General features: G+C 60.1%; 56 protein-coding genes and 1 pseudogene (2 of these 57 running past the window's edge). 19 read left to right on the forward strand and 38 right to left on the reverse strand.

Features of this window, described 5'->3' with window-relative positions; genetic code table 11:
- Both KGB29_RS18060 and KGB29_RS18065 read left to right on the forward strand, forming a co-directional pair.
- Positions 1–395, forward strand: the 3' portion of a protein-coding gene (locus KGB29_RS18060) for a CTP synthase (RefSeq protein WP_150812102.1). Its footprint begins 313 nt before the window's first position; only the last 395 of its 708 coding nucleotides appear in the window; the start codon falls outside the window, past its left edge; the stop codon is at positions 393–395.
- Positions 392–715: an antibiotic biosynthesis monooxygenase family protein gene (locus KGB29_RS18065; protein ID WP_150812101.1), complete on the forward strand. Its 324-nt coding sequence runs from the start codon at positions 392–394 to the stop codon at positions 713–715. The genes KGB29_RS18060 and KGB29_RS18065 overlap by 4 nt, the downstream gene beginning before the upstream one ends.
- A gap of 145 nt (positions 716–860) precedes the next feature.
- Here KGB29_RS18065 and KGB29_RS18070 read toward each other — a convergent pair whose 3' ends face one another.
- Entirely contained in the window at positions 861–1,187 is a 327-nt protein-coding gene (locus tag KGB29_RS18070; RefSeq protein ID WP_102670370.1) for a DUF2025 family protein, read from the reverse strand.
- A 211-nt stretch (positions 1,188–1,398) separates the two neighbouring features.
- Between KGB29_RS18070 and KGB29_RS18075 the strand changes: the two genes are divergently transcribed.
- A complete protein-coding gene (locus KGB29_RS18075; protein WP_150815347.1) occupies positions 1,399–2,523 on the forward strand; it encodes a glycerophosphodiester phosphodiesterase in 1,125 nt (374 codons plus the stop codon).
- Positions 2,524–2,776: 253 nt separating this feature from the next.
- Positions 2,777–3,082: a PepSY domain-containing protein gene (locus tag KGB29_RS18080; protein WP_150815348.1), complete on the forward strand. Its 306-nt coding sequence runs from the start codon at positions 2,777–2,779 to the stop codon at positions 3,080–3,082.
- Positions 3,083–3,142: 60 nt separating this feature from the next.
- On the opposite strand, the gene KGB29_RS18085 is transcribed toward KGB29_RS18080, so the two are convergent.
- On the reverse strand, positions 3,143–4,768 hold the full coding sequence (locus KGB29_RS18085; protein WP_150815349.1) for a methyl-accepting chemotaxis protein: 1,626 nt from the start codon (positions 4,766–4,768) through the stop codon (positions 3,143–3,145).
- A 271-nt stretch (positions 4,769–5,039) separates the two neighbouring features.
- Here KGB29_RS18085 and KGB29_RS18090 point away from each other — a divergent pair, with 271 nt between their 5' ends.
- Positions 5,040–6,062 carry a transporter gene (locus tag KGB29_RS18090; protein ID WP_150815350.1) on the forward strand — a complete coding sequence of 341 codons (1,023 nt, stop codon included), beginning with the start codon at positions 5,040–5,042 and terminating at the stop codon, positions 6,060–6,062.
- A gap of 189 nt (positions 6,063–6,251) precedes the next feature.
- Here KGB29_RS18090 and KGB29_RS18095 read toward each other — a convergent pair whose 3' ends face one another.
- Positions 6,252–6,686, reverse strand: coding sequence for a multidrug/biocide efflux PACE transporter (locus KGB29_RS18095; RefSeq protein ID WP_150815387.1), 435 nt, complete (start codon positions 6,684–6,686; stop codon positions 6,252–6,254).
- Positions 6,687–6,776: 90 nt separating this feature from the next.
- Between KGB29_RS18095 and KGB29_RS18100 the strand changes: the two genes are divergently transcribed.
- Complete coding sequence (locus KGB29_RS18100) at positions 6,777–7,631, forward strand: LysR family transcriptional regulator (RefSeq protein WP_150815386.1); 855 nt, start codon at positions 6,777–6,779, stop codon at positions 7,629–7,631.
- 119 nt (positions 7,632–7,750) lie between these two features.
- On the opposite strand, the gene KGB29_RS18105 is transcribed toward KGB29_RS18100, so the two are convergent.
- The 3 genes from KGB29_RS18105 to KGB29_RS18115 form a co-directional block, all read right to left on the reverse strand.
- Positions 7,751–8,986 (reverse strand): RNA polymerase sigma factor, encoded by a 1,236-nt coding sequence (locus KGB29_RS18105; RefSeq protein ID WP_150813261.1) that lies wholly within the window; start codon positions 8,984–8,986, stop codon positions 7,751–7,753.
- A gap of 1 nt (position 8,987) precedes the next feature.
- Positions 8,988–9,332, reverse strand: a complete 345-nt coding sequence (locus KGB29_RS18110) for a YciI family protein (protein ID WP_057713581.1) — start codon at positions 9,330–9,332, stop codon at positions 8,988–8,990.
- A 66-nt stretch (positions 9,333–9,398) separates the two neighbouring features.
- Entirely contained in the window at positions 9,399–9,824 is a 426-nt protein-coding gene (locus tag KGB29_RS18115) for a YybH family protein (protein ID WP_057713580.1), read from the reverse strand.
- A 141-nt stretch (positions 9,825–9,965) separates the two neighbouring features.
- Here KGB29_RS18115 and KGB29_RS18120 point away from each other — a divergent pair, with 141 nt between their 5' ends.
- Positions 9,966–10,451, forward strand: a complete 486-nt coding sequence (locus tag KGB29_RS18120) for a GNAT family N-acetyltransferase (RefSeq protein ID WP_223616467.1) — start codon at positions 9,966–9,968, stop codon at positions 10,449–10,451.
- A 152-nt stretch (positions 10,452–10,603) separates the two neighbouring features.
- Here KGB29_RS18120 and KGB29_RS18125 read toward each other — a convergent pair whose 3' ends face one another.
- The 3 genes from KGB29_RS18125 to KGB29_RS18135 form a co-directional block, all read right to left on the reverse strand.
- The gene (locus KGB29_RS18125; RefSeq protein WP_150813263.1) at positions 10,604–11,092 is read right to left on the reverse strand and encodes a GNAT family N-acetyltransferase; all 489 of its coding nucleotides are present in this window, start codon (positions 11,090–11,092) and stop codon (positions 10,604–10,606) included.
- A 97-nt stretch (positions 11,093–11,189) separates the two neighbouring features.
- A complete protein-coding gene (locus KGB29_RS18130) occupies positions 11,190–11,675 on the reverse strand; it encodes a GyrI-like domain-containing protein (RefSeq protein ID WP_150813264.1) in 486 nt (161 codons plus the stop codon).
- 66 nt (positions 11,676–11,741) lie between these two features.
- Entirely contained in the window at positions 11,742–12,404 is a 663-nt protein-coding gene (locus tag KGB29_RS18135) for a LysE family translocator (RefSeq protein WP_057713576.1), read from the reverse strand.
- A gap of 139 nt (positions 12,405–12,543) precedes the next feature.
- Here KGB29_RS18135 and alaC point away from each other — a divergent pair, with 139 nt between their 5' ends.
- The gene (gene alaC / locus KGB29_RS18140; RefSeq protein ID WP_057713575.1) at positions 12,544–13,761 is read left to right on the forward strand and encodes an alanine transaminase; all 1,218 of its coding nucleotides are present in this window, start codon (positions 12,544–12,546) and stop codon (positions 13,759–13,761) included.
- Between the two features lie 180 nt (positions 13,762–13,941).
- Here the strand turns inward: alaC and KGB29_RS18145 are convergent, their stop codons facing one another.
- Entirely contained in the window at positions 13,942–15,294 is a 1,353-nt protein-coding gene (locus KGB29_RS18145; protein WP_015096544.1) for a GntP family permease, read from the reverse strand.
- An 84-nt stretch (positions 15,295–15,378) separates the two neighbouring features.
- The gene (locus KGB29_RS18150) at positions 15,379–15,912 is read right to left on the reverse strand and encodes a gluconokinase (protein WP_150813265.1); all 534 of its coding nucleotides are present in this window, start codon (positions 15,910–15,912) and stop codon (positions 15,379–15,381) included.
- A gap of 215 nt (positions 15,913–16,127) precedes the next feature.
- Between KGB29_RS18150 and KGB29_RS18155 the strand changes: the two genes are divergently transcribed.
- Positions 16,128–17,159, forward strand: coding sequence for a LacI family DNA-binding transcriptional regulator (locus KGB29_RS18155; protein ID WP_057713572.1), 1,032 nt, complete (start codon positions 16,128–16,130; stop codon positions 17,157–17,159).
- A 189-nt stretch (positions 17,160–17,348) separates the two neighbouring features.
- Here KGB29_RS18155 and KGB29_RS18160 read toward each other — a convergent pair whose 3' ends face one another.
- Entirely contained in the window at positions 17,349–17,597 is a 249-nt protein-coding gene (locus KGB29_RS18160; protein ID WP_090457380.1) for a DUF6124 family protein, read from the reverse strand.
- Positions 17,598–18,037: 440 nt separating this feature from the next.
- Here KGB29_RS18160 and KGB29_RS18165 point away from each other — a divergent pair, with 440 nt between their 5' ends.
- Complete coding sequence (locus tag KGB29_RS18165) at positions 18,038–18,676, forward strand: glutathione S-transferase family protein (protein ID WP_150813266.1); 639 nt, start codon at positions 18,038–18,040, stop codon at positions 18,674–18,676.
- Between the two features lie 468 nt (positions 18,677–19,144).
- On the opposite strand, the gene KGB29_RS28925 is transcribed toward KGB29_RS18165, so the two are convergent.
- The 6 genes and pseudogenes from KGB29_RS28925 to KGB29_RS18190 all read right to left on the reverse strand — a co-directional run bounded on the left by KGB29_RS28925 (position 19,145) and on the right by KGB29_RS18190 (position 24,665).
- Positions 19,145–19,684 (reverse strand): methyl-accepting chemotaxis protein, encoded by a 540-nt coding sequence (locus tag KGB29_RS28925; RefSeq protein WP_227698141.1) that lies wholly within the window; start codon positions 19,682–19,684, stop codon positions 19,145–19,147.
- Positions 19,685–19,690: 6 nt separating this feature from the next.
- A pseudogene (locus KGB29_RS28930) lies at positions 19,691–20,464 on the reverse strand (PAS domain-containing protein); the annotation flags it as partial.
- A 629-nt stretch (positions 20,465–21,093) separates the two neighbouring features.
- Positions 21,094–22,107, reverse strand: a complete 1,014-nt coding sequence (locus tag KGB29_RS18175; RefSeq protein ID WP_057399024.1) for an ABC transporter substrate-binding protein — start codon at positions 22,105–22,107, stop codon at positions 21,094–21,096.
- Entirely contained in the window at positions 22,104–22,652 is a 549-nt protein-coding gene (locus KGB29_RS18180) for a sigma-70 family RNA polymerase sigma factor (protein ID WP_150813268.1), read from the reverse strand. The genes KGB29_RS18175 and KGB29_RS18180 overlap by 4 nt, the downstream gene beginning before the upstream one ends.
- Positions 22,653–22,791: 139 nt before the next feature.
- Complete coding sequence (locus KGB29_RS18185) at positions 22,792–23,583, reverse strand: phosphate/phosphite/phosphonate ABC transporter substrate-binding protein (protein WP_150813269.1); 792 nt, start codon at positions 23,581–23,583, stop codon at positions 22,792–22,794.
- Positions 23,584–23,723: 140 nt separating this feature from the next.
- On the reverse strand, positions 23,724–24,665 hold the full coding sequence (locus tag KGB29_RS18190; RefSeq protein ID WP_150813270.1) for a fatty acid desaturase: 942 nt from the start codon (positions 24,663–24,665) through the stop codon (positions 23,724–23,726).
- A 328-nt stretch (positions 24,666–24,993) separates the two neighbouring features.
- On the opposite strand from KGB29_RS18190, the gene KGB29_RS18195 reads away from it, so the two are divergent.
- Positions 24,994–25,413: a GNAT family N-acetyltransferase gene (locus tag KGB29_RS18195; protein WP_150813271.1), complete on the forward strand. Its 420-nt coding sequence runs from the start codon at positions 24,994–24,996 to the stop codon at positions 25,411–25,413.
- 123 nt (positions 25,414–25,536) lie between these two features.
- On the opposite strand, the gene def is transcribed toward KGB29_RS18195, so the two are convergent.
- Together def and KGB29_RS18205 are read right to left on the reverse strand one after the other, a co-directional pair.
- On the reverse strand, positions 25,537–26,076 hold the full coding sequence (gene def, locus KGB29_RS18200; RefSeq protein ID WP_150813272.1) for a peptide deformylase: 540 nt from the start codon (positions 26,074–26,076) through the stop codon (positions 25,537–25,539).
- A gap of 2 nt (positions 26,077–26,078) precedes the next feature.
- Entirely contained in the window at positions 26,079–27,038 is a 960-nt protein-coding gene (locus KGB29_RS18205; RefSeq protein WP_057713563.1) for a YihY/virulence factor BrkB family protein, read from the reverse strand.
- A 354-nt stretch (positions 27,039–27,392) separates the two neighbouring features.
- Here KGB29_RS18205 and KGB29_RS18210 point away from each other — a divergent pair, with 354 nt between their 5' ends.
- Positions 27,393–27,770, forward strand: a complete 378-nt coding sequence (locus KGB29_RS18210) for a hypothetical protein (protein WP_057713562.1) — start codon at positions 27,393–27,395, stop codon at positions 27,768–27,770.
- A 226-nt stretch (positions 27,771–27,996) separates the two neighbouring features.
- On the opposite strand, the gene fadD1 is transcribed toward KGB29_RS18210, so the two are convergent.
- Both fadD1 and fadD2 read right to left on the reverse strand, forming a co-directional pair.
- Positions 27,997–29,697 (reverse strand): long-chain-fatty-acid--CoA ligase FadD1, encoded by a 1,701-nt coding sequence (gene fadD1, locus KGB29_RS18215; RefSeq protein ID WP_150813273.1) that lies wholly within the window; start codon positions 29,695–29,697, stop codon positions 27,997–27,999.
- A 380-nt stretch (positions 29,698–30,077) separates the two neighbouring features.
- Complete coding sequence (fadD2, locus tag KGB29_RS18220) at positions 30,078–31,766, reverse strand: long-chain-fatty-acid--CoA ligase FadD2 (protein WP_150813274.1); 1,689 nt, start codon at positions 31,764–31,766, stop codon at positions 30,078–30,080.
- Positions 31,767–32,012: 246 nt separating this feature from the next.
- Between fadD2 and KGB29_RS18225 the strand changes: the two genes are divergently transcribed.
- Both KGB29_RS18225 and KGB29_RS18230 read left to right on the forward strand, forming a co-directional pair.
- Positions 32,013–32,957: an alpha/beta hydrolase gene (locus tag KGB29_RS18225; protein ID WP_218543259.1), complete on the forward strand. Its 945-nt coding sequence runs from the start codon at positions 32,013–32,015 to the stop codon at positions 32,955–32,957.
- Between the two features lie 44 nt (positions 32,958–33,001).
- Positions 33,002–33,472 carry a MaoC family dehydratase gene (locus tag KGB29_RS18230; RefSeq protein WP_007995982.1) on the forward strand — a complete coding sequence of 157 codons (471 nt, stop codon included), beginning with the start codon at positions 33,002–33,004 and terminating at the stop codon, positions 33,470–33,472.
- A 123-nt stretch (positions 33,473–33,595) separates the two neighbouring features.
- On the opposite strand, the gene KGB29_RS18235 is transcribed toward KGB29_RS18230, so the two are convergent.
- Positions 33,596–34,063 (reverse strand): ferritin-like domain-containing protein, encoded by a 468-nt coding sequence (locus tag KGB29_RS18235; protein WP_150813276.1) that lies wholly within the window; start codon positions 34,061–34,063, stop codon positions 33,596–33,598.
- A gap of 203 nt (positions 34,064–34,266) precedes the next feature.
- Here KGB29_RS18235 and KGB29_RS18240 point away from each other — a divergent pair, with 203 nt between their 5' ends.
- Positions 34,267–34,503: a DUF3820 family protein gene (locus KGB29_RS18240; protein ID WP_003227425.1), complete on the forward strand. Its 237-nt coding sequence runs from the start codon at positions 34,267–34,269 to the stop codon at positions 34,501–34,503.
- A gap of 19 nt (positions 34,504–34,522) precedes the next feature.
- Positions 34,523–35,704 carry an aminotransferase class V-fold PLP-dependent enzyme gene (locus KGB29_RS18245; protein ID WP_150813277.1) on the forward strand — a complete coding sequence of 394 codons (1,182 nt, stop codon included), beginning with the start codon at positions 34,523–34,525 and terminating at the stop codon, positions 35,702–35,704.
- 2 nt (positions 35,705–35,706) lie between these two features.
- On the opposite strand, the gene KGB29_RS18250 is transcribed toward KGB29_RS18245, so the two are convergent.
- From KGB29_RS18250 to zwf, 4 genes are all read right to left on the reverse strand, one after another.
- A complete protein-coding gene (locus tag KGB29_RS18250) occupies positions 35,707–36,432 on the reverse strand; it encodes an intradiol ring-cleavage dioxygenase (protein ID WP_057713556.1) in 726 nt (241 codons plus the stop codon).
- A 280-nt stretch (positions 36,433–36,712) separates the two neighbouring features.
- Positions 36,713–37,378: a bifunctional 4-hydroxy-2-oxoglutarate aldolase/2-dehydro-3-deoxy-phosphogluconate aldolase gene (locus KGB29_RS18255; protein WP_008050561.1), complete on the reverse strand. Its 666-nt coding sequence runs from the start codon at positions 37,376–37,378 to the stop codon at positions 36,713–36,715.
- Positions 37,379–37,395: 17 nt separating this feature from the next.
- Entirely contained in the window at positions 37,396–38,109 is a 714-nt protein-coding gene (pgl, locus tag KGB29_RS18260) for a 6-phosphogluconolactonase (protein WP_102670323.1), read from the reverse strand.
- Positions 38,096–39,565, reverse strand: a complete 1,470-nt coding sequence (zwf, locus tag KGB29_RS18265; RefSeq protein ID WP_057713554.1) for a glucose-6-phosphate dehydrogenase — start codon at positions 39,563–39,565, stop codon at positions 38,096–38,098. Before zwf ends, pgl begins: the two co-directional genes overlap by 14 nt.
- A gap of 226 nt (positions 39,566–39,791) precedes the next feature.
- Between zwf and KGB29_RS18270 the strand changes: the two genes are divergently transcribed.
- Positions 39,792–40,652, forward strand: a complete 861-nt coding sequence (locus KGB29_RS18270; RefSeq protein ID WP_170948639.1) for a MurR/RpiR family transcriptional regulator — start codon at positions 39,792–39,794, stop codon at positions 40,650–40,652.
- A 141-nt stretch (positions 40,653–40,793) separates the two neighbouring features.
- On the opposite strand, the gene KGB29_RS18275 is transcribed toward KGB29_RS18270, so the two are convergent.
- The 11 genes from KGB29_RS18275 to edd all read right to left on the reverse strand — a co-directional run bounded on the left by KGB29_RS18275 (position 40,794) and on the right by edd (position 54,549).
- On the reverse strand, positions 40,794–41,648 hold the full coding sequence (locus tag KGB29_RS18275; RefSeq protein WP_150813278.1) for a D-hexose-6-phosphate mutarotase: 855 nt from the start codon (positions 41,646–41,648) through the stop codon (positions 40,794–40,796).
- A gap of 237 nt (positions 41,649–41,885) precedes the next feature.
- Positions 41,886–43,232 carry a carbohydrate porin gene (locus KGB29_RS18280; RefSeq protein ID WP_150813279.1) on the reverse strand — a complete coding sequence of 449 codons (1,347 nt, stop codon included), beginning with the start codon at positions 43,230–43,232 and terminating at the stop codon, positions 41,886–41,888.
- Positions 43,233–43,427: 195 nt separating this feature from the next.
- The gene (locus KGB29_RS18285) at positions 43,428–44,588 is read right to left on the reverse strand and encodes an ABC transporter ATP-binding protein (protein ID WP_150813280.1); all 1,161 of its coding nucleotides are present in this window, start codon (positions 44,586–44,588) and stop codon (positions 43,428–43,430) included.
- A 3-nt stretch (positions 44,589–44,591) separates the two neighbouring features.
- Entirely contained in the window at positions 44,592–45,437 is an 846-nt protein-coding gene (locus tag KGB29_RS18290; RefSeq protein ID WP_007974434.1) for a carbohydrate ABC transporter permease, read from the reverse strand.
- Positions 45,430–46,338, reverse strand: a complete 909-nt coding sequence (locus tag KGB29_RS18295; RefSeq protein WP_008032969.1) for a carbohydrate ABC transporter permease — start codon at positions 46,336–46,338, stop codon at positions 45,430–45,432. The genes KGB29_RS18290 and KGB29_RS18295 overlap by 8 nt, the downstream gene beginning before the upstream one ends.
- Before the next feature lie 157 nt (positions 46,339–46,495).
- Positions 46,496–47,794 carry an ABC transporter substrate-binding protein gene (locus tag KGB29_RS18300; protein ID WP_150813281.1) on the reverse strand — a complete coding sequence of 433 codons (1,299 nt, stop codon included), beginning with the start codon at positions 47,792–47,794 and terminating at the stop codon, positions 46,496–46,498.
- Between the two features lie 117 nt (positions 47,795–47,911).
- Positions 47,912–49,171 (reverse strand): AGE family epimerase/isomerase, encoded by a 1,260-nt coding sequence (locus KGB29_RS18305; protein WP_150813282.1) that lies wholly within the window; start codon positions 49,169–49,171, stop codon positions 47,912–47,914.
- Between the two features lie 227 nt (positions 49,172–49,398).
- On the reverse strand, positions 49,399–50,826 hold the full coding sequence (locus KGB29_RS18310) for an ATP-binding protein (RefSeq protein ID WP_218543368.1): 1,428 nt from the start codon (positions 50,824–50,826) through the stop codon (positions 49,399–49,401).
- Between the two features lie 31 nt (positions 50,827–50,857).
- Positions 50,858–51,589, reverse strand: coding sequence for a response regulator (locus KGB29_RS18315; RefSeq protein WP_008050538.1), 732 nt, complete (start codon positions 51,587–51,589; stop codon positions 50,858–50,860).
- Between the two features lie 177 nt (positions 51,590–51,766).
- The gene (locus KGB29_RS18320) at positions 51,767–52,726 is read right to left on the reverse strand and encodes a glucokinase (RefSeq protein WP_150813284.1); all 960 of its coding nucleotides are present in this window, start codon (positions 52,724–52,726) and stop codon (positions 51,767–51,769) included.
- Positions 52,723–54,549 (reverse strand): phosphogluconate dehydratase, encoded by a 1,827-nt coding sequence (gene edd, locus KGB29_RS18325; RefSeq protein WP_057713545.1) that lies wholly within the window; start codon positions 54,547–54,549, stop codon positions 52,723–52,725. The genes KGB29_RS18320 and edd overlap by 4 nt, the downstream gene beginning before the upstream one ends.
- A 220-nt stretch (positions 54,550–54,769) precedes the next feature.
- Here edd and gap point away from each other — a divergent pair, with 220 nt between their 5' ends.
- On the forward strand, positions 54,770–55,771 hold the full coding sequence (gene gap, locus KGB29_RS18330; RefSeq protein WP_007974423.1) for a type I glyceraldehyde-3-phosphate dehydrogenase: 1,002 nt from the start codon (positions 54,770–54,772) through the stop codon (positions 55,769–55,771).
- A 150-nt stretch (positions 55,772–55,921) separates the two neighbouring features.
- On the forward strand, positions 55,922–56,089 hold the 5' portion of the coding sequence (locus KGB29_RS18335; RefSeq protein WP_150813285.1) for a methylglyoxal synthase. The gene runs 297 nt beyond the window's last position; the window shows 168 of its 465 coding nt (coding positions 1–168); the start codon lies at positions 55,922–55,924; its stop codon lies beyond the right edge, outside the window.

Genomic DNA, 56,089 nt, shown 5'->3' on the forward strand with positions numbered 1-56,089 from the left:
GCAACGTACTGGGCTGGTCGGATGCCGAACACGGCGAGACAAATCCCGATGCCGCGCGGGCGCTGCTGACGCCACTGTCGTGTGCGCTGGTGGAAGCGGTCGATACGATTGATTTGCTTGAGGGTTCGTTGCTCGCCAAGGCGTACGAAAGCACCGAGATTCGTGAAGGCTATCGCTGTCGTTTTGGTGTGAATCCGCAGTACGAAGGGGAGTTGCTCAAGCGCGAACTACATGCCGTCGGCCACGATTCGGAACACGGACTGCGGGCGGTCGAACTCAGCGGTCATCCGTTCTTTGTCGCGACCTTGTTCCAGCCCGAGCGGGCGGCGCTCAAGGGCGTATTGCCTCCTTTGGTTGGCGCCTTTGTCGAAGCCTGTGCGGGGCGCTCGTCATGATCGCCGATACGCCAGCTGCGCCTTATTACGCGGTGATCTTCACTTCACTGCGCACCGAGGGTGACCAGGGTTACGCCGAAGCGGCCGCACGGATGCTGGAACTGGCCCGCGAACAGCCGGGGTTTCTTGGTGTGGAGTCGGCGCGGGGTGAGGATGGGCTTGGGATTACTGTGTCGTACTGGGCCAGTGAGGCGGCAGTCCTGGCGTGGAAGCATCATCCTGAGCACAGTGCGATTCGCGAGCGTGGGCGCTCGACCTGGTATGCGCGGTGTCATACGCGGGTGTGCAGGGTTGAGCGGGCCTACGGGTTCGATCAGTAACTGATTTAGAGTTCTTCAGGCCGCCATCGCGAGCAAGCTCGCTCCCACATTTTGATCCCGGTCGGTCACAACATTTGTGCGCGACAAAGATCTACTGTGGGAGCGAGCTTGCTCGCGATGGGGCCCGTCAATTCACCGCAAAAACTCACCCCTGAACCAGACTGCGAACCGCCGAAATCTCCGGCACTTCCCGCCGGTTCATATACACCCGCAACGGCTCGGTGATGTTGATCCGGTCATCGATGTTCTGGTCCAGCAGCAGCTGGATCAATTCACGCTTGAGCGTCATGACCTGCCCGGGCCCCGCGACCCAGACGAATTCGCTGACAGGGATGATGCCGTCGTCCGCCACGTCCATGCCGAACGAGTCTTCGCTGAAGCGCACGATGTAGTGCCCGGTCTTGCGGTTGAGGCCGACGAAGCCTTTGAGTTGGTCGGCAGCCTGGCAGATGAGCTGGGAAGTGATGCGCATGGTAAACCCCGCAATGGTGATCGTTGGTTTACACGCAGGGCCTGCGTTTCCCTCTGCCGGGGAAATTGCAGGGCCCCAGCGTACTGCAAACGGGCGCACAAAAGCGCTGACGAAAATCAGCTTTCGACAGGTTTATGTCGGTCTGGCGATAGCGCCTGCAACGATGAGTTGTTAAAAGGGACCGCTCACTTATTGCGAAAGGATCTCGACCATGCCCACAACCTTTACTAAAAGCGCCCTGTTACTGAGCCTGTTGCTCGCTCTCGGCCACGCACAGGCCGCCAGCGAACCCGGTCCCGCGGCACTGGCCACCCGCTTGGACATTCCGCATCCAGCGGTGATCGCCCACCGTGGCGCATCGTTCGATGCGCCGGAATCCACCGCCGCCGCCTACAAGACTGCCCGCGACCTGGGCGCCGACTACCTGGAACTGGATCTGCAGCGCAGCAAGGATGGCGTGCTGTTTGCCCTGCACGACAACAATCTGCAACGCACCACCGACGTCGCCAGCAAATTCCCCGAGCGCAAGGACAGCCCCGCCAATGCGTTCACCATGGCCGAACTGAAAACCCTGGACGCGGGCAGCTGGTTCAATGCCGCGTACCCGGATCGCGCACGTCCCGCCTTCGCGGGCCTGAAGATTCTGACCCTTGATGAAATCATCGACATCGCCGAGGGCAACAGCCTGCACAAGCCCGGTCTGTACATCGAGACCAAGGAGCCCAAGCAGTTCCCCGGCATCGAACGCGACCTCAAGGAAAAACTTCAGGACCGGGGCTGGCTGAGCCCGACCGCTTCGAAACTGGCAAAAAACGAGCTGGCGGTCGGCCAGGGCAAAGGCAAGGTGGTCCTGCAGACTTTCGAGAAGAGCAGCCTCGAACTGCTGCAAAAAGAGATGCCGACGGTGCCGAAGATCCTGCTGCTGTGGGTCGGTGAAGGCAGTATCGAGCCCAAGTCCAAGGTGACATTTGCCGAGTCCGGCGAAAAGGACAAAGCCGCTTACTACGCCAAACAGCAACCGAAGGACAAAGCCGAATTCCAGCACTGGGTCGACTACGCCAAGGCCCAGGGCGCCATCGGCACCGGCCCGTCCGCCGCACTGACCCAGGGTGGCGACCAGAGCTACTCGGATCTGGTGCAACCCTGGATGAACCAGTACACCCACGATCAGGGCCTGCTGGTGCACGTCTACACCATCGACGATGCGGTGGACTACCGGAAAGTCATGGACGCCGGTGTCGACGGCATTTTCACCAATCGCGCCAGTGAGTTGTTGAAGTTCTATAAACGCCCGGCGGCGAGTGTTGCGCAGGTGCTACAGAACAACGGGTATTGATCCAGAATTGCGCAAAACCTGTGGGAGCGGGCTTGCCCGCGAAGGGGCCATCAGTTTCAAAATCCACGTTGACTGACACTCCGCTTTCGCGGGCAAGCCCGCTCCCACAGGTTATGCGTGTGCCAGCAAAATTTGCGGCGAACACACATTCCCACAGGGATTGATGCAGGACATGTAGAGGGATTTAAGGGTGGATTAAGTTACACAGGCTAACCTGATCTCACTTAAACAGATCACCCAAGGAAAGAAGCCCATGAAGACCCTGACTGCTTTGTTTACCGCTGCAGCCCTGACCCTCACCGCCGGCCTGGCCCAGGCCGATGTGCGAGTCGATCAGATCCCGCAACTGGTCAAGGACGGCAAGATCAAGCCACTGGAAGACTTGAACAAGATCGCGCTGGATCTGCATCCGGGTGCAACGATTACCAAGACCGAGCTGGACAACCACTTCAACGGTTACGAGTACGAAGTTAAACTGCGTGACGCCAAGAACATCGAGTGGGATGTGGACATCGATGCCTCCAACGGCAAGGTCCTGGAAAACAAACAGGACACGTAATCCCCAAACAGACAAAAGCCGCACGATGGGAACATCGTGCGGCTTTTGCGTTTTCGGGATTCAAGCGCTCAGGCGCGCCGTCACCTCGTTCAACTGTCCCGACAAGCCGTGCAGATTGGTGCTGGCCGCTTCAGTGCGCTGCACGTTGTCCAGGTTGGTGCTGGCGATGCTGGTGATTTCGGTGAGGTTGCGCGAGATGTCTTCGGCCACCGAGGTCTGCTCTTCGGCGGCAGTGGCGATCTGGCGGTTCATGTCGCGGATGGCTTCCACGGCCAGGGTGATGCGTTCGAGCATGGCGCCGGCCTCGGTCACTTGCTGCACGCTCTGTTCGCTGCGCGACTGACCGCTTTCAATCGCCTGGGCCGCTTCGATTGCGCCGGTCTGCACGGTCTGGATGATCTGGTTGATCTCAATGATCGACGCCGCCGTGCGCTGGGCCAGGCTTCGCACTTCGTCGGCCACCACAGCGAATCCGCGTCCGGCCTCACCGGCGCGGGCCGCTTCGATGGCCGCGTTGAGTGCCAGCAGGTTGGTCTGTTCGGCGATCCCGCGAATCACCTCCAGAACCTTGCCGATGCGTCCGCTGTCGGTTTCCAGTTGGCGGATGACCGTGGCGGTGTTGGCGATTTCGCCGCGCATCTGGGTGATGGTGTGGATGGTGCCCTGCATGACTTTTTCGCCCTGCTGGGCGGACTGGTCGGCATCGTCGGCGGCCCGCGCCGCTTCGGCGGCATGGCGGGCCACTTCTTGTGCAGTGGCGGACATTTCGTTCATCGCCGTGGCCACCTGATCGGTGCGGTTGAACTGCTCGTTGGTGCCGCCGGCCATCACGGTGGCGATCGAGTTCAACTCACCGCTGGCGCTGTCCAGGTCCGACGCGCTGCGCTGCAAACGGCTGAAGGTTTCGGCGAGGAAATCGCGCAGGGTGTTGGCGGCCATCGCCAGTTTGCCCAACTCGTCCTGACGGGTGCTGGCCACGCGCTCGGCAATACGCCCCTGGCTGAGTTGCGCCACGTATTCGATCAGTTTGCGGATCGGCTCGACCAGGTTGCGGTTGACCAGCCACAGGCTCAGCAGGCCGATCAGTACCCCCGAAGCCAGCATCACGACCAGCCCCAGCAACACCGTGCGCTCGGCACTGGCACTGATCAGTGTCGATTGCTCGGCGCCCTGCTTGCGCAACTCGCTGACCAGTTCACTCATCTGATCGCTGGTTGCGCGGTCCACACCCTTGACCGCCGCGTCGCCCGCCGCAGGGTCACCACCGGCGGCCACGAACGCGTCCCGGCCCTTCTGATAGGCCGCGCCCAACTGGCGATGTTCGTCACGCAAGCGCTCGATGCGGCTCTTGAGTTGCGGCTCGATGCCCTTCTGCGCGGCCAGTTCGCCAAGGATGTTTTGCACATCGCGCTGACGGTCCTCGAATTGCCCCCAGTACTTGCTCAGGTCAGCCGGTTGTTTGCCGCGCAGCAGGACGTTTTTCCATTCCTGCACCTGCACCTTGAATTGCAGGTTGGCTTCATCGATCAATTGCGAGGTGTGCAGCGGGCCTTCGATCAGATTGGCGTAGTTCTGCACGCCGCTGGACAGGAAGTGAAAGCACGCCAGGGCGATCAACAGCATCGCCAGCAGGCTGCCGCTCAGCAGGGCGAGAATTTGTGCTCTCAGGGACTTTTGCAAAAGCATCGCAGGGTACTCATGACAGGAATGTGGCACGCCCGTTAAGGCGTGAAAAGTGTCCGGACATCCCTGTCTGCGGTCCCGGCCGAGGCCTGCGGCGCGCAACTTAACCCAAGCGTGATCGGCTAACCAGAGCGGTTCTTGAGAAAATCCCGACCGCCGGTAGAACAATTTTTTGCGTTGTTTTTCTGTCACAAAAACGTCATTCCCGCTTGCGATGATGCCGCTCAAGTGAACCTGTAAAACACGTGACAGGCGCCTCCCCTTGCGAGTCCTCATGAACCACAGCATCGATCAAAGCCATCGCGACACGGATCTGTTCGGCCTGCTTTACGGTTTCAGTTTTCGCCCCGGTGAGGCCGGTCGGGAAATCAATTCCGCCGAGGCCTTGCAGTACCTGCAACAGCCGCAAAGCGACGAGCAATTTCTCTGGTTGCACCTGAACCTCGCCCATGCCGCGTGCGAGCGCTGGATGAAAAGCCATTTGGAGTTGCCCGAGGAATTTTTCGAAGCGCTGCACGAAGGCTCGCGTTCGACACGCATCGAGCATGTCGACTCCGCGTTGCTGGCAGTGGTCAACGACGTGGTGTTCAACCTCAGCAACATGGTCTCGTCGGATGTCTCGACCCTGTGGGTGTGCGCCCGCAGTCAATTGATCGTCAGCGCCCGCCTGCAACCGCTGCACTCGGTGGACAAATTGCGCTCGTCGGTGAAGGCCCGGGAGTGCTTTCGCTCCCCGCTGGAGCTGCTGGTGCATTTGCTGCGCGACCAGGGTGAGGTGCTGACCCAGATCGTGCGCAAGACCAGTCAGAGCGTGGACCAGATCGAAGACCAATTGCTGTCCTCGCGGCTGTCGACCAACCGCGCTGAACTGGGCGCCAATCGCCGGGTGCTGGTGCGATTGCAACGACTGCTGGCGCTGGAGCCAGGCTCATTGCTGCGCCTGCTCAACCGGCCGCCGCAATGGCTGCAAAAGGAAGACGTGAAGGAGCTGCGCAAATCCACTGAGGAGTTTGCGCTGATCATCAACGACCTCACGGCGCTGGGTGAGCGGATCAAGCTGTTGCAGGAAGAGATCGCCGCCAACATCAACGAACAGACCAACCGCACGCTGTTCACCCTGACGGTGGTGACGGTGCTGGCGCTGCCGATCAACATCATCGCCGGTTTCTTCGGCATGAACGTCGGCGGCATTCCGCTGGCGGATGACCCGGAGGGTTTCTGGATCCTGGTGGCGCTGGTCGCGACCTTTACCGTGATCGCCGGGCGCTGGGCGTTTCGCAAGCAGCGGGATTATTGAGTCCCCGTCATCACCTGACACACTGATCAACTGTGGCGAGGGGGCTTGCCCCCGTTGGGTGGCGCAGCCACCCCATACCCTGCAAACCGGTTTCTTCGGACATTCCGTACTCAATCGTTTTACGCCAGCTGCGCAGCCGAACGGGGCGGTGCGGCGTTCCGACAAGCGCCCTCGCCACAAAAACGGCACTCAGCAAACCTCGCGAGTCACCAGCATCCGCTCCCGAACCACGTCATACACCCAGTGGTAGACGTAGGTGTACGGCAGGAAGAACAGCAGCACACCGATATCCAGCACGAACGCCTGCCACAGGCTGACATTCAGCCACCAGGCGATCAGCGGCACGCCGAGGGCGACCAGGCCGCCTTCGAACAACAGCGCATGCACCACGCGGACCCAGGCGTTGTGTGCGATGGCGAGACGCTTGAGCAGCCGATCGAACATACCGTTGAAGACCACGTTCCAGGCCAGGGCCAGGCCGGCGATGAGGATGGTGACCATGCCCATTTCCAGCATCGGTTTCTTCATGATCCAGGCCAGCAATGGGGTACAGATCAGGATGGCCAGCAGTTCGAAGCCGATGGCTTGAAAAATACGTTCAGTGATGGATTTGTTGGCGCTCATGGCCGAACTCCCTTGGGTGACTGTGGTTGCCATGATCCATCAGCACACCGATACTTCATAACCAATAACCATCGATCAAGGCGATAGTTCATGGCCTCTCACGAAGTGTTGCTGGCGTTTGTCGAAGCCGCGATCCAAGGCTCGTTTTCCGCCGCGGCGCGCAAATTGGGCCGCAGTCAATCGACCATCAGTGCGGCGGTGGCCAGCCTGGAAATCGACCTGAACCTGACGCTGTTCGACCGCAGCAGCCGCAAGCCCGGCCTGACCCCGGCCGGACACGTCATGCTGCAACGGGCCGAAGACATCCTGGCCGCCACCAGTCGCCTGGAAATAGCCGCCAGCCAACTGTCCCAAGGGGTGGAAGCGAAGCTGACGGTGGCGCTGTCCGATACCTATCAGTCGGACCGCTTCGAAGCCGCCCTCAGTGCCTTCGAGCAGCGTTACCCGGACCTGGAGCTCGAGTGTCTGATCGCCGAATGCGACGACCTGATGTCCCTGGTGCAAAGCGGCCGGGCGCAGATTGCCTTCGCCGAAATGCAGGACAGCTACCCGCCGGACCTGGTCAGTTCGACGGTGGACGAACGCACGGAAATCGCCTTGTTCGTGTCCTCGACGCATCCTTTGGCGACGTTGGACCACATCGACCGGGACGTACTGCAGCAACACCGCGAACTGCGTCTGGCCACCATCATCAATCCCTATGAGAGCCGGGCGAAGGGCCGCGTATGGTCGGCGCCGAGTTATCTGATGCTGCTGGAAATGGCCCAGGGCGGATTCGGCTGGGCGCCGTTGCCCCGCTGGCTGGTCGAACGGTTCGGGCCCGGTACGTTGCAGGAACTGGTGGTGCGCGGCTGGCCGAAAACGGTGTCGGTGGATGCGTTGTGGTCGCGGCTGAATCCGCCGGGGCCGGCGGGGAGCTGGTTGCTGGGCAAGATGCTGGAGTGAAGGTCCTTCGGCCCTTATCGCGAGCAAGCTCGCTCCCACAGTTTCGAGTACACCATCAATCCCTGTGGGAGCGAGCTTGCTCCGGGCGGCGTTCCGACGATGAGGCCAGACCGGCCGCATCACTCCAACGCCTTGAGCCGCTCTTCGATAAACCGCCGCTCCGGCTCCTGTCGGGTCAACGCCAGCGCCCGCTCCCACGCGGCCCGCGCCTCCTGCTTGCGACCCAGTTGCCAACAGAATTGCGCCCGCGCCGAATACGCGAGGTGGTAGTCGAGCAGTTCTCCCCGATCCAGAATGGCGTCGACCAACGTCAGCCCCGCCAGTGGACCATCGCGTTGCGAAATCGCCGCCGCACGATTCAACTCGATCACCGGCGACGGCACCGCCCGCAGCAGGACGTCATACAGACCGACAATCTGCGGCCAATCGGTTTCCCCCGCCGTCGGGGCTTCGGCGTGCACCGCTGCGATCGCCGCTTGCAGGCAATAAGGTCCGAATCGTCCCATGGTCAGCGCCCGCTCGACCAGCGTGCAGCCTTCGCGGATCAACCCGGCGTCCCACAGCGAACGGTCCTGTTCGTCCAGCACAATCAGCTCGCCGCTCACCGAGGTCCTGGCCGGGCGGCGCGACTCGTGCAGCAGCATCAACGCCAGCAAGCCCATCACCTCCGGCTCCGGCAACAACTCCACCAGCAACCGGCCGAGGCGGATCGCTTCGCGGGTCAAATCCTCACGAATCAGTTCTGCCCCGATGGACGCCGAGTAGCCCTCGTTGAACACCAGGTAAATCACCCGCAATACACTGTCCAGGCGCTCGGGTAGCTCAGCGAGTGTCGGCACTTGATAAGGGATTTTCGCATCGCGGATCTTCGCCTTGGCGCGCACGATGCGCTGGGCGATGGTGGCCGGGGCCGAGAGAAAGGCCCGGGCGATTTCTTCCGTGGTCAGGTCGCAGACTTCCCGCAGCGTCAGCGGCACTTGTGCGTCGGCCGCCAGGGCCGGGTGGCAGCAAGTGAAGATCAGCCGCAGGCGATCGTCTTCCACGTCTTCATCACTCCAGTCGGCCTGCTCCAGTTCCTCCAGTTGCGCGATCAGCAAGGGCTGCGACGCGGCAAAGCGTGCGCGCCGGCGCAGGGCATCGATGGCCTTGAAGCGCCCGGTGGACACCAGCCAGGCCCGCGGATTGTCCGGCACGCCGTCACGCTGCCAGCGTTCGACCGCGATGAAAAACGCCTCGTGCAAGGCCTCTTCGGCGAGGTCGAAATCCCCCAGCAAGCGAATCAGGGTCGCAAGAATCCGCCGCGACTCTTCGCGATAAACCCGCTCGACCTGCGCCTGAACCGGCAGCCCCGGCATCTTAAGGATTCAACTGCCGAACGGGGCGCACTTCGACACTGCCGACCCGGGCCGCCGGAATGTTCCCGGCGACCTGGATGGCTTCGTTGAGGTCCTTGGCATCAATCAGATAAAAACCGGCCAACTGCTCCTTGGTTTCAGCGAATGGCCCGTCGGTGATCGACATCTTGCCGTTGCGCATGCGCACCGTGGTGGCGGTCTGTACCGACTCCAGCGCCTCGGCGGCGACCATCCGGCCACTGCCCTGGATCGACTCGGCATAGGCCATGCACTCTTCGTCCTTCGGGCTTTCCGGCAGCGAATGCAGCAACCGCTCATCGCTGTAGACCAGGCATAAATACTTCATCACGCTCTCCTTATCGAACGATCAACTATGGCCGCTGATTGGCATTCTGGCTCGGCTTCCCGACGATCAGGGCTTGAGGTCGAACAGCGTCGCGCCGCTGGTCATGTCGAATGGCGCCGACCAATGTTCGTGGACGATCTGCCACAGCCCGGCTTCTTGCCGATAGCAGGCGGTGACGCGCATCCAGCAGGACTGGGTTTCGCCCTTGTCGTTGGTGCCACCGCAATGTGCCAGCCAGTGAGCGAACGCAATTTCCTGGGACGGCTCGATGGTGATTTCGTCGAATTCGAAGATGTGCGGGCCGGGGCACATTTCCATGCAGGCCTGCCAATGCGCGCGATACGCCGGCTTGCCTTTGAATTGCAGGGCCTTGACCGCGTCGAAAGAGACGATGTCATCGGCATACAGGGCCATGACTTTTTCAATGTCCTTGGTCATGACCGCCTGACGATAGTTCTCGATGAGGTTCTGGATCTGGGTTTGCGAGTTCATGGTGGTTCTCCGTGGTTTTTATAGTGAAGACACCCTTAGTCGTCTGGCGATCCGGTGAATCGACAGGTGAAATAAAAATAATCCGGGAAAGCAAACTCGCTAGAATCCGAGGCTCATTTGTGATGGAAAAAGGACACTCCCGTGACAACCCGACTCGTGCCTTATGAAAGCCTGAATGCGCTGCAGCGCCAGCAGGTCGAGGCCATTGAAGTGCATTCGGAACAGATCAGATTCTCGGGTGACATCCACGGCGCCTTGCACACGCTGTTGTCCAAGCCCGGCCCCGGCGTCAAGGGCTTCGCCCTGCTGGCCGAGGATGTGCCCGTCGCGTTCCTGCTGCTCAAGCGCCCGCCGGTGTTGCCGGCCTGGGCCGATGAGCACAGCGCCACGCTGCATGCGCTGCAAGTCGATCAACGCGCCCAGGGCAAGGGCTACGGCAAGGCCTGCCTGCAAGCGCTGCCCGAGGCGGCGCGCCTGGCCTGGCCGGAAATCAGGGGGCTGGAGCTGTCAGTGGATGCCGACAACGAAGCCGCCATCGCCCTGTACGCCAGGTTTGGCTTTGTCGACAGCGGCAAGGCGTACAAGGGCCGGATCGGGTATGAGCGGCGGATGGGGTTGGTGTTTTGACTGTTCGATAGTCACTACTGATATTGCTGACACAACACCGCCCCTGTGGGAGCGGGCTTGCTCGCGAAAGCGGTGTGTCAGTCAATAGAGATGTCGAGTGTACCGGCCTCTTCGCGAGCAAGCCCGCTCCCACAGGGGATCCTCAGTGTGGCTTACAACGCCAGCACCATCTCATGCCACGCCATGCCGCCATGGTCCGAGGCCGAGGGTTTAACGTAGGCAAAGCCGAACCCGGCATACAACGGAATATGCCGTTCCTTGCACATCAGGTTGATGGTGACCTTGCCCATCGCGCGCATGCGCTCGATGAACTCGCCCATCAGGCGCTTGGCCAGGCCTTGGCCCTGATAATCCGGGTGCACCACCACCGACATGATCACCACATGCGACCCGGCCGGGTCGTGGCCGATCAGTTCCTTGAACGCCTCGTCCGACATTTCCACCTGGAACGCCGCACCGGAGTTGATGAATCCGGCGACAACCCCGTCCACTTCAGCGACGATAAAACCCTCGGGCCAGGTGGCGATGCGGGTGGCGATCTTCTCGCGGGTCGCGGCTTCGTCACCTTCATAGGCAAGGGTTTCGATGGCAAAGCAGCGGTCCAGATCGGCGGGGGTGACGTTGCGGATGACGGTGTTCATGGCAGCTCGGGATCAGCATGGGAAAGGCTGGGGATGATAAATCAGCCGCCGTGGGACATCGAGAGACGAATCGGCTGATCCGCCTCTCGCGCAGGTGTCATGCCTTGATCGGCAGCCAGATTTCCAGCTTGCCGGTGTTGAGTTTGGGATTGAAGTCTTCGCTGTAGCGCTCGAACTCCGGAGCCGCCAATAGCTCGTGGCCGGACTGCGGCAGCCACGTGCCATGGATGTACTGAAAGGTTTGCGGCAGGGTGTCCAGCGGTCCTTTGTGTTCGAACACCACGTACTGCTGCGGCTGAACTTCTACCCAGCGGTAGGTTTCGGGCAAGTCGTCGAGCTTGCTGATCTCGACCCCGGCGATGTAATCGAAGCCGCCCTTGCCGTCGAAATTGCAGCAGACGCCGTAGGTGACTTCGCCTTTTTGACCCGGAATACGGCCCAGATGCGGAATGAATTTATCCCAGAGTTCGGGAATGCCTTGTGTGGTCTGCTGGGTAAATCGTCCGCCTAGCCCTGCGATCAGCAGGAAGTGTCCGTGTTCGAAGCGTGGCTCCGCCAGTTCGACGCGTGTTTGCTCATCCATGGCTCAACTCCTGGAGCAAAAAGTGGGTTCGGCTGGGAGTATAGAAGCCAAACCCGATTCGCCCAATTACAGGGCGTGCAATTGCTCGACGGCGCCTGAACCGACAAACTCGTTATAGCCAGATAGAATCACGTAGACCGCGAAATAGCAGAAGATCGCTGCCGATGCCATGTAGGAGTAACGCAGTAACTTGTCGCCGAGCAACTTGCCGCCGTGGCTCGCAGCAAAGCACAGCCCGACACACCAGAGAATCCCTGCGCAGAGAAAACCGCCGAGAAACAGCGCGGAGCTGAGGGCGCCACCGCCGCCGGAACGGGCGATCAGCGTGCCACCCACCGCAGCGAACCAGAGAATCGCGCTGGGCGACGACATGGCCAGGAAGATCCCGCGAAAGAACTCCTTGCGATGGGAGTTGTGCCCCACCTCGGCCGATTGCGCCAGCACCGCTTCGTGGTGAATCGCCGAATAGATCATCTTCGCCGCGAAGTACACCAGCAGCGCCGAGCCACCGATCCACAACACCCAGCGCACGGTTTCGTATTGCAGCAACACGGTCATGCCAGCCAGTGCCAGTACCGCGTAGATCAGGTCGCCGACACAAGTCCCCAGCCCCAGCGCAAACCCCTGGAAATAGCCGCGCTGCATGGCCAGGGTGATCATCGCGATGTTGGCCACGCCGATATCCAGGCATAGCGAGAGGCTCAGCAAGAAGCCGCTGGTAAATTCCATCGAACCCTATCCTTCGGAAAAATTTGTTTACATTGAGGCTGGACAGTCTGCCACAGCTGCCCTTACATTCCGCCACAGGTCACCGCAGTGACCAGCGTCGCTCGGACGGTTCCGGGCGCTTACGTTATCCGAGGCAACAATGGCCGAACAAGGTTCGCCGCGCCGCTTTGCGCGCATAGATCGACTCCCCCCTTACGTTTTCAACATCACTGCCGAGCTGAAGATGGCCGCCCGTCGTCGTGGCGAAGACATCATCGACTTGAGCATGGGCAACCCCGACGGCGCCACGCCGCCGCACATCGTCGAAAAACTCGTCACGGTGGCCCAGCGCGAAGACACCCACGGCTACTCGACGTCCAAGGGCATTCCGCGCCTGCGCCGGGCGATTTCCAACTGGTACAAGGACCGCTACGAGGTCGACATCGACCCGGAAAGCGAGGCCATTGTCACCATCGGTTCCAAGGAAGGCCTGGCACATCTGATGCTGGCCACCCTGGATCAGGGCGACACCGTGCTCGTGCCCAACCCGAGCTACCCGATTCACATCTACGGTGCCGTGATTGCCGGCGCCCAGGTGCGGTCGGTGCCGCTGGTGCCGGGAGTGGATTTCTTCGCTGAACTGGAGCGGGCCATTCGCGGTTCGATCCCGAAGCCGAAGATGATGATCCTCGGTTTCCCGTCCAACCCGACCGCCCAGTGCGTGGAGCTGGATTTCTTCGAACGAGTGATCGCCCTCGCCAAGCAGTACGACGTGCTTGTGGTACACGACCTGGCCTACGCCGACATCGTCTACGACGGCTGGAAAGCCCCGTCGATCATGCAAGTGCCCGGGGCCAAGGACATTGCGGTGGAGTTTTTCACCCTGTCCAAGAGCTACAACATGGCCGGCTGGCGCATTGGCTTCATGGTCGGCAACCCGGAACTGGTCAATGCCCTGGCGCGGATCAAGAGCTACCACGACTACGGCACCTTCACTCCGCTGCAAGTGGCGGCCATCGCTGCGCTTGAAGGCGATCAGCAATGCGTGCGCGACATCGCCGAGCAGTATCGGCAGCGGCGCAATGTGCTGGTCAAGGGTCTGCATGAACTGGGCTGGATGGTGGAAAACCCGAAAGCGTCGATGTATGTCTGGGCCAAGATACCCGAGGCCTATGCGCACCTGGGCTCGCTGGAGTTCGCCAAGAAACTGCTGGCCGAAGCCAAGGTGTGTGTCTCGCCGGGCGTCGGGTTTGGCGAGTACGGTGATGATCACGTGCGCTTCGCGCTGATCGAAAACCAGGACCGGATTCGTCAGGCTGTACGCGGGATTCGCGGGATGTTCAGGGCAGATGGGCTGGCACCGAAAACCAACGCCTGACACATATCCCCTGTGGGAGCGGGCTTGCTCGCGAATGCGGTGTATCAAACAACATCTTCGTTTACTGATACGACGCTTTCGCGAGCAAGCCCGCTCCCACATTTGTTCTATGTTCACCTTGAAATCGGTCACCCACAAAAAAACCGCATCGCTGCGGTTTTTTTGTGTCTGTCGAATCGCTTAGACGAACAGCGACAACAACAGGATAAAGCCCAGGCCAACCACGGAGAGGATGGTTTCCATCGCGGTCCAGGTCTTGAAGGTTTCGGCCACGGTCATGTTGAAGTACTGCTTCACCAACCAGAAACCGGCGTCGTTGACATGGGACAGGATCAGGGACCCTGCACCGGTGGCCAGCACCAGCAGCTCACGGTTCACACCCGGAATCATCCCCACCACCGGCACCACGATGCCGGCGCCAGTGATGGTCGCCACGGTCGCTGAACCGGTCGCGATACGAATCACCGCCGCCACCAGCCAGGCCAGCAGGATCGGCGAGATCTGTGCGTTCACCGCCATGTGGCCGATCACGTCACCCACGCCGCTGGTCACCAGCATCTGCTTGAAGCCACCACCGGCACCGATGATCAGGATGATCGCGGCGGTCGGCGCGAGGCTTGCATCCAGCCATTTCATCATTTGGCTGGAACCGATGCCCTGCTTGTAGCCGAAGGTATACAGCGACAGCAGCAACGCCAGCAGCAACGCCGAAATCGGGTGACCGATCAGGTCCATGAATGCACGGAAGATGTTGCCATCGGGCAGCACCACGTCGGCAAACGTCTTGAGCAGCATCAGGAACACCGGCAGCAGCACGGTCACCAGCGTGATGCCGAAGCTCGGCAGATCGGCCGAATCCGATTCCCGCGCCAGTTGATCCACCAGTTCCTGGTTCGGATGACCGGGGATGTGCTTGGCAATGAACGTACCGAAGATCGGGCCAGCGATGATGGCGGTTGGCAACGCAACGATCAGGCCGTACAGAATGGTTTTACCGATGTCGGCACCGAACACGCCAATGGCCAGCAGCGGACCCGGATGCGGCGGCACCAGGCCGTGTACCGCGGACAGACCGGCCAGCAGCGGGATACCGATCTTGATGATCGACACGCCAGTGCGACGGGCCACGATGAACACCAGCGGAATCAGCAGCACGAAGCCGATTTCGAAGAACAGCGGAATGCCGACCAGGAACGCGGCGAACATCATCGCCCACTGCACCTTGTCCTTGCCGAAGGCGCGGATCAACGTCTGCGCAATCTGATCCGCACCGCCTGATTCGGCCATCATTTTGCCGAGCATCGTACCCAGCGCCAGGATAATGCCGACGAAACCAAGCACGCCACCGAAGCCGTCCTGGAACGCCTTGATGATGGTGCCGATCGGCATGCCGGAGGTCAGCCCGAGGAAGGCTGCGGCGATGATCAGTGCGAGGAATGGGTGCAACTTGAACTTGGTGATCAGGACGATAAGCCCGATCACCGTGACCACTGCATCGAGCAGCAGGAACGTCTCGTGGGACATGCCAAACATTAGGGGTGTCTCCTGGTTGTTGTTGTTGTTATTAAAGCGGGTTGATCAGAAGTCGTGAGGACAGCGCTGTCTTTGCGAGCACAGTCATACCGCCTGTTTCAGGCCGTTCGCCTGCCACCACGAATGAGCCTGCGCCGCCAGTTGCTCGACGCTATAGGTCGAAGCATCCAGCGCCAGGGTCAACGGCTCGCCGACGGGCGATTCGAGGGTGGCGAACTGGCTGTCGATCAGGGTCGACGGCATGAAGTGGCCTGGCCGATGGGAGACACGGTCGGCGGCGACTTCGGGGGTCAACTCAAGGAACACGAAGCCCAGGCCCGGCAAGGCACTGCGCAGACGTTCTCGATAGACGTGCTTGAGAGCCGAACAGGTCAGCACCGGGCGCTGGCCCTTGGCGTCGACACGGCGCAGTTCATCGCACAGGCTGTCGAGCCAGCCGGCACGGTCTTCATCGTTCAGGGGGATCCCCGCGCTCATCTTTTCGATATTGGCGGCAGGGTGAAAAGAGTCGCCTTCAATGGCAGTGGCGCCGCTCAAATGGCACAGGGCCTCGCTGACGCACGTCTTGCCGCAACCGGCAACGCCCATGATGACCAGGGCGGTGATGGGATGATTCATGTAACACCTCAGCGCGCAGACAGCGCTACCTTTGCCAGTTATGACACCAGATCAAAAGCAGAAGTTGCCGACGCCTTTCTTGTCATTTTATGGGTTGCAGCAGGTTAGGTCCCAACACCAAAAAGCAAGGATCAGGCGAACCCTCGCTCACGCATTTGCAGCTGCATCGAGACAGCGCTACCTTAGTGCCTTGAATTTTGTTTGGCAAGCCGTCGATGAACACAACCAAGAACGATAAAAATACTCGCACCACTGGCCGCCCCACCCTGAACGAAGTTGCCCGACTGGCCGGCGTCAGCCCGATCACCGCCTCCCGCGCCTTGCGTGGCGTCAGCACCGTGGCCACTGAACTTGTGGAAAAGGTGCAAAAAGCGGCGCTGGAGCTCAACTATGTGGTCAACCCTGCCGCCCGCGCCTTGGCCTCGGCCCAGAGCCAGTCAGTCGTGGTTTTGGTGCCGTCGCTGTCCAACCTGCTGTTCATCGACACCCTGGAAGCCATTCATCGGGTTTTGCGGCCCAAGGGTTTCGAAGTGCTGATCGGTAACTTCCACTATTCGCGCGATGAAGAAGAAAACCTGCTGCGCAACTACATGGCCTATCAACCGCGCGGCTTATTGCTGACGGGTTTCGACCGCACCGAAAGTTCGCGGCGGATGATCGAAGCCAGCAATATTCCTTGCGTGTACATGATGGAACTGGACAGCGCCGCCGGGCTCAATTGCGTTGGCTTTTCGCAACTGGCGGCGGGCGAAACGGCTGCCGAACACTTGCTGTCCCGCGGCCGCAAGCGCCTGGCCTACATCGGCGCGCAGCTGGACCAGCGCACCTTGTTGCGCGGCGAAGGCTTCCGCAAAGCCCTGCAAAAGGCAGGTCGGTATGACCCGGACCTGGAAGTGCTGACGCCCCGCTCCTCCTCCGTCGGCCTCGGCGGCGAGTTGTTCCTGCAACTGCTGGCCAGTCATCCGGATGTCGATGCGATCTTCTTCGGCAACGACGACCTGGCCCAGGGCGCCTTGCTCGAAGCCATGCGCAACGGGATCAAGATCCCCGAACAGGTGGCGATCCTCGGCTTCAACGACTTGCCCATGTCCGAACACATGGTCCCGCGCCTGAGCAGCATCAACACCCCGCGTGAAGCCATCGGCCGTCGCGCGGCGGAGCAGATGCTCACGCTGATGGCCGGCAATACCGTGGCCAAACCGGTGCAGGACATGGGGTTTGAATTGAAGGTGCGCGAAAGCACGTAAGCACGACACACCCGCAGTGAAGTGAGATTTTGTGGCGAGGGGGCTTGCCCCCGTTGGGTTGCGAAGCAGCCCCAAAAACAGCGCCGCAGTCATACAGGTCAAACCCGTGAACTGGATTACGACTGCTCCGCAGCCGAACGGGGGCAAGCCCCCTCGCCACAGGGAAAGCCTCTCGCCCCCGCTCAGTGTTCAATCCTGCGGATCGAGGTTATCCAGCACCCGGTTCACCGCCAGCTCGGCCAGCATGATGATCTGTGCAATCGCCAGCGCCGTGTTGCGATGGCTGCCTTCCAGAAAAGCAGCGAAGTCATTGGTCATGACACTCGCCGAGGCCAGTGATTCACAGGCGTGCGCCAACAACGTTTCGTTATTGATGCCGGGTGAGATGGTGAACATTGGGCTGGGATTGCGTGGGGGGTTGGGCGTGGGTTTGAACATGGCAATGCTCCTAGAGTGATGGAGCTGCCACGATTCGCTGCGATACGAAGGGGTGGCAGCTGTACGCGGGTCGCAGACCGGGACTCTAGAACCCGGTAGACCCGAAGGTCTCCCACGCACAGCCGCCATAACGTGATTCGATCACGAACGGTGGACGCTATGCGTCTAGAGATACCCGGGCTGCGAAACCCGATCGCTGAATTTGCAGCGACACGGAACAATACGAGTCCGGATACCAGGCGCACAAGTCGGCGGATTCTGGCGTAGTCGTAGGTAATTGCGCAAGAAATCACTGTCTGCGGAAATCCTCTGATACCCCTTGCCTACGGACCATTCCTACAGGTTTACGTCTGGTCCTGCGGATCCTGCAGACTTGATGTCAGCCGTCGGCAGGCACACTATGAATTCCCGACGCCATGATTCGCTGACGGAGTAGCAAAATGGAACATGCACTAAAGATTCTCGGCAAAGCCTCGTCCATCAACGTCCGAAAAGTCCTGTGGACTTGCGAGGAGCTGGGTATTGCCTACGAACGCGAGGACTGGGGCAGCGGTTTTGCCTCCACCCACAGCCCCGAGTTCCTGCGCTTCAATCCCAACGCACAGGTTCCGGTGATCATCGATGAAGCCGGCGTGTTGTGGGAATCCAATACCATCTGCCGCTATCTGGCTGGCAAACACCACCACCATCACAGCGAGTTGCTGCCCACCGAACCGGCCGCCCGCGCTCGGGTGGAACAGTGGATGGACTGGCAAGCCACCGAGCTCAATCCGTCCTGGAGATACCCGTTCATGGCACTGGTGCGCAAGGACCCTGAATTCCAGGACCCGCATAGCCTTGAAGTCGGCATCCGTGACTGGAACCAGAAAATGGGCATCCTCGAACATCAACTCGCAACCACCAAGACGTATGTCGCCGGACCACACTTTACCCTGGCCGACGTTGTCATCGGTTTGTCGGTCAATCGCTGGCTGATGACGCCGATCGACCGGCCTGACTACCCCGCCGTCGATGAATATTTCCAGCGCCTGGCGCAGCGTCCGGGTTTCCTCAAGCACGGCTGCAACGGCTTGCCTTGAGGAGCCGCAAAATGCCGCGCTGTTTTTTGTAGGAGCGAGCTTGCTCGCGATGGATGCAAGAGCACCGCGTATAACCAGAAAACACGCGTTATCGTTATCGACCATCGCGAGCAGGCTCGCTCCTACACTGGGTCGGCGTTTTTTGTAGGAGCGAGCTCGCTCGCGATGGATTCAAGAGCGCCGCGTTTCGCCAGGAAACACGCGTAATCGTTATCGACCATCGCGAGCAAGCTCGCTCCTACAGTGGGTCAGCGTTTTTTTGTAGGAGCGAGCTCGCTCGCGATGGATTCAAGAGCGCCGCGAATAACCAGAAAACACGCGTAATCGTTATCGACCATCGCGAGCAGGCTCGCTCCTACAGTGGGTCGGCGTTTTTTGTAGGAGTGAGCTCGCTCGCGATGGATGCAAGAGCGCCGCGTTCAGCCAGGAAACACGCGTTATTGTTATCGACCATCGCAGTTACCGCGACTAGTTCAGTTGCAACGTCGAGTTGAACTGACTGATCGCATCCACCACATGCCGCGAACCCTGCTGGATTTCCAGAATCACCTCCCCTGCCTCGTTCGCCAATTCAACTCCGAGGCCGGTTCGACTCAGACTCGATTGCATGCTCGACACCGCGCTGAGCGACAAATCGTGGTTCTTGCGCACCACCTCGACAATCTCCAGCGTCGCCTGACTGGTGCGCGCCGCAAGGCTGCGCACTTCATCGGCTACCACCGCAAACCCGCGCCCGTGCTCTCCGGCACGGGCCGCTTCGATCGCCGCGTTGAGCGCCAGCAGGTTGGTCTGATCGGCAATGCCGCGGATGGTCTGCACGATGGTGCCGATGATGTCGGACTGTTTGCTCACGGCGTCGATGCTCAGTGCCGCCTCGTTCAAGTCCCGGGAAATGTCCTGGATGATCTGCACCGTCTGCTGCACCACCTCGGACCCCTTGCGCGCGCAGACGTCGTTTTGTACCGAAGTGCTGTGGGCCGATTCTGCGGCGGTTTGCAGGGTGGTCATCTGGTGGGTGATATCGCTGGCGAACTTGACCACCTTGTACAACCGCCCCTTGGCGTCGAACAACGGGTTGTAGGAGGCTTCCAGGAATACCGTCTGACCTTGCTTGTTCCTGCGCTCGAAACGATGGGAGTGATATTCGCCGCGGTTGAGCGAAGCCCAGAAATTCCGGTAGCCCTGGGACTCGGCTTCGCCACGGTGGCAGAACAGGCTGTGATGCTGCCCCACCACTTCGTTGAGCGAGTACTGCATGGTTTTCAGGAAGTTCTCGTTGGCGGTGATGACCTTGCCTTCGGGCGTGAATTCGATCACGGCCATCGAACGGCCGATCGCGGCGAGCCTGCTTTCGTTTTCGTGTTCCTTGTTGATCCGTGCGGTGATGTCGGTGGCCACCTTGATCACACTTTTCACCTGCCGGTCGGGGCCCAGCACCGGCATGTAACTGGCTTCGAGCCAGATCTCCCGGCCACTCTTGTGCAAGCGCAAAAAGGTCCCGCTCAGCGGCTCGCCCCGCGCCAGGTCACGCCATAACTTGGCGTACTCATCGCTGCGGTAATACTGTTCTTCACAAAAGACCCGGTGATGTTTGCCGCGCACTTCGTCAGCGCTGTAGCCCACGGCATTGCAAAAGTTTTCGTTGGCATCGATGACGATGCCGTCCGGAGTGAATTCAATCATCGCCATCGAATGACTGATCGCCGCCAACTTGGCATTAGCCTCAGTCAGCGCGCAACTGAACCGTTCGATTTCCAGCAGGTCAGCCTTGTGATGTAGGTTGAACATTGTCGTATCACCTTCCGCGCGGTTTTTTGATTGATGAACGTTGCAGGTCTTTCAAATCCACCACTACGCTCCGTGGAACAGGCACACGCATCCCTCCAAAAAGAAGGACTAGTCAGGTGATAAATGATGTTCAATCGGAGGGTCCTTACAGCGACACGCTCATCAAGACATCCTTCTCTTGATAGCCCGCATGCGGGCCAGCCCTAACAGATTCACAACAAATTCCATTTAGCGGACAGCTCCTTGCCATCAAGTGTTGGTGCCTTCGATTGCGCACTCTTGCGACCAGACATCGACCACCTCATGAGGGTCGATATAGTTAGTTACACCTGATCATAGACAGCAACCTCGGGCTTGCAAGGCCACTAGTCTGCCACTACTGAGGACAAAATCGGTTCAGCGGCTTGTCGAGGGGGGAAATACTCGGAGAACAAGACAGATCAGCGGTCGGTAGTGAGAGCGGCGCTGGCTGCCGAATTGGCTTAAGGCTGTAGACCATTCGCGAGCAAGCCCGCTCCCACAGGGGATCGGCGGTGACCACAGGTTTTGTGGAAATCACAGATTCAATGTGGGAGCGGGCTTGCTCGCGAATGGTTGCAGCTCAAACACTGCAGAACTTTCAGAACAAACTACAAGCTGGCACTTACCTTGGTGGCCACCTCTCCCGGCACCCAACCCTTCCATACCTGCGGCTGCTCACGCAAAAACGCTTCGGCGACTTCCCGCGGTTTTTGCCGTTTTTCACTCATCTGGCCCAAGGTCTGGTTCAACAGATCAATCGGCAAATCGACCTTTTCAAAGAACGTCACCAAGTCCGGGTACTGCGCCTTGAACGGTGCCGATACGCCGATGGCCAGGCTGGCCGGCATCGAGCGCGTGCCTTTGGGGTTCGGGTTATTGGCATCGGCCAGGGTTTTCCAGGCTTCGGCATCGAACGGCGGCTCGTCGAGTTTCACCAGTTTGAACCGCCCCAGCAGCGGTGTCGGCGACCAGTAGTAGAACAGCACCGGTTTGCCACGGCGAATCGACGAGGCCACCTCGGCATCCAGCGCGGCACCGGACCCCGTGCGGAAGTTGACGTAGCTGGCGGTCAGGTCATAGGCCTTGAGTTTCTGGCTGTTGACGATTTCCGAAGTCCAGCCGGTCGGGCTGTTGAGGAAGCGTCCGCGGCTCGGGTCTTCGGGGTCACGGAACACGTCCTTGTACTTCGCCAGGTCGGCAACGGATTTCAACTCCGGGGCCAAGGGCTTGATGCCGCGCTCCGGATCGCCCTTGATCACGTACTCCGGCACCCACCAGCCTTCGGTGGCGCCTTTGACCGTATCGCCAAGGCCGAACACCTTGCCCTCAGCCGCCGCCTTGACCCAGGCAGGGCTGCGTCCGGCCCACTCTTCACCGATGACCTGGATGTCGTTTTTGGCCAGCGCCGCTTCAAGGCTGACGGTGCTGCCCGGCAGCGTGTCGGTCGGGTAGCCGTAACCTTTCTCAACGATCAGGCGCAGGATTTCGGTGATAAGGCTGCCACTTTCCCAAGTGATGTCACCAAAGTGAATAGGTGCCGCTTTTTCCGTGGCCGATGCCGGGTGGGACAACAGGCTCAGGGCCAGCAACGAACTGCCGAGCAGGGTTTTGATCGATCTCATGCGGACCTCTTGTTCTGGAGGGGACGGTTCAGGGATTGGTTGGCGCTGTGCCGGTCGCACAGGGCTTGGGAGCGGGTCATGTAGTCGCTGACAGAACGCAGGGAGATGCCCAGCGCAGCGGCAATTTGCGGATAGGTCAAGCCGTCGATCCGTGACAACAGGAAGGTCGAGCGGACTTTGCCGGGTAGCCGCTGAAGAGTGCGATCCACACGGGTCAGGGTCTGGGACACCTGGGCCAGTTCTTCCGGCGATTGGGCGTGGATCGACTCGGTCTGTTGCAGTTGTTGAAGGTACTGGCGCTCCAGGTCACCTCGACGCCAACGCTGATAGAGCAGGCGCTGGGCGATGGTGGTGAGCAACGCACGGGGTTCACGGATTGCCGTCAGGCCAGGGGCCTGCAGCAGTTGCACGAAGGTTTCGCAGGCAATGTCTTCGACAGCGGCGGCATCGTTCAGGGACTGACGCAGGCGCGTGCAGAGCCAGAGGTAGTGGACGCGGAACAATCCGTCCACCTGTTTGCGATGAAGAATATCGGCGCCGGACATAAGGGCTCCTGGGTTAGGGGTCGCTGAATGTCCGGTGGTCCGGTGAGGCGAATCCTAGCAAGGAGCCTTATTCATTAATAATACTTAAAACTTATTTTTATATTCGCTAATGGAATTAAAAAGAACACCTGACAGGCCGCTATCGCAAATCCCCATACCCCAGCACCTCGGCCTCACGCTGGTAGTCGAGCACAATCTGATAGTCGCTTTCGTTGGTGGGCAGTACCTCTGGCAAACCGAGGGTTTGGGCAACCTCCGGCAGCTCGCGCAACGCCAGGTTCATCACCTGCAGGAGTTCCTCAGCCTGCTCATCCGTGACCGTCGCGGCAGTAATGAACGGTAAGGCAGGACTGAGCGCGCTGCGGGCAATAACGCGCAAACCGGCCACTTCTTCTGCGGCGTGGCGTGCCAGATAGGCAAAGGTCACGCTGTCGATGGCCGCCAGATCGGCAAGGTTTTCGCGTAACCAGCGCAGGCTTTCGCGATGGCTACCGCTGATCCCGACCTGAGAGAAAAACCGCCCGTCACGTTGCAACGACGCCAACTGGTGGCGCAGCAGATTCATGCCGCTGTTGGAGTCCTGGCCATTGATCACGCCTCGGCTGTCGCGAAACGCCGGCAGGGTTCGCCGTGCATCTTCGATGCGTCCCAGAATCAGGCTGCAATGATTGCCGCCACTGCTGTCCGGCAGCTCATAACGAGGCCGCCCCAGCACCCGGACCTTGCCGCGCAATGCCGTCATCAGCGGATAGCCGCAGGTTTGGGTGAGCAACAAGTGCGGCGACAACCACAAGTCCAGCAGTGACAGGCCTTCGGCATCCCGGCGGGTGTCGCCCAGGTGCTCGAGGATTCGCGTCAGCCAGCGTTCGTTGGCCTGGTGGATGGGGTCGGGGGCGGTGTACATCAGCAGTTCGGCGAAGTGTTGGGTCATCAATATAGTCCCATGCGGCAAATTTCCAATGTGGGAGCGGGCTTGCTCGCGAATGCGGTGTGCCAGTCAACTCAGATGTCGGATGTCCAATCGCATTCGCGAGCAAGCCCGCTCCCACAGGGGATGGTGTTGTTAGCAAATCAGTAAAACGGATGCCTCGGGCTGTCGATGGCTTTGACTCCATGTTCACGCCACAACTGCCCATAACCCCGCACCAGAAACCCGCCGCTACGCGCCAGCCATTGCTCGCGGCGGGCCCTGTAGGCGCGGGGCAAGTCGTACCAGGGCAACCCCGGCAACTCGTGGTGCACCAGATGAAAATTGAGGTTCAGGAACAGCCAGCGCCACGGCCACGCCGCTTCATTGAGCACCGTGCGCTGCTCCGGCGCGGCATGAGGTCGATGCTCATAGTAGGAGCGAATCATGGCGATCGACAGCGCCGGCACACTGATCAAAAACAGGTAATGCCAAACCGGCAACAGGCTGAAGTTCGCGATGAACAGCAGCATCAACCCGGTCATCAAGCTGTGACTCAACCACATCAGCCAAGCCTGGCGCTCGCCTGCCCTGAGGCGTTGCAGCTCTTCACGGGCCAATGCCAGCAAGGCCAACGGTGCCCCCAGGGAAAAACGACCGAGTACGGTTTTGTTCAGCCGATGCAGGCTGCGCACCAGTGGTGAACTGCCCTGCCACTGCCCGGCGCTCAAGTAACGGCTTTCCGGATCGCGACCGGGGATCGTCAGGTCCTCGTCGCGGTGATGCTGCAAATGGCTGTCGCGATACAGGGTGTACGGATACCAGACGGCAAACGGCGCGTAGCCAAGGATTTTGTTCAGGGTTGGCCAGCGCGTGGGATGACCGTGCAGCAGTTCGTGTTGCACGGATAACCACAGCACCAGCAATGGAGTCAGCAACAGCGTGCTCCACCATAAACCCAATCGATGGCTGTTCAACACGATGCCAAACCAGCCGCCATACACACCGATCAACAGCAACCAGGTCGGCCATTCGGTGCGCGCGGTGAAACGTCGGCGCAGGGTTTCGATTTCTTCTTGGTGGGCGCTATCAAAGTAATGGGGCATGGCGTTGCTCAGATCGGGGACCAGTCCCCTTCTGTGCAATGGCCTTGGGAAATCTTGCAGATTATTTTCAGGAGGATCGCTCCCATGTTGCATGGGAGCGATCAATCAACGCGGATCAGTGACCGAATACGCCAACTTTTTTGGCCTTCTTGTCCGCGCGCTTTTCAATGGCGGTTTTCACCGGTTTCTTTTTCGTCGATTTCTTTGAATCCATACCTTTGGACATGATGCGTACTCCACTCATGGGGATGTGAGATCAGGTATACACCTATCCCGGCGCGCGCGTTCTTTTATAATCGCCCGCTTTGCCTACCGACAGTCCAAAACCATGCCCGAGACCCGATACACCCTGCTCGACGAGCCTTTATGGCCATTGATGAACAAGTTCTACCGCGCTCACCAATCGTCGATGAAAGCCGTGCGCGACGCGCAGTTGTGGGTGGCCCGACGTGACCAGATAGTTGCCGCGCTGTGTTTGCGTCCGGTGTCCGGCGGGCATTGGCTGACCGGGTTGTTTGTCGATCCGGCCTGTCGCGAACAAGGGCTTGCCGCCGGGTTGATTGCGGCAGCGGTGAAGGATTGCGAACAGCCGGTGTGGTTGTTCTGTCATCCGGATTTGCGGGGGTTTTATGAGCGGCGCGGGTTTACTTTCGATCCGCCGATGCCTTACGCGATGGTTGAACGGTTGAGCCGTTATGCCCGCAGTAAACCGATGATTGCGATGGGGTTGGCGCCTGCTCAAGCCTGATGAAGGTCAAATGTGGGAGCGGGCTTGCTCGCGAAGGCGGTGGGTCAGTCAATTCAGGTGTTGAATATCAAGCCGTCTTCGCGAGCAAGCCCGCTCCCACATTGGTTTTGTGGTGGATTTGGGTCAGTCGTCCGCGTTGGGGTCCAGGTCCGGGAACATCACCTCGGTGAAGCCAAACTTGCTGAAGTCGGTGATGCGCGACGGGTACAGGCGGCCGATCAGGTGATCGCATTCATGCTGTACCACCCGTGCGTGGAAGCCCGAGGCAAAACGCACGATGGGCTCCCCCTTGGGGTCGACGCCTTCGTAGCGAATCTGCTGGTAACGCTGCACCGCGCCACGCAGGCCAGGCACGGACAAACAGCCTTCGAAGCCCTCTTCCAGGATCGGGCTCAGCGGTGTGATCAACGGGTTGATCAGGATCGTCTGCGGCACGGCCTCGGCATCCGGATAACGCTCGCTGTGCTCGAAACCGAAGATCACCAGTTGCAGGTCGACGCCGATCTGCGGAGCAGCCAGGCCAACGCCCCCCACGCTTTCCATGGTCTGGAACATGTCATCGATCAGCTGCCACAGCTCGGGGCTGTCAAACATTTCGGCCGGCACTGGCGGGGCAATGCGCAGCAGGCGCTCATCGCCCATTTTCAGAATTTCACGAATCATGATCAGGTTTCGTCAATGGTCGGTTTCGGTTGTGAGTGATCGCGGCCCAGCCCCGACACGTGGTGCTTTTCCTCATGGACGGGACCATGCTCGCCAGCCACTTTTTCGCCAGGGTCCTTGCCCTCTCGTGACATGTGCTCGATCACGGCATTCATCTCCGCGCCCAGCAGCAGCACCGCGGCGGAAATGTAGAAGTACAGCAACAGCACGATAATCGCACCGATACTGCCATACATGGCGTTGTAGTTGGCGAACTCCTTGACGTACAAACCGAATCCCAGGGACGCGATGATCCATACCACCACCGCCAGCACCGAGCCTGGGGTGATGAAGCGGAATTCCTGTTTGACGTCGGGCATGACGTAGTAGATCAACGCCACCGCGACCATCAGCAGAATCACGATCACCGGCCAGCGCGCGATGGTCCAGAGGGTGACGATGAAGTACTCAAGGCCGACTTGCGCAGCGATCCAGCTCATCACCTGCGGTCCGAGCACCATCAGCGCTGCGGCGATCAGCAGCATGCCGGCAATGCCGACGGTGTAGATGATCGACAACGGAAAGCGTTTCCACAGCGGGCGCCCTTCAACCACGTCGTAGGCTGCGTTCATCGCGCTCATCATCAGCCGCACACCGGCGGAGGCGGTATACAGCGCAATCACGATACCCACTGACAGCAGCCCCCCCTTGGACTGCTGAAGCTGGTCGATCACCGGGTTGACCTGCTCCAGCGCCTGGGGCGGCAATACGAGTTCCGATTGCAGGCGCAGCCAGGAGAAAAAGTCGGGCAGATGCAGGAAGCCGATCAGGGCGATCAGAAACAGAATGAACGGAAACAGCGAAAAGAGCATTTGATAGGCCAACGCCGAGGCATAGGTCGACATCTCGTCGGCGATGAACTCGGTGACCGTGCGCATCATCACACGGTGCAGGGGCAAGCCTCTCATGTCCGGGAAAATCATTAGCGTCTCCATTCGCCGCATACGGATTTGGGGTGAAGTCGTGGCGACTCAGGGGCTGTTTTCTTTCATCAAGGTAGCCCAGTTGGCGACTTTGAAACAAATTCAGCGTGCAAGTTCAGGCTGACACAAAAACGGCCATCTGAAGATGGCCGCGTCTTCTTTTCATTAAAGACATTTCAATGCAGGAAAGTCGTTACACAAGGTTGACCGGGGGCTTTTGCAGGGAGTTTCATTTATTTCACCACTACATTTCATCGTTCAGTGCAGGTTGCGCTTTATGTTTGCGGGCCAACCCTTGAGAATGCGCAACACATTCAGGCCTTGGCGCTGAAGATCCAATCCCGTAGGAACGTTATGAAACTCGATAAAAAGCAGGCCATTGCCCGCAGAAACCAGGAACTCGGCGGTGCTGTGCTTGGCGTCAACAACTGCCACTTCACCGAATTGAACCGCAACCGCAATATCTGGTGGTTCGACATCCCGGTATCGCGCCTGGCCGTGGGTCAGTACGAGTGGATTCACCTGCTGATGCACACGCCGGACACCGACGAACTGCTGCACCTGAAAGTGCCGACCGTGTTCCTGCGTGAGAAGCTCGAAGGCCTGGTGGTGCGCAATGAAGGCAAGCGCAAGGCGGCATTGAGCCTGGAACTGAGCGCCGACAAGGACTCCTTCCTGCAGGACATGCGCCCGGCAGGCACCAACGTCAACTTCGCGCCGTTTCGCTTGTAGGAGCGAGCCTGCTCGCGATGGACGTAAACGATAACGCGGGGTGCCTGGAAGCCCGCGTTGTCTGTACCTTTTTCGCGAGCAAGCCCGCTCCCACATTTGACCGCATTCCTCCTGGAAGAACCGGATCAAATGTGGGAGCGGGCTTGCTCGCGAAGACGCCCTGACAGCCAACGAAGATTTACCTGCCAATAACAAAAAGCCCCGCATTTGCGGGGCTTTTTGTTGATTACGCGGTGGCTTTCTTCGCGTTGATCTTCTTCAGCTCTTCATCGCGCAATTCACGACGCAGGATCTTGCCGACGTTGGTGGTCGGCAGTGCATCGCGGAACTCCACGGAGCGCGGGACCTTGTAGCCGGTGACGTTGGCGCGCATGTGCTCCATCACCTGTTCCTTGGTCAGGGTCACGCCCGGCTTGGCAACGATGAAAATCTTGATCGCCTCGCCCGACTTTTCGTCCGGCACACCGATGGCCGCGCATTGCAGCACGCCCGGCAGAGTGGCCAGCACGTCTTCGAGCTCGTTCGGGTACACGTTGAAACCGGACACCAGGATCATGTCTTTCTTGCGATCGACAATGCGCATGAAGCCATCGGGCTGGATCAGTGCGATGTCGCCGGTCTTCAACCAGCCTTCGCTGTCGAGGATTTCATCCGTGGCTTCCTGGCGCTGCCAGTAGCCTTTCATGACCTGCGGCCCCTTCACGCACAGCTCGCCGATTTCGCCCAGCGGCTGCTCGACACCGGCATCATTGATGATTTTGCACAGGGTCGACGGTACCGGAATGCCAATGGTGCCGACCTGGATGTGCTGGATCGGGTTCACCGTCGCCACCGGGCTGGTTTCGGTCATGCCGTAGCCTTCGCAGATGGCGCAACCGGTCACCGCTTTCCAGCGTTCGGCCGCGGCCAGTTGCAGGGCCATGCCCCCCGACAAGGTGACTTTCAGCGCGGAGAAGTCCAGCTTGCGGAAGCCTTCGTTGTTGCACAGGGCCACGAACAGCGTGTTCAGGCCAACGAAGCCGCTGAACTTCCACTTCGACAGTTCCTTGACCATCGCCGGCAGATCGCGCGGGTTGCTGATCAGGATGTTGTGGTTGCCCGCCAGCATCATTGCCATGCAGTGAAAGGTGAACGCATAGATGTGGTACAGCGGCAGCGGCGTGATCAGAATCTCGCAACCTTCATTGAGGTTGGAGCCCATCAGCGCCTTGCACTGCAGCATGTTCGCCACCAGGTTGCGGTGGGTCAGCATCGCGCCCTTGGCAACGCCGGTGGTGCCGCCGGTGTATTGCAGTACCGCGACATCACCACTGGCCGGGTTGGCTTCCGCCACTGGCTGGCCCACGCCTTTGCTCAGCACGTCGTTGAACTTGACGGCCTTGGGCAAGTGATAGGCCGGCACCATCTTCTTCACGTACTTGATGACGCTGTTGATCAGCAGACGCTTGAGTGGCGGCAGCAGGTCGGCGACTTCGGTGACGATCACGTGCTTGACGCCGGTTTTCGGCACCACGGTTTCCGCCAGGTGCGCCATGTTGGCCAGGCAGACCAGGGCCTTGGCACCGGAGTCGTTGAATTGGTGTTCCATTTCCCGCGCAGTGTAGAGCGGGTTGGTGTTGACCACGATCAGCCCGGCGCGGATTGCACCGAAGACGGCTACCGGGTACTGCAACACGTTGGGCAGTTGCACGGCGATTCGATCGCCGGGTTGCAAATCGGTATGCTGTTGCAGGTAAGCGGCAAACGCACCGGACAATTCGTACAGTTCACCGTAGGTGAGTGTCTTGCCCAGGTTGCTGAATGCCGGCTTGTTGGCGAAGCGTTGGCAGGATTGCTTCAACACTGCCTGAATATTCGGATACTCGTCGGGATTGATGTCGGCAGCAATCCCAGCTGGGTACTTATCCTTCCAAAAGTCTTCGATCATGGAAGCCCACTCCTCAGCAACGCGAATTCAGCACCGCATTTGATGCGATTATTATTGGTGTTTGGTCATTGGTGAATCTGGCTGATAGAAGGCCGAGAAGTCACAAAGCGCGCCGAGAGTAGCAGCTTTGCCAAGGGTCGACTAGAGCCAAAAGCGGCCTCTACGGTCACATTTGTGACTCAAGACTAGCGATTGGTCATTTTAGAGCAAAAATTCTATACACCTCTGAAAGCCCCGAAATCCGGGGCTTTCGCTTAAACCTGTAGGAGCGAGCTTGCTCGCGAAAAACGTTCGGGCAACGCGATCATTCAGACAGCGCGCGTTATCGTTGACGTCCATCGCGAGCGCGCTCGCTCCTACAGGGATCGGCCATTCACCGATCAGGCGATATCACGCAACTCCCGCCGCAGGATCTTGCCCACCGGCGTCATCGGCAGGGACTCCCGCAGCACGATGTGCTTGGGTACCTTGTACGCCGTGAAGTTCTCCTTGCAATAAGCCTTCAGCTCTTCAAGGCTGACCCCTGCTTCACGGGCCACCACAAACAGCTTCACCGCCTCCCCCGACCGCTCGTCGGGCACACCGATGACCGCACAGTTGGCGACATTCGGGTGAGCCATCACGACGTCTTCGATTTCGTTCGGGTATACGTTGAAGCCCGAGACAATGATCATGTCCTTCTTGCGGTCAACGATGCGCACGAAACCATCCGGGTCGATCACCGCAATGTCACCGGACTTGAACCAGCCCTCGGCATCCAGCACCTCGGCCGTGGCATCAGGTTTCTGCCAGTAGCCCTTCATGATCTGCGGGCCCTTGATGCACAGCTCGCCGCGTTCGCCCAACGGTTGTTCGACACCGTCATCATTGATGACTTTCAGCGTGGTGCCCGGCACCGGCAGGCCGACCGTGCCGATCCGCGACTGGTCGCCATAGGGGTTGGTGCAGGCCACCGGCGAAGTTTCGGTCAGGCCGTAACCTTCGGTGATGCGGCAACCGGTCAGTTGTTCCCAACGCTCGGCGGTGGCCTTGACCAGCGCAGTGCCGCCGGAGTTGGTGAGCTTGAGGCTGGAGAAGTCCAGGGTCTTGAAGTCCGGATGATCCATCAGCGCAACGAACAATGTGTTCAGCCCCAGCAAGGCCGAGAACCGCCAGTTCTTCAGTTCCTTGATGAAGCCGGCGATGTCCCGCGGATTGGTGATCAGCACGTTGTGGTTGCCCGTCACCATCATGCACATGCAGTTCGCTGTGAAGGCATAGATGTGGTACAGCGGCAGCGGCGCGATCATCACCTCCTGGCCTTCGCGCAGCAGCGGTTGCCCGTCGCTGGCCGACTGGCTGAGGCAGGCCCGTGCCTGCTGCATGTTCGCCACCAGGTTGCCGTGGGTCAGCATCGCGCCCTTGGCCAGGCCCGTGGTGCCGCCGGTGTATTGCAGCACGGCGATGTCGTCGAGGCCGACCTTCAACGGCTTGATACCCAGGCCACGGCCCATGCGCAGCGCACTCTTGAAGGAAACGGCCTGGGGCAAGGAATAGTCCGGGACCATCTTCTTGACCTTGCTCACCACCGTGTTGACCAGCCACCCCTTGGCAGCAGGCATCAGGTCGCCCATCTTCGCTTCGATCAGGTACTGGATATCGGTGTCGGAGAGTACTTCCTGGACTTTCTGGCCGAACATGTTCAGGTACACCAGCGCCCGGGCACCGGAGTCCTTGAACTGATGGCGCATTTCCCGCGCGGTATACAGCGGATTGGTGTTGACCACGATCAACCCGGCGCGCAAGGCACCGAACACGGCAATCGGGTAATGCAGGACGTTGGGCATCTGCACTGCGATGCGGTCCCCCGCCACCAGGTCGGTGTGGGCTTGCAGATAACCGGCGAAGGCCGCGCTCTGGCGCTCCAGCTCGGCGTAGGTCAGGGTCACGCCCATGTTGCTGAACGCAGGGCGGTCAGCAAACTTCTTGCAGGAACGCTCGAACACCTCGATCACCGACTTGTAGGCTCCCAGATCGATATCCAGGGGTACACCGGCCGGGCGTTTGTCATTCCAGAAATCAGGTTGCATTGTTCTTGTCCTCTTTGACCTGAATCTATCCGGGGCCACTTTTCTGTCATTTTTCAAAAAAAATGCAAAAAGCGGAGCTTCACGGACACTAGCAGTTATGACGTAGCAGGCAAATATGCCCACGGCCGTCATTGACCGTATGAATCTTCTTGCCGTGGCGTAGGCTGATCAGACGCCCGGCCAAGGATGCGCTATAAACTGCAACGAGCTGTTTGCGACCAGGCAGCCTCATGCAAAGGAACCGCCATGATCCATGACACTTTCTGGCTGACCACGAGCGACCACAGCCGCCTCTTCGTCAACCAGTGGCTACCCGAGGGCAGCCTCAAGGCAATGATTCTGCTGGCCCACGGCATGGCCGAACACAGCGGTCGCTATGGCCCCCTTGCGCAAAAGCTCTGTGACCAGGGCTATGGCGTGTGCGCGCCGGACCTGCGTGGACATGGCAAAACTGCCGAAAACGGGACACTCGGGCATTTCGCCGATGACGATGGCTGGTGCAAGGTCGTGAGCGACCTGGCCAGCCTCAACCAGCACATCGGCCAGCAGCACCCTGGCGTCCCGATCGTGCTGCTCGGTCACAGCATGGGCAGTTACATCGCCCAGGCCTATCTGCTGCACCACAGTGCCAGCCTGCACGGGGCAATTCTCAGCGGCTCGAACTTCCAGCCTGTGGCGCTTTATCGCGCAGCACGGCAAATCGCCCGTCTCGAACGCCTGCGCCAGGGCCGCACAGGACGCAGCGCATTGATCGAATGGCTGTCGTTCGGCTCGTTCAACAACAAATTCAAGCCGGCACGCACACCGTTCGACTGGCTCAGCCGCGATCCGGCGCAGGTCGATCTGTACGTCAACGATCCGCTCTGCGGTTTCCGTTGCACCAATCAACTGTGGATCGACTTGCTCGGCGGCTTGCAGCAAATCAGCAAAGCGTCCAATCTCGCGCAGATCGACCCGGGCCTGCCGCTGCTGGTGATTGGCGGCGAAAGTGATCCGGTGAGCGAAGGCAAACGTCTCAAGGATCTGGCCGACGCGCTGCGGGCGGCCGGCAGCCAGCACCTGCAACTGACCGTTTACCCACAGGCGCGGCACGAACTGTTCAACGAGAGCAACCGCGATGAAATCATCGCCGATGTGCTGAACTGGATCGCACAGGCCTTGAGCGCTCCTCGGCCGCACCGGTCCGAATAGATTTTTTTTGTGAATTTTTTAATTCGTCACAGGAATTGAGACAGATGACCCAGGTTACCAACACCCCTTACGAAGCCCTCGAAGTCGGGCAGACCGCCAGTTTCAGCAAGACGGTCGAAGAGCGCGACATCCAGCTGTTCGCTGCGATGTCCGGCGACCACAACCCGGTACACCTGGATGCCGAATACGCCGCCAGCACCATGTTCAAGGAGCGCATCGCCCACGGCATGTTCAGCGGCGCGTTGATCAGCGCGGCGGTCGCCTGCGAGCTGCCTGGCCCGGGGACCATCTACATCGGCCAGCAAATGAGCTTTCAGAAGCCGGTGAAGATCGGCGACACCCTGACCGTGCGCCTGGAAATCCTGGAAAAACTGCCGAAGTTTCGCGTGCGCATCGCCACTCGCGTGTTCAACCAGCGCGATGAACTGGTGGTGGATGGCGAGGCGGAAATCCTCGCGCCACGCAAGCAACAGAGTGTGACGTTGACCACACTGCCGGCAATCAGCATCGGCTGATTCACCGCATAATAATTGTGGGAGCGGGCTTGCTCGCGAAGGTGGCGTGTCAGTCACTATTAATGGCGACTGGCAGATCGCTTTCGCGAGCAAGCCCGCTCCCACAGGATCTACCGGTTTGGCTTACGAACGTGCACGCGCCTGGTTACGCAGGGCCTTGACCTGATCGTGGTTACGCTGCACGCCGTGGTACTGACGCTCAACCAGGTCGCGAATGCCCACCAGGTTGTGCTTGTTGATTTTCTCCATGGCGTCGCGGTAAGCCTTCAACGCATGGTCTTCACCGCGCTCGGCTTCATTGAGCACGGCCTCCTCGCCCTTGCCGGTGAACATCGACTTCACGTCGACCCAGCGACGGTGCAAGTCGCCGCTGACACTGGTGGAAGTTTCCGGATCGCCACCCAGTGAATGCACGGCAGACTGCAACTCCGCAGCGGCCGTACCACAATCGCTCGCACGATTGATGAACAGGGTTTTTAGTTCAGGGTGCTTGATGTCTTCAGCGCATGTCTTGAACCCGGCCTGACCGTCCTTGCTGGTTTCAATCAGGTCGTTGAGTACAGAAATCGCTTCTTTTTTGATGTCGGTCATTTTTCAATTCCTTACGACGGATGAACGGTGCAAGGAACGTTGCACTCTGCATGCCAGCTCGGAATTGTCTAACTATTCTTTACTTTTCAAATAGTTATCCATTATCAAAAAATCTGTATCCGTTTTATTTGCATGATCTGTCATTTGGCCTGCATGCAGAATGCCTGTATTTTCCAGACTGACTGAATCAAGACGACCGATCGATGAACCCTGAAAAGCTCGAACTGCTGATCACCCGTGAAATGCCCTTCGGCAAATACAAGGGTCGAATCATTGCCGACCTGCCCGGCCCTTACCTGAACTGGTTCGCCCGGGAGGGTTTCCCCCATGGCGAGTTGGGCGGCCTGCTGGCCCTGATGCAGGAGATCGATCACAACGGTTTGTCGGACTTGCTCGAACCGCTGCGCGCCAAACACGGCAAGCCGGCCCCGCGCCACTGAATCACCTACCGAGTACCCCATGCCCGACAACACCCGCCGCGCCCGTGATGAAGCTTTCTGGCGAACCTTTGCCGACCGCTACGATGTCGAACCCGGCCCGCTCAACCTGGAGAACGGTTACTTCGCACGCATGTCACGCACGGTGGTCGAGGAATACCAGCGCAACATCGAACTGATCAACCGCAGCAATTCGGTGTACGTGCGCCAGCGTTTCGAACAGGGCGACAGCCTGAAGATCCGCGCGCAACTGGCCAGGTTGATTGGCGTACCCGCCGACAGCATCGCCCTGACCCGTAACGCCTCGGAAGGTTTGCAGTCGCTGATCCGCAACTACAACCGGCTGCAGCCCGGCGACCAGGTACTGGTTTGCGATCTGGAATACGACACGGTCAAAGGCGCCATGCGTTGGCTGACGCGTAATCGCGGTGTCGAAGTGATCGAGATCGAACACGCACACCCGGCAACCTTCGACAGCTTGCTCAATACCTATCGGGAAGCCTTCGCGCGCTATCCGCGGCTGAAGCTGATGGCCCTGACCCACGTCACCCATCGCACGGGCCTGGTGATGCCGGTGCAGGCGATTGCAGCCGCTGCGAAGGAACAGGGCATCGACGTCATCCTCGACGGCGCCCATGCCCTCGGCCAGTTTGAATTCGACCTGACCGAGCTCGGTATCGCCTTCGCCGGCTTCAATCTGCACAAGTGGATCGGCGCACCGCTGACCCTCGGCTTTATCTACATCGCACCCGAACGCCTGGCCGACATCGACCCGGACATGGGCGAGATGCATTTTCCGCCCACTGACATTCGCGCCCGTACCTCGTACAGCACCCCCAACATCCCGGCGCTGATGACCCTGCCGCTGGTGCTCGAAGAACATTGGGCGATGGGCGGTGCCGCGGCCAAGGGCGCGCGGCTCAATTATCTGCGCAACCGCTGGGTCGCTGCGGCGCGGCAGTTGCCGGGCGTCGAAGTCCTGACCCCGGATGACCCACGCCTGTATTGCGGCATTACCTCGATGCGCTTTACCCGGCATGCCGACCAGCAAACCATGGTCGAGCGCCTGCTCAATGAATACAACCTGTTCACCGTGACCCGCAGTGGCGCGGCATGTGGTCCGTGCATCCGCATTACACCGGGGCTTACCACCACCGCGGCCGACATGGATGTGCTGGTCAGGGCGCTGACCGAACTGGGCTGACCTCAGACGGTGTACTTGTCAAAGTCCTCGGGTTTGATCTGTGTCGACACGGCGAAGGTGTCGATGCCGATGGTCATCTGCCCGAAGTAGCCGTCTTCAGCCGAATCCCGCCCCAGGGTGTGCACACTCAAGGTCGATTTTTCACCGCCCATGGTTGAATAAAAATAGTCCTGGGCGTTGGTCAGTGCCGGCACGGTTCGGCCGCTGTACGGTCGGCTACCGAGCACTGAACGAGAGGCCACTTCAGGCAGGTAAAGCTGCCCGACCCAGGCGACATGCCGTTCTTGCAGATAGTTGTTGCCGGCCGTGATGCGCACGGCGACGTGAATGTGCAATGCGCGACCGGCGTAAAAACCCGGATAGATCGTGGTGAAGCGCACGATGCCCGACTTGTCGGTGAACTGCCCGCCGCGCAGATAGGTATCGTCATCGGTGCGCGGGACGGCGCCGATATCACCGGTATCGACCTCGACGTCCGGGTTGATCTTGCTCCAGCCCGAATAGGCACCGCGGGCATTGCAGTGCCAGATATCCACCAGCGCATCGGGGACCGGCTCGCCGGTCATGGCATCGACAATGGTCAGCCGCAGCACCAACGGAACGCCTTCGGCGCCTTCGCTGATGTTTCTGCGGATCAGTTTGGGGTTGCGGAAATACGGGCCGGCAATCTGTTCGGGAGACAGCAGGTAGACCGGTGCCGGGGGTGCAGCTGAGGTGGTAGCGTCCATGACGTTCTCTCTTCCATAAGATGAACGCAGGCTAGCACCGGTCGATTTTCGTTATGCGGTAACTATGTATCGCATGATGTCCTTGTCCCTGTGGGAGCGGGCTTGCTCGCGAAGGGGGAGTATCAGTCGACATGATTGTTGCCTGACACGCTGCCTTCGCGAGCAAGCCCGCTCCCACAGGTTTCGAGTCGTACCTGTTTGTTCCAGGCAAAAAAAACGGTGCACCGACCAAGCGCACCGTAAAGCCGTAGAACACACAACGAGGTGTAGGGTGAAGCGATCAGTCCAGCAGCGCCAAAGCCTCGGCGGTGCATTCCTGAATGCGGGCCCAGTCGCCGTTCTTGATCCACTCCGGATCAAGCATCCAGCTACCGCCCACGCACATGACGTTTTTCAATGCCATGTAGCTCTTGATATTGGCAGGCCCCACGCCGCCGGTCGGGCAGAATTTCACTTCGCCGAACGGGCCGCCCAGAGCCTTGATGGCCGCGACGCCGCCGCTGACTTCGGCCGGGAATAGCTTGAAGCGGCGATAACCCAGGCCGTAGCCTTCCATGATGCCCGAGGCATTGCTGATGCCTGGCAACAGTGGAATCGGGCTGGCGACGCTGGCTTCCAGCAGGTCGCGGGTGATACCCGGCGTGACGATGAATTGCGAGCCGGCCGCTTCCGCCGCCGCCAGCATGTGGCGATCCAGCACGGTGCCGGCACCGGTCACCAGCTCCGGACGCTGCTCACGCAGAATCTGGATGGCCTTGAGGCCGAATTGCGAACGCAGGGTCACTTCCAGGGCCGTCAGGCCACCGGCCGCGAGGGCGTCGGCCAACGGCAGAACGTCCTGCTCGCGGGCAATGGTGATCACCGGCAGAATCCGCGCTTTCGCGCAAATACTGTCGATCAGGGCAACTTTGTCCGCCATGGAAACGGTCGGGGATGGGTTTGTCATAGCGGCTGTTCCTTGGCTCATGGGCACCAGTAAATCTCTAACGTGGGTTGCAGAAACGCGCGCACCGGCATTTCGGCGACATCGTCACCGGCCAGCGCGAAACTCAGGGTGGTCAGCTTGGACTGACCGGAGATCGACAGAATTTTATGTTTGGCCGAAGCCAGCAGCGCGCGGCTCATGGTCAGGCGCTGATGCGGCACGGTCGGCGCCAGCATCGGCCAGCAGCGACGAACGCCATCAACCTGTAATGCCTCGGCAAGGTTCGGGCTGTTGGGAAACAGCGATGCGGTGTGGCCGTCATCGCCCATACCGAGGATCAGCACGTCGATCACCGGCAACTCCGACAGCAAGCGGTCGGCCTGCTCGGCCGCCTGTTCCAGGTTGGCGCTGGCGCTGTACAGGCTCAGGAACTGCGCCTTGGCCGCCTGGCCTTGCAGCAGGTAACGCTTGATCAGGCCGGCGTTGCTGTCGGCGTGTTCGACCGGCACCCAGCGCTCGTCGGCCAGGCTGATCACCACGCTCGACCAGTCCAGCGCCTGCTTGGCCAGGTGCTGGAAAAACGCCACCGGGCTGCGGCCACCGGACACCACCAGGGTCGCAGTGCCCTGGGCGTCGATCGCGTCGCTCAGTTGTTTCGCCACGTTCAGTGCCAGGCTTTCAGCCAGCAGCACCGGGCTCTTGTATGCATGGGCGCTGACGCCCTGCGGCAGTTTCAAATCAGATATCGCCATACCACGACCTCCCGTCCCGCGTGATCAGTGCAATGGAGCTCATCGGCCCCCAGGACCCGGCCGCGTACGGCTTGGGCGCATCACCGGATTTTTTCCACCCGGCGATCAACTGGTCACACCACTTCCACGCGGCTTCGATTTCATCTTTACGGACAAACAGGTTCTGATTGCCGCGCATCACTTCCAGCAACAACCGCTCGTAGGCATCGGGAATCCGTGCGCTGCTCCAGGTGTCGGAAAAATTCAGCTGTAACGGACCGCTGCGCAGCTGCATGCCCTTGTCCAGGCCTTGATCTTTGGTCATGACACGCAAGGAAATGCCTTCGTCCGGTTGCAGGCGGATAATCAGCTTGTTGCTGATTTGCAGGCGCTGCTCGGGAGCGAAGATGTAGTGCGACGGTTCCTTGAAGTGGATGACGATCTGCGACAGCTTCTGCGGCATGCGCTTGCCGGTACGCAGGTAGAACGGCACGCCGGCCCAGCGCCAGTTGCGGATGTCGGCACGCAGGGCGACAAAGGTTTCGGTGTCGCTCTGGGTGTTGGAATTGGGTTCTTCCAGGTACCCCGGTACTGCCTTGCCTTCGCTGTAGCCGGCGATGTACTGGCCGCGCACCACTTGAGTGGTCAGGCCTTCCGGGCTGATCGGCGCCAGGGCCTTGAGCACTTTGACCTTCTCGTCGCGGATGCTGTCGGCGGACAGGTCGGCCGGCGGGTCCATGGCGATCAGGCAGAGCAGTTGCAGCAGGTGATTCTGGATCATGTCCCGCAGCTGGCCGGCCTTGTCGAAGTAACCCCAGCGGCCTTCGATACCGACCTTCTCGGCCACGGTGATTTCCACGTGGGAAATGTAATTCTGGTTCCACTGGGTTTCGAACAGGCTGTTGGCGAAACGCAGGGCGATCAGGTTCTGGACGGTCTCTTTACCCAGATAGTGGTCGATGCGGTAGGTGCGGTTCTCCGGGAAGAACTGCGCCACGGCGTCGTTGACCTTGCGCGAGGATTCCAGATCCGAACCGATGGGTTTTTCCAGCACCACACGGGTGTTTTGCGCCAGGCCGACCTTGGCCAGGTTCTCGCAAATCGCGCCATACACGGCGGCAGGGGTCGCAAAGTAGGCGATGACACGCTGCGAACTGCCGGCGGATTCGGCCAGGGCCACATAATCATCGGGGTTGAGGAAGTCGACGTGCAGGTAGTTCAGGCGCGCCAGAAAACGCTCGACCACGGCTTCGTCCAGCTCTTTGGCACCGACATAGCGGCGCAGCTCGGAGGTGATGAACGCCAGGTGTTCCTGCTCGCTGCCCGGCTCACGGGCCAGCGCGATGATCCGCGTATCCTCGTGCAACAGGCCGGCGCCGTCGAGTTGATAGAGGGCAGGAAACAGCTTGCGCAAGGCCAGGTCGCCAAGGGCGCCGAACAAGGCAAAGGTGCACGGTTCAACCGTAATCGAGAGCATGATGTTTGTTCTTTTATCAAGTTAAGCTACAAATACCTTTTTTCAAGGCATCACTCAAGGGAAAATGTAGTAATAACCACAACATTTTCGCAAAATACAGATTCCGAGTGGTGGTCGGTCGGAGCCATCAGTAGGATAGGCCACCGTTACGGGCCTCACCAAAGGCCCTTTTTGCATTAGCCGCGCGCTTGTTGGCGCAGGTGTAAAGGATACTTATATGGACCGCGTGCGAAATTTACTGGAGCAAATCCAGAATCGCCTTGAAGAGCTGAACAAGGCCGAACGCAAAGTCGCCGAGGTGATCCTGCTCAACCCGCAGCAGGCCACCCGCTTCAGCATCGCCGCCCTCGCCCAGGCTGCCTCGGTCAGCGAGCCGACGGTCAACCGTTTCTGCCGTTCGTTCGGTGTCAGCGGCTATCCCGAGCTCAAACTGCAACTGGCCCAGAGTCTGGCCAGTGGCGCCGCCTATGTCAGCCGTGCGGTGGAGGCCGATGACAATCCGGAGGCCTACACCCAGAAGATCTTCGGCAGCGCCATCGCCTCCCTGGACAGCGCCTGCCAGGCACTGGACCCGAACCTGATCAGTCGCGCCGTCGACCTGCTGATTCAGGCCCGGCAGATCCACTTCTTCGGCCTCGGCGCCTCGGCCCCGGTGGCACTGGATGCGCAGCACAAGTTCTTCCGCTTCAACCTCGCCGTCACGGCCCATGCGGATGTGCTGATGCAGCGCATGATTGCCTCGGTGGCCCATACCGGCGAGCTGTTCGTGATCATTTCCTACACCGGTCGCACCCGCGAACTGGTGGAAGTGGCGCGCATCGCCCGGGAAAACGGCGCCTCGGTGCTTGGCCTGACCGCCGAGAACTCGCCACTGGCCAAGGCCAGCACCCTGAGCCTGAACATCCCGCTGCCGGAAGACACCGACATCTACATGCCGATGACGTCGCGGATCATCCAGCTGACCGTGCTGGACGTACTCGCCACCGGCATGACCTTGCGCCGTGGCGTGGACTTCCAGCCGCATTTGCGCAAGATCAAGGAAAGCTTGAATGCCAGCCGGTATCCGGTGGGAGATGAGTTCAACTGACCGATCCTGAATCTTTACTGCTTGAAAGGACGCCTTCGCGAGCAAGCCCGCTCCCACAGGTGACCAGATTCCTTCAGTTGGAATGTGGTCGAATGTGGGAGCGGGCTTGCTCGCGAAGGGGCCAGCAGCAACACCGCAGAATCAAGCCCCCACCCGCGCCTGCAAACTCAAATGCGCCCGCTCCCCTGGTTTCAGGCACAGGCTGTCGGTACCGCCGCTTGCTGCCTCTACACAAACGAATTCGGATATCTCGTTCCAGGTCACGCCGAGCAACGGGCGTGAACCGGGATGCCACACCACCGTGTCTGCCGTATCCCCGGTATCAATGCACAACGCCCGCTGCCAGGCATGGTCGTTCAACTGCAATTCGCCGTCGTGCTGGAACACCCGCTGACACCCGCCATCAACGCGTAACTCGCCTTCCTGCTGACAAACCTGTCGGCTCAACTGGTCATAACCCTGCGCACCTTCAAGTCCAGACAGCGCTATCTCACTGACATCGCCAATACGCCAGTAAGCGTGCAAAGCCTGGCTCAACTGGCACGGCATGTCGTCCTGATGCTCGGTGCTCAGACGCAGTTCCATGCGCTCACCCAGGTGCGCGTGCAGGTCCACCTGCCAGTCGCACAACTTCAGTTGCCAGTGCAATCGCACGCCATCGTCGTCACTGTCGCTGTCGAGCAGCTTCCAGTCGAGCAACCGCGCCCAGCCATGGGACGGCCAGGCGTTTTCGCTCGGATGCCGGCCATACCACGGCCAACACACCGGCACGCCGCCGCGAATGGCGCCGACCTGCGGCCACTTTGCCGCGCACCACAGCCAGGGTTTCTGGCCCTTGGGCTGGAAGTGCAACAACTGCGCGCCCTGACGACTGAACACCGCCTGACACAGCGGATGATCGATCACCAGCACATCGCGCGTCTGATAGCGCTCCCACGCGAACACCGGACGCTCGCGCAAGGATTTGAAGAAGCGTTGTAGCGGATGCTCAAGCATGTGCCACGGTCCTGAAAAACATGGGTGTACTCAACATTCTCACTATCCTGTAGAGCGCTTTTTGTGGCGAGGGGGCTTGTCGGAATGCCGCATCACCCCGTTGGGTCGCGAAGCGGCCCCAAAAAGGGACTGCTGCGCAGTCCAACGGGGGCGAGCCCCCTCGCCACACAAAAAAAAGCGGACAGCCAGGGCTGTCCGCAAAAATGCGCACATTGAGGAGAGCTTATCGCAACAGCGTTAGAACACCGACTGAATTTTCAGGCCGGCCACCAGCGCGTTGTCGACTTCATCCACACCACCCGGGTGAGTGACGTATTGCAGGTTGGGACGTACGGTCAGCCAGTTGGTCACGTGGAAGCCGTAGTTGATCTCGTAGTTGTATTCGGTTTCACGAATGGGCGAGAACAGCGGATTGTCGTATTCCGAAACACCGTTGGCCGCGTTGGTCAGTTCAGCGTTTTTCTTCACGTCATCATTGACATGGATACGGGCGAAACCGATGCCCACGTCATCCTTCGGACGCGCGTCGAACGGGCCCTTGTACACGAACATCAGCGACTGGTAGTTGTCGATGAAGTTGGTGTCTTTGTCATGGAACGTTGCGTTGGCCGCGATGTTCAGACCACGGGAAGCATCGCCATTGTGGCTGGTCAGTTGCTGCTGCGCGACGAACCAGTAGCCATGCTTGCTATCGTGGACGCGATAAGGGTTGCCGGTGGTCGCTGCGTTCTGGCCGTTGTCGTCCTTGAGAACGTCGTCGGCATCAGAGGTACTTTTGTAGTAACCGACACGGTATTCGCCCGGCAGGTTGTTGACCTTCGGCGACCAGACCAGCTCGACCGGCAGGACGGTGCCATTGGTGCCACTGCCGCTGAGCTTGAAGCCGTTACCGTGCTCCAGTTGCGACGTGTTCTGGTTGTACGCGCCAATCTGGGCGTAGAGCTCGTCATTGATGTTGTACTTCACACGGATCGCCGCCTGGCTGACCGGCCAGTTGTACCAGATGTTGGTGGCCCAGTTACCCACCTGGGATCCGCAGAACGCCAGGTTCTGGAACTCGCACGGGAAGGTGTTGAAGTCTTCACCTTCACCGAAGTAACCGGCCTTGACGTCCAGCTTGTTGTCGAAGAACTGGTGCTGAATCCACAACTGGGTCAGACGGACCATGTGGCCGCGACCATAGACTTCCTGGGAGGAACTCAAGGTGCCGGCACGCGGATCGCCGATACGGTCGTTGGAGATGTTCTCACCGTTACGGTTGGTGAGCTGGATCTTGGCCTGGGTGTTATCCCAGCCGAACAGCTTCTCCAGGTCCAGCGCCGCGCCCAGGCCAAACTGGTCGGCGTAGCGCGCGGTCTTGTCATCGTTGAAGCCGCCATGCAGGTTAGCGCCGACTTCACCGACGTAATCCATCTTGATGTCGATGCCTTGCTCGATCAGCTTGGTACGCTCGCCACCCCAATCGCCCGTCATCCATTTGGAGTCGGAGCTGAACGCTTCATCGGCCATCGCATTGCCGGCCAGAACCAGTGCTGCCGCCGCTGAAACCTGGCAGATCAACCGGGCCTTGTTCTTCATCTTCATCCCTACTTCCTCGTTTTATTGTTATTAACTTTTCTTCTTTAACGCGGTTACATCAGTTGCGACGGATAACAATCCATCCGCCACATGTCCCCCCTGTGGGAGCGGGCTTGCTCGCGAAAGCGGTGTATCAGTCGACATAGTTGTTGAATGTCAGTACGCATTCGCGAGCAAGCCCGCTCCCACATTTCTTGTTCTTCAGCGGCCCTTGAACTGAGCGACGTTGGCGCTGTGCGCCTCGGTTTTCGGCACGCCAGCCACCCCCAACCGCTCCCCGGTCTTGGCATCGAACAGCAGCACTTTCGCCGGATCGAATTGCAGGGTCAGGGTCTCGCCCACGGCCGGCGCCACGTCCGGCGCCAGGCGGCAGCAGACCTTGGTGTCGTTGAGATTGACGAAGACCAGGGTGTCGGGCCCGGTCGGTTCGGTGACCTGGACTTCGGCGCGAATGGTCGGCAACCCGTTTGCTTCGCCGTTGGCCAGAATGATCTGCTCAGGGCGGATGCCGAGGATCACTTCGTGGTCTTCAAGACCGGCGTCCTGCATGCCCAGCGGCAATTCGCAACGGGCCTGGCCGCTGTCGAGCAGCGCCAGCAGACGACCGTCCTTGCGCTGCAAGCGCAGCGGGATGAAGTTCATCGGCGGCGAACCGATGAAGCTCGCCACGAACAGGTTGGCCGGGTTGTTGTAGATGTCCTTCGGCGTACCGAACTGCTGGATGATCCCGTCCTTCATCACCGCCACTTTGTCGCCCAGGGTCATGGCTTCGATCTGGTCGTGGGTCACGTAGACCGTGGTGGTTTTCAGGCGCTGGTGCATCAGTTTCATTTCGGTGCGCATCTCGACCCGCAGCTTGGCGTCGAGGTTGGACAGCGGTTCGTCGAACAGATAAATCTTCGGCCGCCGCGCCAGGGCACGGCCCATCGCCACGCGCTGTTGCTGGCCACCGGAGAGCTGGCCGGGCTTGCGGCTGAGCAGGTGTTCGATCTGCAACAGCTTGGAAACCCGAGCGACTTCTTCGTCGATTTCGGCAGTCGGCATTTTGCGGATCTTCAGGCCGAAGGCGATGTTGTCGCGCACGCTCATGGTCGGGTACAGCGCGTAGGACTGGAACACCATGGCGATGTCGCGATCCTTGGGGCTCATGCCGCTGATGTCGGCGTCGTCCACCAGGATCGCGCCACCGCTGATGGTTTCAAGGCCGGCGATGCAGTTCATCAAGGTCGACTTGCCGCAGCCCGACGGGCCGACCAGGATCAGGAACTCACCGTCATCGATTTTCAGTTCGATGTTTTTCAGGGTGTCCGGCAAACCGGGGCCGTAGGTCTTGTTGACGTTGCGTAATTCGAGAGTTGCCATGTTCTACCCCTTGACCGCGCCGGACGTCAGCCCGCGCAGGAAATACTTGCCAGCGAATATGTAGACCAGCAGTGTCGGCAGCCCGGCGATCATCGCGGCGGCCATATCAACGTTGTATTCCTTGGCCCCGGTGCTGGTGTTGACCAGGTTGTTCAGGGCCACGGTAATTGGCTGGGCGTCGCCACTGGCGAACACCACGCCGAACAGGAAGTCATTCCAGATCTGGGTGAACTGCCAGATCAGGCAGACCATCACGATCGGGATCGACATCGGCAGCAGGATCTTCAGGAAGATCGTGAAGAAGCCCGCGCCATCGAGCCGTGCGGCCTTGACCAGCGCATCCGGAATGCTCACGTAGTAGTTGCGGAAGAACAGCGTGGTGAACGCCAGGCCGTAGACCACGTGCACCAGCACCAGGCCAGTGGTGGTGTTGGCCAGGCCGAACTTGCCGAGGGTGAACGAGGCTGGCAGCAGCACGGTCTGGAACGGCAGGAAGCAGCCGAACAGCAACAGGCCGAAGAACAGTTGCGAACCACGGAAGCGCCACATCGACAGCACGTAGCCGTTCATGGCCCCGATGAACGTGGAGATCAGCACCGCCGGCACGGTGATCTTCACCGAGTTCCAGAAGTAGCCGCCGACCACGTCCCAGGCCTTGATCCAGCCAATGCCGTCGATCACGGTCGGCCAGCTCAGCAGGTTGCCGGTACGGATGTCTTCCGGGGATTTGAAGCTGGTCAGCAGCATTACCACCAACGGGATCAAGTACACCGCTGCCGCCAGCAACAGAGTTGCGTAGATCGCGATGCGGCTGAAACTGATACCCGATTTTCCGAGTTGATTAGTCATGGCGTTTGCCTCGCAGCTCGGAGTACAGGTACGGCACGAGGATGGTCAGCACGGCGCCGAGCATCAGCATGGCGCTGGCCGAACCGATGCCCATCTGGCCACGGCTGAAGGTGAAGGAATACATGAACATCGCCGGCAGGTCGGAGGAGTAACCCGGACCGCCCGCAGTCATCGCCGCGACCAGGTCGAAGCTCTTGATCGCGATGTGCGCCAGGATCATGAAGGCGCTGAAGAACACCGGACGCAGGCTCGGCAGGACGATCTTCAGGTAGATGGTCGGCAGGCTCGCGCCATCGACTTGCGCAGCACGGATGATCGATTGATCGACACCGCGCAGGCCGGCGAGGAACATCGCCATGACAAACCCGGAGGCTTGCCACACGGCGGCGATCACCAGGCAGTAGACCACGCGATCCTGATCCACCAGCCAGTCGAGACGGAAGCCTTCCCAGCCCCAGTCGCGCAGCATCTTGTCCAGGCCCAGGCCTGGGTTGAGCAGCCATTTCCACGCGGTACCGGTGACGATCATCGACAGCGCCATCGGGTACAGGTAGACGGTGCGGATGAAGCCTTCCTTGCGAATGCGCTGATCCAGCAGCACCGCGAGGAACACGCCCAGCACCAGGCTGATGCCGATGAACATGCCGCCGAACAGTGCGAGGTTCTTGCTCGCGACCCACCAGCGGTCGTTGTCCATCAGGCGCATGTATTGCTGCAGGCCGACCCACTTGTAGCTCGGCATGAAGCTGGAGTTAGTGAAGGACAGAATGAACGTCCAGATGATGTAACCGTAGAAGCCAACCAACACGATCAGCATGCTCGGCGCGAGTACCAACTTGGGTAACCAGCGTTGCAGCGCATCGAACGGTGAGGCTTTGCTGAAAACCGCCACAGAGCTCATCGGGATAATCCAGGTTTAGAGAAATGAATCGACGCAGTGATCCCTTGTGGGAGCGGGCTTGCTCGCGAAAGCGGTGTGTCAGTCGACATCAATGTTGAATGTCGGTCCGCATTCGCGAGCAAGCCCGCTCCCACATGGGGTCAGGCTGTGTCAGGGATTACTGGGCAGCTTTGACAGCCGAGGCCAGTTGGGCGCTGGCCTTGGCCGGGTCTGCGTCCTTGTCGTTCATGAAGTTGGTGACCACGTCGAAGATCGCGCCCTGCACGGCCAGGGAGGTGGCCATGTTGTGCGCCATGCTCGGTTGCAGGCCGCCGGTCTTGTCGTCCGCGATGAAGTCCTTGGCCGACTTCTGGGCACACTCGTCGAAGCCGAGCTTGTCCATTTCGTTCAGCATGTCGTTACGCACCGGGATCGAACCCTTGTTCATGCTGAAGACTTTCTGGAAGTCGGTACCCAACGCGACCTTGGCCAGGTCTTGCTGGGCAGCGATGTCGCCCTTGCGATCGGCCTTGAGCTTGAACACCGCCATCGAGTCGATGTTGTAGGTGAAGGCTTTTTCGGTGCCTGGGAACGCTACGCACTGGTAGTCCTTGCCGGCGATTTTCTTCGCGGCGGTCCACTCGCTTTTCGCCCAGTCGCCCATCATCTGCATGCCGGCCTTGCCATTGATGACGTCGGCGGCGGCGATGTTCCAGTCACGACCGGCGCGGTTCGGGTCCATGTAGCCGGTGATTTTTTTCAGCTCGGCGAACGACTTGGTCATCTCCGGGCCGGACAGGGTTTTCTGGTCCAGGTCGACCAGGGCTTTCTTGTAACCGTCAGCGCCCATGACCGAGAGCACCACGTCTTCGAACACGGTGCTGTCCTGCCAAGGCTGACCGCCGTGGGCGAGCGCGATGAAGCCGGCGGCCTTGAGCTTGTCGCCGGCGGCATAGAATTCTTCGAGGGTCGTCGGGGCTTTTTCGATCCCGGCTTTCTTGAACACTTCCGGGTTGATCCACAGCCAGTTGACGCGGTGGATGTTCACCGGCACGGCGACGTAGTCACCTTCGTACTTCACGGTGTCGGAGACTTTCTTCGACAGCAGGCCATCCCAGTTTTCCGCCTTGGAAACGTCCTTCAACGCGTCGGTGCTGAGCAGGCCAGTGCTGCCCCACTCCTGGATGTCCGGGCCTTTGATCTGGGCAACGCCCGGCGGGTTGCCGGCTACGGCGCGACTTTTGAGTACGGTCATGGCCGTGGAACCGCCACCACCGGCGACTGCGCCGTCCTTCCAGGTGAAGCCGTCTTTTTCGACTTGAGCCTTCAGGACATCGACCGCTGCTTTTTCACCACCGGAAGTCCACCAGTGAACGACTTCAACGGAACCTTTGGATTCGGCGGCCAGGACACTGAGGGGGAGCGCAGACAGGGAAGCGAGAGAAATGACAGTAGCGAGGCGAGAAATCGCATTCATCTAGGAGCACCTTTCTTGTTGTTATGCATGCAAGTCTGTTGCTTGCGCTGCATAAGATTCTAAACAGGGGATATCCCCTCGCAGGTAACGAAGGGATGCGCGAATGTCACCGCATGGTTACATAGAACCGCTCTGGGACGGCTGCGCCAGCGCCGTGGCCATGCTCGGCGCCAGCGCCAGGCGCGGAATCAGCACGGCTTGCCAGGCGTGGTAAAGATCAGGCTTGCCGGGCCAGATATCGGCACTCGGGCGGTTTTGCGGGTCGAGTTCGTGATGCCAGCTGCCGTCTTCGCGGTCGATGAAATGACTGTCACAGAACTCCCAGAAAAGTCGGTACCAGTGTTCGTATTGCTCTTCACCGGTGCGTTTGAGCAGCGCACTGGCGGCGGCACTGGCTTCACAATGGGTCCAGTGCAGGCGATGGCGGACCACCGCTTTGTTGCCCCAATCCAGGGTGTAGACAATGCCCGGCGCGCCATCGACGTCCCAGCCATGGAGGCAATTGTGCTCGAACAGTTTTTGCGCATCGGTGACCAGCCAGCCCGGCGTGAGCATCCCGGCTCTCACCCGCGAAGCTTCGAGGTGCAGCAACAGCCGCGCCCACTCGAAACCATGGCCCGGGGTGGTGCCGTAGGGGCGGAAGCCGTCGGCCGGATTGTCGCGGTTGTAGTCCCGCAGTGGTTGCCAGGCGCGGTCGAAATGCTCGATCACCAGGTAATCGTTGGCGGCGGCGTGGCCATGAATTACGCGCTCGACAATCCGTTGGGCGCGGCTCAGCCAGCGGTTGTCATCGGTGACATCGGCCAGGGCGAGGAAAGCTTCGGTGGCGTGCATATTGCTGTTGGCGCCCCGGTACGCCTCCTCTTCGCTCCAGTCGCAATTGAAAGACTCGCGCATCGCGCCTTCTTCTTCGCTCCAGAAATAAGTGTCGATGATATCGATGGCATCATCGAGCAAGGCTTGCGCACCGGGGCGCTGCGCGACCACCGCAGAACTGGCGGCCAGCGCGACGAAGGCATGCAGGTAGGCGTTCTTGCCGGTATTGCCGTCACGATGTTCGGCGGTCGCAAACCAGCCGCCATGCAGCGTGTCGCGCAACGGCCCGCGCAGTGCGGCAACGCCGTGATCCACCAGTTCGGCAAAGCCCGGCAAACCCTGAATGTGGGCCATGGCGAAGCTGTGGATCATGCGCGCGGTGTTCATGGTCTGGGCTTGCGCATCAGGCGGGAGGCGACCCTTTTCATCGAGGTTGCCAAAGCCTTCAGGCAGTTTCGAAGCCTTGGCGAAGGTCAGCAGGCGCAAGCCTTCGGTGGCGAGCCATTGCTGATGGGCAGGTGCGTTCAGCCAACTGCTGAAGGCCGGTTGGAAGGTGTCCATGGCGTACCTTTTTTGTTGTTATGACTGTGGGGCAGCATAAACAACGGACGAAGGTCGGCTTGTAACGAAGGGGGTGGGTTATGTCACCAGCTTGTGACATTCCCTTGGAAGATGTGTTGAATGATCTGACGCCTTCGCGAGCAAGCCCGCTCCCACATTGGTTCTGCGTCGTGAACGAATCAAATGTGGGAGCGGGCTTGCTCGCGAAGAACGATAACGCGGTCTGACTAGTCAACGCTGCGGGGCAACTGCAACGTTACCCGCAACCCGCCTTCACGCAAATTCTGCAAACTCACCTCACCACCATGGCTATGGGCAATGTTGCGGGCAATCCCCAGCCCCAAGCCGTAACCCTGCTGCTGCCCGGCCAGGCGGAAGTGCGGTTCGAACACCTGCTCCAGGCGCTGCTCCGGCACGCCCGGCCCTTCGTCATCGACATGCAGGATGAACGCGCTTTCGTCGTCATCGATGTGCAGGTGCGCGTTCTGCCCGTACTTCAGCGCATTGTCGATCAGGTTGCCGATGCAGCGCTTGAGCGCCAGCGGTTTGCCCGGGTACGCCGCCAGCGCCCGCCCCTGCTGGGTCACGCGGCCGTTGCCGTTCGGCGCGAGATAGGGTTCCACCAGACAGTCGAGCACATGGTTGAGATCCACCGGCTCGATGTTCTCGTGGATGTCGGTGTCTTTCACGCATTGCAGCGCCCCCTTGACCAGCAACTCCAGCTCGTCCAGATCGCGCCCGAACTTGGCTTGCAGTGTTTCGTCTTCGAGCAATTCAACCCGCAGGCGCAAGCGGGTGATCGGCGTGCGCAGGTCGTGGGAAATGGCGCTGAACAACTGGCTGCGTTCGGTCAGGTAACGGCTGATGCGCTCGCGCATGGTGTTGAAGGCGCGCCCGACCTCGACCACTTCGCTGCCACCGCCCTCGGCCACCGGTTCCACGTCGGCCCCCAACGACAGGTCCCGCGCCGCCCGCGCCAGGCGCTTGAGCGGACGACTCTGCCAGTGCACCAGCAGGCCGATGAACAACAGCAAAAAGCTGCTGGTCAGGACGATGAACCACACCTGCTGCGCCGGCAGGCCCTGCTCTTCAAGACTGGTGTAGGGCTCGGGCAACAGCGAAGCGATGTACAGCCATTCGCCCGGTGCCATCTGGATCTGCGTGACCAGCACTGGCGGGTTCACCGGTTCCAGGGTCAGCGCGTAGTGCGCCCAGGAACGTGGCAATTCATCGAGCTTCAGGCCGCCATTGAAGATGCGCAGGTCTTCCGGGCTGACGAAAGTCACCGAGATGTCCGTGTCCTGGCCGAGGGACTGGCGCAGCACTTCGTCAACCGCCTTGAGCACCGCCTCTTTACGCGGGGTGTTGGGCAGCACTTCCATGCCCAGGGGTTTGTCGTTGAGCGTCACCACGAACCGGGTGCCACCCATGCTGCGCAACTGGTCGAGCACCAAGGGTCGAAACGCCACCGGTAACGAACGGAAATAGCTGACGCTGGCGGTCATTGAATGGGCCAGGCTGCGGGCACTGGTGACCAGGCCCTCGAGCTGCGTGGCGCGCAGTTGCGACACCCAGATCACACTCGACAATGCCTGGGCGAACAACACCGCCAGCAGGGTCAGCAGCAACATCCGCCCGAGCAGCGAACGCGGCATCGGCACCTTGGCGGCGAGCTTGCGCAAAGTCTCAGTGACCATTGCTGGCAACCACGTTGGCCGCCAGTTGGTAGCCGCTGCCACGCACGGTGCGGATCAGCCGTGGCGGTTTTTCCGTGTCGCGCAGGCGCTGGCGCAAACGGCTGACCGCCATGTCGACGATGCGATCCAGGGGCATCAGTTCGCGGCCGCGGGTGGCATTGCCGATGGTGTCGCGGTCGAGGATTTCCTGTGGATGATCGAGGAACAGTTTCAGCAGCGCGAAATCGGCGCCCGAGAGAATCACCTCTTCGCCGTCGATGTGAAACAGCCGATGGCTGACCATGTCCAGCCGCCAGTCATCGAAGGCCAGCACCTCACCGCCACTGCGCTCCTGACCGAACTGCGCGCGGCGCAGCAACGCCTTGATCCGTGCCTGCAACTCCCGTGGGCTGAAGGGCTTGCCGAGGTAATCGTCGGCGCCCAGTTCCAGGCCGATGACGCGATCGGCTTCGTCGGAACTGGCGGTGAGCATGATGATCGGCACCTGCGCCTGGCGCGGATGCTGGCGAATCCAGCGGCACAGGCTGAAGCCGTCTTCGTCGGGCAACATCACATCAAGGATCACCAGATCACTCGGCGCCTCGTTCAGCGCCTGGCGAAAACCGGCGCCGTCGGGCGTGGTACGTACCTGGAACCCGGCGCGGGTCAGGTAGGTATCCAGCAACTCGCGTATCTCTTGATCGTCATCGACCAACAAAATCGACTTGTTGACTGAGCTCACGGGCGGCGTCCTTGTTGTTTGAATTGGGCGGATTATGCCTTAAGCACCGAAACTGCAAACACCACAGAAACAACTGTGGGAGCGGGCTTGCTCGCGAAAGCGGTGTGTCAGTCAACGAATGTGTTGAATATAAAACCGCATTCGCGAGCAAGCCCGCTCCCACATTTTGATCGTATTTCAAGCTGGGAGAGATTGCTCCAAGGCTACTCCGGCGCCAACCAACCCGGAATACGGCGCTGTCACCAGCCACACCGGAATCCCCTTGAAGTAGTCGCTCATGCAACCCTTGTCGGCGAAGCAGCGGGCGAAACCGCTTTCGAGGAAGAAATCGGCAAAGCGCGGAATCACCCCGCCCACGATGTACACGCCACCGCGTCCACCGGTGGTCAGTACGTTATTGCCGGCCACGCGACCGAGCCAGCAGCAGAACTGCTCAAGCACTTCCACGGCAATCGGGTCGCCCGCCAGCCCGGCAGCGGTGATGGCTTCCGGTGTGTCGAGCACAGGCGTGTGCCCGTCCACCGCGCAGATCGCCCGATAGACACGGGGCAAGCCGCCACCGCTCAAGGCTGTTTCCGCACTGACATGGCCAATTTCGTTGAAGATGTGCTGCCAGAGTTGGGTTTCACGCGGGCTGCTCAATGGCAGATCGACGTGACCGCCCTCCCCCGGCAACGCGGCAAAACGGCCCGCGCCCAGATCGAGCAAGGTGCCGACGCCCAGGCCGGTGCCCGGGCCAATCACCACCGCCGGGCGCAACGGCTCCGGCGTGCCTTCGCAGACCACGCGGAATTCGCCGGGCTGCAAACGGGTCATGCCCAGGGCCATGGCCGAGAAGTCGTTGACCAACAACAGCTGATCCACCTGCAAGGTCTGGCAAAAGCCCTTGCGGCTCAGGCGCCAGTGATTGTTGGTGAACCTGAATTCGTCACCACTCACCGGGCCCGCCACCGACAGGCACACCGAACCGATCGAACCCGGCGCCAGCCCCAGACCATTGAGGTACAGGCTGATAGCTTCTTCCGGGCTGGGAAAATCTGCCGTTGCCAGCACCTGGACCGATTCCAGCTGCTGGTTTTTCCACAACGCGAAACGTGCGTTGGTCCCACCGATGTCACCGACCAAAGCCAGTTTCAATTAAGCGTCTCCAGGGCAGAAGTAAAGGCGCTGGCGCCCTGCTCCGCCGAGCTGAAGGCCATGCGCATGAAACCGAACAGCTCGCGACCGGTGCCGATGTTGTTGCCCAACAGGCCCTTGGCCGGCGTGCGCGCTGCGAATTCTTCGGCGTCCACCTTAAGCTCCAGGGTGCCTTTGACGCCATCGACGCGGATGATATCGCCCTCTTGTACCCGCGCCAAAGCGCCGCCGACATAAGCTTCGGGGCTGACATGAATGGCCGCCGGGATTTTCCCCGACGCGCCGGACATGCGCCCGTCGGTCACCAGCGCGACTTTGAAGCCGCGATCCTGCAACACGCCGAGGAACGGCGTCATCTTGTGCAGCTCTGGCATGCCGTTGGAGCGCGGGCCCTGGAAGCGCATCACCGCGACAAAATCCTTCTCCAGCAAACCGGCCTTGAACGCATCGGCCAGGTCCTGCTGATCCTGGAACACCATGGCCGGCGCTTCGACGATCTGGTTTTCCACGGCCACGGCGGAGACTTTCATCACGCCACGACCGAGGTTGCCTTCCATCACCCGCAGGCCACCTTCGGCCGAGAACGCGCGAGCGACCGGACGCAGGATGCTTTCGTCGAGGCTGTCGGTCACGCCTTCACGCCAGACCAGTTGGCCATTGTCGAGGAACGGCTCCTGGGTGTAGCGGCTCAGGCCGTGGCCCATTACGGTGTTGACGTTTTCGTGGAGCAGCCCGGCTTCCAGCAGTTCGCGGATCAGGAACGACATGCCGCCCGCGGCCTGGAAGTGGTTGATGTCGGCTTTGCCGTTCGGGTAGACGTGGCTCAGGGTCGGCACGACTTCGGAGAGGTCGGCCATGTCCTGCCAGGTCAATTGAATGCCCGCCGCCATGGCGATGGCTGGCATGTGCAGGGTGTGGTTGGTCGAGCCGCCCGTGGCATGCAATGCGACAATCGAGTTGACCAGCGAACGCTCGTCGACGATTTCACCGATCGGCATGAAGTCGCCGTTCTGCTTGGTCAGGCGCGTGACCTGGTGCGCGGCTTCGCGGGTCAAGGCATCGCGCAACGGCGTGTTCGGGTTGACGAAGGACGCGCCCGGCAGATGCAGGCCCATGACTTCCATCAGCAACTGGTTGGTGTTGGCGGTGCCGTAGAAGGTACAGGTGCCGGGGCTGTGGTAGGACTTCATTTCCGATTCCAGCAGCTCTTCGCGAGTCGCCTTGCCTTCGGCGTATTTCTGGCGCACATCGGCTTTCTGCTTGTTGGAAATGCCCGACACCATCGGCCCGCCCGGCACGAAGATCATCGGCAGATGGCCGAAGCGCAGCGCACCCATCATCAGGCCCGGCACGATCTTGTCGCAGATGCCGAGCAGCAGCGCGCCGTCGAACATGTTGTGAGACAGCGCCACGGCGGTGGACAACGCGATCACTTCGCGGCTCGGCAAGCTCAGTTCCATGCCCGGCTCACCCTGGGTCACGCCATCGCACATGGCCGGCGTGCCACCGGCGAACTGACCGACGGAGCCGATTTCGCGCAGGGCTTTCTTGATCAGTTCGGGGAAGACTTCGTACGGCTGGTGTGCCGAGAGCATGTCGTTATATGACGAAACTATCGCGATGTTTGCGGAGTTCATCATCCGCAGGCTGTGCTTGTCGTCGCTGCCGCAACCGGCCACGCCATGGGCGAAGTTGGCGCATTGCAGCTTGCCGCGCATCGGACCGTCGCTGGCCGCACCGCGGATCAATGCAAGGTAGGCCTCACGCGTGGCGCGGCTGCGGGCGATAAGCCGTTCAGTGACCTCAAGGACGCGGGGATGCATGTGTAGAACTCCAGGCTAACGGATGTGGCGACCTGATTGTCTATGCTGATCAAAGGCCGGTGTCGATGGGATGACAGACGGTTTAATTGACCATTCGGACCAGTTGATTCAGGTCACTCGTTGTAGATTGAACAAAATATTGCCATTAAAAAGGCTTGTTTTCTATTTTTTTGCGAATAATCTTGTAATTCCAACAACAAAACGACGGTAGCGCCGCAATATGACTCTTCGAATCGCAATCAATGGTTTTGGCCGCATCGGCCGTAACGTCCTGCGTGCACTCTATACCCAGGGCTACCGTCAGGATCTGCAGATCGTCGCCATCAACGACCTGGGCGACAGCGCGATCAACGCTCATCTGCTCAAGTACGACACCGTTCACGGCACATTCGATGCCGATGTCCAGCACGACCAGGAGAGCCTGACGGTCAACGGCGACCGCATTTCGGTCAGTGCCATCCGCAACCCGGCCGACCTGCCCTGGGCCGCGGAAAAGATTGATGTGGTGTTCGAATGCACCGGTCTGTTCACCGACCGGGCCAAGGCCGCTGCGCATATTACGGCGGGCGCGCGCAAAGTGATTATCTCCGCCCCGGCCAAAGGCGCCGACGCTACCGTCGTTTACGGGGTGAACCACGACATTCTGCGCCAATCGCACCAGATCATTTCCAACGCGTCGTGCACCACCAACTGCCTGGCCCCGGTGGCCCAGGTGCTGCACCGCGAGCTGGGCATCGAAAGCGGTCTGATGACTACCATTCACGCCTATACCAACGACCAACACCTGACCGACGTCTATCACGTCGATCCGTACCGCGCCCGTTCGGCCACCCAGAACATGATCCCGAGCAAGACCGGTGCTGCTGAAGCGGTGGGCCTGGTGCTGCCGGAACTGGCGGGCAAATTGACCGGCATGTCGGTGCGCGTACCGGTCATCAATGTATCGCTGGTGGACCTGACGGTGCAGCTCAAGCGCGAAGCGTCGGCCGATGAGGTCAATGCACTGATGAAAGAAGCCAGCCAGCACTCGAAGATCCTTGGCTACAACACCCTGCCGCTGGTCTCCAGCGACTTCAACCACAACCCGCTGTCGTCGATCTTCGACGCCAACCACACCAAATCCAGCGGCAAGCTGCTCAAGGTACTGGCGTGGTATGACAACGAGTGGGGCTTCTCCAACCGCATGCTCGATAACTGCCTGGCGCTGTGTAACGCCGAATAAGCAGCACGTCCCTTCCTTCTTGTAGGAGCGAGCTTGCTCGCGATGGTCGTTAACGATAACGCGGGGAACCTGATGTCCCGCGGTGTTCTACAGTCCATCGCGAGCAGGCTCGCTCCTACAGGGTGCGTGTCATTTCTGGAGCCAGCATCGATGATCGGCATCAGCTTTACGCAAAAGACCATGGCGGCGCGCAAGCGTATCGCCCTGGTTGCCCATGACCACTGCAAGGTGTTCTTGCTGGACTGGGCCGAACGACAAAAAGACAGATTGGCCCAGCATGACCTGGTCGCCACCGGCACCACGGGGTTGTTGTTGCAA

Source organism: Pseudomonas sp. BF-B-30, from assembly GCF_019956305.1.
Classification (GTDB): domain Bacteria; phylum Pseudomonadota; class Gammaproteobacteria; order Pseudomonadales; family Pseudomonadaceae; genus Aquipseudomonas; species Aquipseudomonas jessenii.

Bases quoted from the DNA above. Each gene is read 5' to 3' on its own strand.
- KGB29_RS18150 (WP_150813265.1), bottom strand. From the start codon at position 15,912: ATGAATCATCCCATCACCGCCCTGGTCATCATGGGCGTTGCCGGTTGC.
- KGB29_RS18075 (WP_150815347.1), top strand. From the start codon at position 1,399: ATGCCCACAACCTTTACTAAAAGCGCCCTGTTACTGAGCCTGTTGCTC.
- KGB29_RS18255 (WP_008050561.1), bottom strand. From the start codon at position 37,378: ATGACAAACCCATCCCCGACCGTTTCCATGGCGGACAAAGTTGCCCTG.
- KGB29_RS18195 (WP_150813271.1), top strand. From the start codon at position 24,994: ATGCCCGAGACCCGATACACCCTGCTCGACGAGCCTTTATGGCCATTG.
- KGB29_RS18095 (WP_150815387.1), bottom strand. From the start codon at position 6,686: ATGAGCGCCAACAAATCCATCACTGAACGTATTTTTCAAGCCATCGGC.
- KGB29_RS18305 (WP_150813282.1), bottom strand. From the start codon at position 49,171: ATGGACACCTTCCAACCGGCCTTCAGCAGTTGGCTGAACGCACCTGCC.
- def (WP_150813272.1), bottom strand. From the start codon at position 26,076: ATGATTCGTGAAATTCTGAAAATGGGCGATGAGCGCCTGCTGCGCATT.
- KGB29_RS18310 (WP_218543368.1), bottom strand. From the start codon at position 50,826: ATGCCGCGTTCGCTGCTCGGGCGGATGTTGCTGCTGACCCTGCTGGCG.
- KGB29_RS18225 (WP_218543259.1), top strand. From the start codon at position 32,013: ATGATCCATGACACTTTCTGGCTGACCACGAGCGACCACAGCCGCCTC.
- KGB29_RS18130 (WP_150813264.1), bottom strand. From the start codon at position 11,675: ATGGATGAGCAAACACGCGTCGAACTGGCGGAGCCACGCTTCGAACAC.
- KGB29_RS18190 (WP_150813270.1), bottom strand. From the start codon at position 24,665: ATGCCCCATTACTTTGATAGCGCCCACCAAGAAGAAATCGAAACCCTG.
- KGB29_RS18115 (WP_057713580.1), bottom strand. From the start codon at position 9,824: ATGAACTCGCAAACCCAGATCCAGAACCTCATCGAGAACTATCGTCAG.
- fadD2 (WP_150813274.1), bottom strand. From the start codon at position 31,766: ATGCAACCTGATTTCTGGAATGACAAACGCCCGGCCGGTGTACCCCTG.
- KGB29_RS18230 (WP_007995982.1), top strand. From the start codon at position 33,002: ATGACCCAGGTTACCAACACCCCTTACGAAGCCCTCGAAGTCGGGCAG.
- fadD1 (WP_150813273.1), bottom strand. From the start codon at position 29,697: ATGATCGAAGACTTTTGGAAGGATAAGTACCCAGCTGGGATTGCTGCC.
- KGB29_RS18070 (WP_102670370.1), bottom strand. From the start codon at position 1,187: ATGCGCATCACTTCCCAGCTCATCTGCCAGGCTGCCGACCAACTCAAA.
- KGB29_RS18180 (WP_150813268.1), bottom strand. From the start codon at position 22,652: ATGTCCGGCGCCGATATTCTTCATCGCAAACAGGTGGACGGATTGTTC.
- KGB29_RS18065 (WP_150812101.1), top strand. From the start codon at position 392: ATGATCGCCGATACGCCAGCTGCGCCTTATTACGCGGTGATCTTCACT.
- KGB29_RS18155 (WP_057713572.1), top strand. From the start codon at position 16,128: ATGAACACAACCAAGAACGATAAAAATACTCGCACCACTGGCCGCCCC.
- KGB29_RS18300 (WP_150813281.1), bottom strand. From the start codon at position 47,794: ATGAATGCGATTTCTCGCCTCGCTACTGTCATTTCTCTCGCTTCCCTG.
- KGB29_RS18210 (WP_057713562.1), top strand. From the start codon at position 27,393: ATGAAACTCGATAAAAAGCAGGCCATTGCCCGCAGAAACCAGGAACTC.
- KGB29_RS18165 (WP_150813266.1), top strand. From the start codon at position 18,038: ATGGAACATGCACTAAAGATTCTCGGCAAAGCCTCGTCCATCAACGTC.
- KGB29_RS18125 (WP_150813263.1), bottom strand. From the start codon at position 11,092: ATGAACACCGTCATCCGCAACGTCACCCCCGCCGATCTGGACCGCTGC.
- KGB29_RS18280 (WP_150813279.1), bottom strand. From the start codon at position 43,232: ATGAAGATGAAGAACAAGGCCCGGTTGATCTGCCAGGTTTCAGCGGCG.
- KGB29_RS18240 (WP_003227425.1), top strand. From the start codon at position 34,267: ATGAACCCTGAAAAGCTCGAACTGCTGATCACCCGTGAAATGCCCTTC.
- KGB29_RS18285 (WP_150813280.1), bottom strand. From the start codon at position 44,588: ATGGCAACTCTCGAATTACGCAACGTCAACAAGACCTACGGCCCCGGT.
- KGB29_RS18275 (WP_150813278.1), bottom strand. From the start codon at position 41,648: ATGCTTGAGCATCCGCTACAACGCTTCTTCAAATCCTTGCGCGAGCGT.
- KGB29_RS18100 (WP_150815386.1), top strand. From the start codon at position 6,777: ATGGCCTCTCACGAAGTGTTGCTGGCGTTTGTCGAAGCCGCGATCCAA.
- alaC (WP_057713575.1), top strand. From the start codon at position 12,544: ATGGCCGAACAAGGTTCGCCGCGCCGCTTTGCGCGCATAGATCGACTC.
- KGB29_RS18235 (WP_150813276.1), bottom strand. From the start codon at position 34,063: ATGACCGACATCAAAAAAGAAGCGATTTCTGTACTCAACGACCTGATT.
- edd (WP_057713545.1), bottom strand. From the start codon at position 54,549: ATGCATCCCCGCGTCCTTGAGGTCACTGAACGGCTTATCGCCCGCAGC.
- KGB29_RS18205 (WP_057713563.1), bottom strand. From the start codon at position 27,038: ATGATTTTCCCGGACATGAGAGGCTTGCCCCTGCACCGTGTGATGATG.
- KGB29_RS18175 (WP_057399024.1), bottom strand. From the start codon at position 22,107: ATGAGATCGATCAAAACCCTGCTCGGCAGTTCGTTGCTGGCCCTGAGC.
- KGB29_RS18295 (WP_008032969.1), bottom strand. From the start codon at position 46,338: ATGAGCTCTGTGGCGGTTTTCAGCAAAGCCTCACCGTTCGATGCGCTG.
- KGB29_RS18290 (WP_007974434.1), bottom strand. From the start codon at position 45,437: ATGACTAATCAACTCGGAAAATCGGGTATCAGTTTCAGCCGCATCGCG.
- KGB29_RS18085 (WP_150815349.1), bottom strand. From the start codon at position 4,768: ATGCTTTTGCAAAAGTCCCTGAGAGCACAAATTCTCGCCCTGCTGAGC.
- KGB29_RS18145 (WP_015096544.1), bottom strand. From the start codon at position 15,294: ATGTTTGGCATGTCCCACGAGACGTTCCTGCTGCTCGATGCAGTGGTC.
- gap (WP_007974423.1), top strand. From the start codon at position 54,770: ATGACTCTTCGAATCGCAATCAATGGTTTTGGCCGCATCGGCCGTAAC.
- KGB29_RS18245 (WP_150813277.1), top strand. From the start codon at position 34,523: ATGCCCGACAACACCCGCCGCGCCCGTGATGAAGCTTTCTGGCGAACC.
- zwf (WP_057713554.1), bottom strand. From the start codon at position 39,565: ATGCTCTCGATTACGGTTGAACCGTGCACCTTTGCCTTGTTCGGCGCC.
- pgl (WP_102670323.1), bottom strand. From the start codon at position 38,109: ATGGCGATATCTGATTTGAAACTGCCGCAGGGCGTCAGCGCCCATGCA.
- KGB29_RS18250 (WP_057713556.1), bottom strand. From the start codon at position 36,432: ATGGACGCTACCACCTCAGCTGCACCCCCGGCACCGGTCTACCTGCTG.
- KGB29_RS18090 (WP_150815350.1), top strand. From the start codon at position 5,040: ATGAACCACAGCATCGATCAAAGCCATCGCGACACGGATCTGTTCGGC.
- KGB29_RS28925 (WP_227698141.1), bottom strand. From the start codon at position 19,684: ATGACCACCCTGCAAACCGCCGCAGAATCGGCCCACAGCACTTCGGTA.
- KGB29_RS18110 (WP_057713581.1), bottom strand. From the start codon at position 9,332: ATGAAGTATTTATGCCTGGTCTACAGCGATGAGCGGTTGCTGCATTCG.
- KGB29_RS18080 (WP_150815348.1), top strand. From the start codon at position 2,777: ATGAAGACCCTGACTGCTTTGTTTACCGCTGCAGCCCTGACCCTCACC.
- KGB29_RS18185 (WP_150813269.1), bottom strand. From the start codon at position 23,583: ATGACCCAACACTTCGCCGAACTGCTGATGTACACCGCCCCCGACCCC.
- KGB29_RS18105 (WP_150813261.1), bottom strand. From the start codon at position 8,986: ATGCCGGGGCTGCCGGTTCAGGCGCAGGTCGAGCGGGTTTATCGCGAA.
- KGB29_RS18160 (WP_090457380.1), bottom strand. From the start codon at position 17,597: ATGTTCAAACCCACGCCCAACCCCCCACGCAATCCCAGCCCAATGTTC.
- KGB29_RS18135 (WP_057713576.1), bottom strand. From the start codon at position 12,404: ATGGAATTTACCAGCGGCTTCTTGCTGAGCCTCTCGCTATGCCTGGAT.